This is a genomic window from Vibrio sp. F13, from assembly GCF_020806305.2.
Classification (GTDB): Bacteria; Pseudomonadota; Gammaproteobacteria; order Enterobacterales; family Vibrionaceae; genus Vibrio; species Vibrio crassostreae_C.
On record NZ_CP170175.1, the window covers coordinates 1,843,997 to 1,901,667 of the forward strand.

At 45.6% G+C, this 57,671-nt stretch carries 49 protein-coding genes, 3 tRNA genes and 5 rRNA genes (2 of these 57 running past the window's edge); 42 read left to right on the forward strand and 15 right to left on the reverse strand.

The window, feature by feature from the left end; translation table 11 throughout:
* The 9 genes from LMH68_RS08425 to LMH68_RS08465 form a co-directional block, all read left to right on the forward strand.
* Positions 1–405: ribosomal RNA gene (locus LMH68_RS08425) — 23S ribosomal RNA — on the forward strand (it extends 2,489 nt beyond the left edge of the window).
* A gap of 134 nt (positions 406–539) precedes the next feature.
* Positions 540–655, forward strand: a 5S ribosomal RNA gene (gene rrf / locus LMH68_RS08430).
* Between the two features lie 425 nt (positions 656–1,080).
* Positions 1,081–2,635, forward strand: a 16S ribosomal RNA gene (locus LMH68_RS08435).
* 67 nt (positions 2,636–2,702) lie between these two features.
* A tRNA-Ile gene (locus LMH68_RS08440) sits at positions 2,703–2,779 on the forward strand.
* 14 nt (positions 2,780–2,793) lie between these two features.
* Positions 2,794–2,869, forward strand: a tRNA-Ala gene (locus LMH68_RS08445).
* A gap of 313 nt (positions 2,870–3,182) precedes the next feature.
* Positions 3,183–6,076 (forward strand): 23S ribosomal RNA (locus LMH68_RS08450).
* A 138-nt stretch (positions 6,077–6,214) separates the two neighbouring features.
* A 5S ribosomal RNA gene (gene rrf, locus LMH68_RS08455) occupies positions 6,215–6,330 on the forward strand.
* The 16S, 23S and 5S rRNA genes sit together here with 3 tRNA genes alongside, the layout of an rRNA operon.
* A gap of 43 nt (positions 6,331–6,373) precedes the next feature.
* A tRNA-Asp gene (locus tag LMH68_RS08460) sits at positions 6,374–6,450 on the forward strand.
* A 146-nt stretch (positions 6,451–6,596) separates the two neighbouring features.
* A protein-coding gene (locus LMH68_RS08465) for an IS630 family transposase (RefSeq protein WP_413754964.1) occupies positions 6,597–7,632 on the forward strand; the annotation gives its coding sequence in 2 pieces (ribosomal slippage) (positions 6,597–7,055 and positions 7,057–7,632; 1,035 coding nt in all).
* A 716-nt stretch (positions 7,633–8,348) separates the two neighbouring features.
* On the opposite strand, the gene LMH68_RS08470 is transcribed toward LMH68_RS08465, so the two are convergent.
* From LMH68_RS08470 to hemC, 4 genes are read right to left on the reverse strand one after another with little or no spacing between them, the layout of a single operon-like run.
* On the reverse strand, positions 8,349–9,530 hold the full coding sequence (locus LMH68_RS08470; protein ID WP_017061005.1) for a heme biosynthesis protein HemY: 1,182 nt from the start codon (positions 9,528–9,530) through the stop codon (positions 8,349–8,351).
* Complete coding sequence (locus tag LMH68_RS08475; protein ID WP_017061006.1) at positions 9,530–10,756, reverse strand: uroporphyrinogen-III C-methyltransferase; 1,227 nt, start codon at positions 10,754–10,756, stop codon at positions 9,530–9,532. The genes LMH68_RS08470 and LMH68_RS08475 overlap by 1 nt, the downstream gene beginning before the upstream one ends.
* A gap of 19 nt (positions 10,757–10,775) precedes the next feature.
* On the reverse strand, positions 10,776–11,504 hold the full coding sequence (locus tag LMH68_RS08480) for a uroporphyrinogen-III synthase (protein ID WP_017061007.1): 729 nt from the start codon (positions 11,502–11,504) through the stop codon (positions 10,776–10,778).
* 2 nt (positions 11,505–11,506) lie between these two features.
* On the reverse strand, positions 11,507–12,445 hold the full coding sequence (gene hemC, locus LMH68_RS08485) for a hydroxymethylbilane synthase (RefSeq protein ID WP_017061008.1): 939 nt from the start codon (positions 12,443–12,445) through the stop codon (positions 11,507–11,509).
* Positions 12,446–12,789: 344 nt separating this feature from the next.
* On the opposite strand from hemC, the gene LMH68_RS08490 reads away from it, so the two are divergent.
* A complete protein-coding gene (locus LMH68_RS08490) occupies positions 12,790–15,318 on the forward strand; it encodes a class I adenylate cyclase (protein ID WP_017066755.1) in 2,529 nt (842 codons plus the stop codon).
* A 72-nt stretch (positions 15,319–15,390) separates the two neighbouring features.
* Here the strand turns inward: LMH68_RS08490 and cyaY are convergent, their stop codons facing one another.
* Complete coding sequence (gene cyaY, locus LMH68_RS08495) at positions 15,391–15,705, reverse strand: iron donor protein CyaY (RefSeq protein WP_017061010.1); 315 nt, start codon at positions 15,703–15,705, stop codon at positions 15,391–15,393.
* Positions 15,706–15,780: 75 nt separating this feature from the next.
* On the opposite strand from cyaY, the gene lptM reads away from it, so the two are divergent.
* The 8 genes from lptM to LMH68_RS08535 all read left to right on the forward strand — a co-directional run bounded on the left by lptM (position 15,781) and on the right by LMH68_RS08535 (position 25,751).
* A complete protein-coding gene (gene lptM / locus LMH68_RS08500; RefSeq protein ID WP_017068592.1) occupies positions 15,781–15,897 on the forward strand; it encodes an LPS translocon maturation chaperone LptM in 117 nt (38 codons plus the stop codon).
* Positions 15,898–15,939: 42 nt separating this feature from the next.
* Positions 15,940–17,193 (forward strand): diaminopimelate decarboxylase, encoded by a 1,254-nt coding sequence (gene lysA, locus LMH68_RS08505; RefSeq protein ID WP_017066756.1) that lies wholly within the window; start codon positions 15,940–15,942, stop codon positions 17,191–17,193.
* An 11-nt stretch (positions 17,194–17,204) separates the two neighbouring features.
* Positions 17,205–18,035 (forward strand): diaminopimelate epimerase, encoded by an 831-nt coding sequence (gene dapF / locus LMH68_RS08510; protein ID WP_017061013.1) that lies wholly within the window; start codon positions 17,205–17,207, stop codon positions 18,033–18,035.
* A gap of 44 nt (positions 18,036–18,079) precedes the next feature.
* Complete coding sequence (locus LMH68_RS08515; RefSeq protein WP_102321192.1) at positions 18,080–18,778, forward strand: DUF484 family protein; 699 nt, start codon at positions 18,080–18,082, stop codon at positions 18,776–18,778.
* Entirely contained in the window at positions 18,747–19,679 is a 933-nt protein-coding gene (xerC, locus tag LMH68_RS08520) for a tyrosine recombinase XerC (RefSeq protein ID WP_017061015.1), read from the forward strand. Before LMH68_RS08515 ends, xerC begins: the two co-directional genes overlap by 32 nt.
* A 15-nt stretch (positions 19,680–19,694) precedes the next feature.
* On the forward strand, positions 19,695–20,411 hold the full coding sequence (gene yigB, locus LMH68_RS08525) for a 5-amino-6-(5-phospho-D-ribitylamino)uracil phosphatase YigB (protein WP_017068593.1): 717 nt from the start codon (positions 19,695–19,697) through the stop codon (positions 20,409–20,411).
* A 168-nt stretch (positions 20,412–20,579) separates the two neighbouring features.
* On the forward strand, positions 20,580–23,078 hold the full coding sequence (locus LMH68_RS08530; protein WP_229648282.1) for an EAL domain-containing protein: 2,499 nt from the start codon (positions 20,580–20,582) through the stop codon (positions 23,076–23,078).
* A gap of 192 nt (positions 23,079–23,270) precedes the next feature.
* Positions 23,271–25,751 carry an EAL domain-containing protein gene (locus LMH68_RS08535; protein ID WP_017063759.1) on the forward strand — a complete coding sequence of 827 codons (2,481 nt, stop codon included), beginning with the start codon at positions 23,271–23,273 and terminating at the stop codon, positions 25,749–25,751.
* 145 nt (positions 25,752–25,896) lie between these two features.
* Here LMH68_RS08535 and LMH68_RS08540 read toward each other — a convergent pair whose 3' ends face one another.
* Positions 25,897–26,493, reverse strand: a complete 597-nt coding sequence (locus tag LMH68_RS08540; RefSeq protein WP_017061019.1) for a tRNA-uridine aminocarboxypropyltransferase — start codon at positions 26,491–26,493, stop codon at positions 25,897–25,899.
* Between the two features lie 2 nt (positions 26,494–26,495).
* Positions 26,496–28,040 carry a COG3650 family protein gene (locus LMH68_RS08545; protein WP_017061020.1) on the reverse strand — a complete coding sequence of 515 codons (1,545 nt, stop codon included), beginning with the start codon at positions 28,038–28,040 and terminating at the stop codon, positions 26,496–26,498.
* 39 nt (positions 28,041–28,079) lie between these two features.
* Here LMH68_RS08545 and LMH68_RS08550 point away from each other — a divergent pair, with 39 nt between their 5' ends.
* On the forward strand, positions 28,080–28,547 hold the full coding sequence (locus LMH68_RS08550; RefSeq protein WP_017061021.1) for an EVE domain-containing protein: 468 nt from the start codon (positions 28,080–28,082) through the stop codon (positions 28,545–28,547).
* An 87-nt stretch (positions 28,548–28,634) separates the two neighbouring features.
* On the opposite strand, the gene LMH68_RS08555 is transcribed toward LMH68_RS08550, so the two are convergent.
* Positions 28,635–29,462 (reverse strand): Cof-type HAD-IIB family hydrolase, encoded by an 828-nt coding sequence (locus tag LMH68_RS08555; protein ID WP_017061022.1) that lies wholly within the window; start codon positions 29,460–29,462, stop codon positions 28,635–28,637.
* 182 nt (positions 29,463–29,644) lie between these two features.
* Positions 29,645–30,625, reverse strand: a complete 981-nt coding sequence (locus LMH68_RS08560; protein WP_229648281.1) for an alpha/beta fold hydrolase — start codon at positions 30,623–30,625, stop codon at positions 29,645–29,647.
* Positions 30,626–30,706: 81 nt separating this feature from the next.
* Here LMH68_RS08560 and rhtB point away from each other — a divergent pair, with 81 nt between their 5' ends.
* The 7 genes from rhtB to LMH68_RS08595 all read left to right on the forward strand — a co-directional run bounded on the left by rhtB (position 30,707) and on the right by LMH68_RS08595 (position 37,219).
* The gene (gene rhtB, locus LMH68_RS08565; RefSeq protein ID WP_017061024.1) at positions 30,707–31,324 is read left to right on the forward strand and encodes a homoserine/homoserine lactone efflux protein; all 618 of its coding nucleotides are present in this window, start codon (positions 30,707–30,709) and stop codon (positions 31,322–31,324) included.
* A gap of 45 nt (positions 31,325–31,369) precedes the next feature.
* Positions 31,370–32,590, forward strand: a complete 1,221-nt coding sequence (locus tag LMH68_RS08570; protein ID WP_017061025.1) for an EAL and HDOD domain-containing protein — start codon at positions 31,370–31,372, stop codon at positions 32,588–32,590.
* Between the two features lie 99 nt (positions 32,591–32,689).
* A complete protein-coding gene (locus tag LMH68_RS08575) occupies positions 32,690–33,031 on the forward strand; it encodes a metalloregulator ArsR/SmtB family transcription factor (RefSeq protein WP_017063763.1) in 342 nt (113 codons plus the stop codon).
* Positions 33,032–33,204: 173 nt separating this feature from the next.
* Positions 33,205–34,206, forward strand: coding sequence for an ArsJ-associated glyceraldehyde-3-phosphate dehydrogenase (locus LMH68_RS08580; protein WP_017061027.1), 1,002 nt, complete (start codon positions 33,205–33,207; stop codon positions 34,204–34,206).
* A 21-nt stretch (positions 34,207–34,227) separates the two neighbouring features.
* Entirely contained in the window at positions 34,228–34,719 is a 492-nt protein-coding gene (locus LMH68_RS08585; protein WP_017061028.1) for a cyclin-dependent kinase inhibitor 3 family protein, read from the forward strand.
* 96 nt (positions 34,720–34,815) lie between these two features.
* A complete protein-coding gene (gene arsJ, locus LMH68_RS08590; RefSeq protein ID WP_029235159.1) occupies positions 34,816–36,036 on the forward strand; it encodes an organoarsenical effux MFS transporter ArsJ in 1,221 nt (406 codons plus the stop codon).
* Positions 36,037–36,205: 169 nt separating this feature from the next.
* Entirely contained in the window at positions 36,206–37,219 is a 1,014-nt protein-coding gene (locus LMH68_RS08595) for an acyltransferase (protein ID WP_017061031.1), read from the forward strand.
* Between the two features lie 60 nt (positions 37,220–37,279).
* Here LMH68_RS08595 and LMH68_RS08600 read toward each other — a convergent pair whose 3' ends face one another.
* Complete coding sequence (locus tag LMH68_RS08600; RefSeq protein WP_017061032.1) at positions 37,280–37,609, reverse strand: DUF2500 domain-containing protein; 330 nt, start codon at positions 37,607–37,609, stop codon at positions 37,280–37,282.
* Between the two features lie 244 nt (positions 37,610–37,853).
* Here LMH68_RS08600 and LMH68_RS08605 point away from each other — a divergent pair, with 244 nt between their 5' ends.
* From LMH68_RS08605 to LMH68_RS08620, 4 genes are all read left to right on the forward strand, one after another.
* The gene (locus LMH68_RS08605) at positions 37,854–38,228 is read left to right on the forward strand and encodes a hypothetical protein (protein WP_004736595.1); all 375 of its coding nucleotides are present in this window, start codon (positions 37,854–37,856) and stop codon (positions 38,226–38,228) included.
* Between the two features lie 927 nt (positions 38,229–39,155).
* Positions 39,156–39,776 carry a lysoplasmalogenase gene (locus LMH68_RS08610; RefSeq protein WP_017061033.1) on the forward strand — a complete coding sequence of 207 codons (621 nt, stop codon included), beginning with the start codon at positions 39,156–39,158 and terminating at the stop codon, positions 39,774–39,776.
* 90 nt (positions 39,777–39,866) lie between these two features.
* Positions 39,867–40,103 carry a YecH family metal-binding protein gene (locus tag LMH68_RS08615; RefSeq protein WP_017066763.1) on the forward strand — a complete coding sequence of 79 codons (237 nt, stop codon included), beginning with the start codon at positions 39,867–39,869 and terminating at the stop codon, positions 40,101–40,103.
* Between the two features lie 206 nt (positions 40,104–40,309).
* A complete protein-coding gene (locus tag LMH68_RS08620) occupies positions 40,310–40,894 on the forward strand; it encodes a YhgN family NAAT transporter (protein ID WP_017061035.1) in 585 nt (194 codons plus the stop codon).
* Between the two features lie 117 nt (positions 40,895–41,011).
* On the opposite strand, the gene LMH68_RS08625 is transcribed toward LMH68_RS08620, so the two are convergent.
* A complete protein-coding gene (locus LMH68_RS08625; RefSeq protein WP_016784000.1) occupies positions 41,012–41,278 on the reverse strand; it encodes a DUF1145 domain-containing protein in 267 nt (88 codons plus the stop codon).
* A 10-nt stretch (positions 41,279–41,288) separates the two neighbouring features.
* Positions 41,289–41,891: a 16S rRNA (guanine(966)-N(2))-methyltransferase RsmD gene (rsmD, locus tag LMH68_RS08630; protein WP_017061036.1), complete on the reverse strand. Its 603-nt coding sequence runs from the start codon at positions 41,889–41,891 to the stop codon at positions 41,289–41,291.
* 230 nt (positions 41,892–42,121) lie between these two features.
* On the opposite strand from rsmD, the gene ftsY reads away from it, so the two are divergent.
* From ftsY to glpG, 6 genes are all read left to right on the forward strand, one after another.
* Complete coding sequence (gene ftsY, locus LMH68_RS08635) at positions 42,122–43,354, forward strand: signal recognition particle-docking protein FtsY (protein ID WP_017068601.1); 1,233 nt, start codon at positions 42,122–42,124, stop codon at positions 43,352–43,354.
* Positions 43,355–43,432: 78 nt separating this feature from the next.
* Positions 43,433–44,110, forward strand: a complete 678-nt coding sequence (gene ftsE / locus LMH68_RS08640) for a cell division ATP-binding protein FtsE (protein ID WP_016791845.1) — start codon at positions 43,433–43,435, stop codon at positions 44,108–44,110.
* Entirely contained in the window at positions 44,097–45,065 is a 969-nt protein-coding gene (gene ftsX / locus LMH68_RS08645; protein ID WP_229648280.1) for a permease-like cell division protein FtsX, read from the forward strand. Before ftsE ends, ftsX begins: the two co-directional genes overlap by 14 nt.
* Before the next feature lie 177 nt (positions 45,066–45,242).
* Entirely contained in the window at positions 45,243–46,100 is an 858-nt protein-coding gene (gene rpoH / locus LMH68_RS08650) for an RNA polymerase sigma factor RpoH (RefSeq protein ID WP_017055518.1), read from the forward strand.
* Positions 46,101–46,540: 440 nt separating this feature from the next.
* A complete protein-coding gene (glpE, locus tag LMH68_RS08655) occupies positions 46,541–46,861 on the forward strand; it encodes a thiosulfate sulfurtransferase GlpE (RefSeq protein ID WP_017061039.1) in 321 nt (106 codons plus the stop codon).
* A gap of 58 nt (positions 46,862–46,919) precedes the next feature.
* Positions 46,920–47,762 carry a rhomboid family intramembrane serine protease GlpG gene (glpG, locus tag LMH68_RS08660; protein ID WP_102428643.1) on the forward strand — a complete coding sequence of 281 codons (843 nt, stop codon included), beginning with the start codon at positions 46,920–46,922 and terminating at the stop codon, positions 47,760–47,762.
* Positions 47,763–47,849: 87 nt separating this feature from the next.
* Here the strand turns inward: glpG and LMH68_RS08665 are convergent, their stop codons facing one another.
* Positions 47,850–48,257: a flagellar basal body-associated protein FliL gene (locus tag LMH68_RS08665; RefSeq protein ID WP_017063771.1), complete on the reverse strand. Its 408-nt coding sequence runs from the start codon at positions 48,255–48,257 to the stop codon at positions 47,850–47,852.
* 162 nt (positions 48,258–48,419) lie between these two features.
* On the opposite strand from LMH68_RS08665, the gene LMH68_RS08670 reads away from it, so the two are divergent.
* Both LMH68_RS08670 and ubiA read left to right on the forward strand, forming a co-directional pair.
* Positions 48,420–48,962, forward strand: a complete 543-nt coding sequence (locus LMH68_RS08670; RefSeq protein WP_164091128.1) for a chorismate lyase — start codon at positions 48,420–48,422, stop codon at positions 48,960–48,962.
* Positions 48,963–49,817, forward strand: a complete 855-nt coding sequence (gene ubiA, locus LMH68_RS08675) for a 4-hydroxybenzoate octaprenyltransferase (protein ID WP_017061043.1) — start codon at positions 48,963–48,965, stop codon at positions 49,815–49,817.
* 103 nt (positions 49,818–49,920) lie between these two features.
* On the opposite strand, the gene plsB is transcribed toward ubiA, so the two are convergent.
* The gene (gene plsB, locus LMH68_RS08680; RefSeq protein WP_229648279.1) at positions 49,921–52,344 is read right to left on the reverse strand and encodes a glycerol-3-phosphate 1-O-acyltransferase PlsB; all 2,424 of its coding nucleotides are present in this window, start codon (positions 52,342–52,344) and stop codon (positions 49,921–49,923) included.
* Between the two features lie 220 nt (positions 52,345–52,564).
* Between plsB and LMH68_RS08685 the strand changes: the two genes are divergently transcribed.
* The 4 genes from LMH68_RS08685 (at position 52,565) to dinF (ending at position 56,091) form a co-directional block, all read left to right on the forward strand.
* A complete protein-coding gene (locus tag LMH68_RS08685; protein WP_017061045.1) occupies positions 52,565–52,927 on the forward strand; it encodes a diacylglycerol kinase in 363 nt (120 codons plus the stop codon).
* Between the two features lie 94 nt (positions 52,928–53,021).
* Complete coding sequence (gene lexA / locus LMH68_RS08690; protein ID WP_019820514.1) at positions 53,022–53,642, forward strand: transcriptional repressor LexA; 621 nt, start codon at positions 53,022–53,024, stop codon at positions 53,640–53,642.
* Positions 53,643–53,739: 97 nt separating this feature from the next.
* Positions 53,740–54,618, forward strand: coding sequence for a class I SAM-dependent methyltransferase (locus LMH68_RS08695; protein ID WP_229648278.1), 879 nt, complete (start codon positions 53,740–53,742; stop codon positions 54,616–54,618).
* A 117-nt stretch (positions 54,619–54,735) separates the two neighbouring features.
* Complete coding sequence (gene dinF / locus LMH68_RS08700) at positions 54,736–56,091, forward strand: MATE family efflux transporter DinF (protein ID WP_017061047.1); 1,356 nt, start codon at positions 54,736–54,738, stop codon at positions 56,089–56,091.
* Positions 56,092–56,274: 183 nt separating this feature from the next.
* Here the strand turns inward: dinF and sthA are convergent, their stop codons facing one another.
* Positions 56,275–57,671, reverse strand: partial view of a Si-specific NAD(P)(+) transhydrogenase gene (sthA, locus tag LMH68_RS08705; RefSeq protein ID WP_017061048.1) — the 3' portion only. The gene runs 4 nt beyond the window's last position; only the last 1,397 of its 1,401 coding nucleotides appear in the window; its start codon lies beyond the right edge, outside the window — the gene reads right to left on this strand; the stop codon is at positions 56,275–56,277.

The window sequence follows — 57,671 nt, forward strand, 5'->3', positions numbered from 1 at the left end:
TCGATGTCGGCTCATCACATCCTGGGGCTGAAGTCGGTCCCAAGGGTATGGCTGTTCGCCATTTAAAGTGGTACGCGAGCTGGGTTTAGAACGTCGTGAGACAGTTCGGTCCCTATCTGCCGTGGGCGTTGGAAAATTGAAAGGGGCTGCTCCTAGTACGAGAGGACCGGAGTGGACGAACCTCTGGTGTTCGGGTTGTCATGCCAATGGCATTGCCCGGTAGCTAAGTTCGGAATCGATAACCGCTGAAAGCATCTAAGCGGGAAGCGAGCCTTGAGATGAGTTTTCCCTGGCACTATAAGTGTCCTAAAGGGTTGTCGTAGACTACGACGTTGATAGGCAGGGTGTGTAAGTGCTGCGAGGCATTGAGCTAACCTGTACTAATTGCCCGTGAGGCTTAACCATACAACACCCAAGGGGTTTTGTGGACTCAAAGAAATACCAAACGCTTGAATGAGTTTGAAAGAGACTTTTAAATCAGTTTTCCAGATTATTTTGCCTTCAGTTTTTAAAAAAGCTGAAAGTAAAAGCAAAATTTGCTTGGCGACCATAGCATTGTGGACCCACCTGATTCCATGCCGAACTCAGAAGTGAAACACAATAGCGCCGATGGTAGTGTGGGGCTTCCCCATGTGAGAGTAGGACATCGCCAGGCTTTAAATTCGACTTTGTCTATTAAATAGACAAGTCACCATAGAGTTCTGAGTTTTCTTAGTATTTTATGTTGACTTTCAAAGTAGAAAGCGTATTATACGCGTCCTGCTTAAGTGCTAAGGCACTGAAAGCGTTCTCTTTTTAGAGAACAAGCTCTTTAACAATTTAAACCTATCAATCTGTGTGGGCACTCGTTGATGAATATCAAAACGTTTTATCTTCCCTTTTTTAAAGAGAAGTAAAACAGATTCCTCGGAATCAAATTTGGTTTCAATGAACTGAGTGACCAATACGAATAACTACTTTCTCTTGTAGAAAGAAGGTATTTGGCACAGTCAATTCATTATCTTTCTGTTGGAAAGATAATAGCTTTAGAATTACTTTTTGTAGTTTTGAAGTCAGTATTCATTGAGCCGACAAAATCTTAAATTGAAGAGTTTGATCATGGCTCAGATTGAACGCTGGCGGCAGGCCTAACACATGCAAGTCGAGCGGAAACGACACTAACAATCCTTCGGGTGCGTTAATGGGCGTCGAGCGGCGGACGGGTGAGTAATGCCTAGGAAATTGCCTTGATGTGGGGGATAACCATTGGAAACGATGGCTAATACCGCATAATGCCTACGGGCCAAAGAGGGGGATCTTCGGACCTCTCGCGTCAAGATATGCCTAGGTGGGATTAGCTAGTTGGTGAGGTAATGGCTCACCAAGGCGACGATCCCTAGCTGGTCTGAGAGGATGATCAGCCACACTGGAACTGAGACACGGTCCAGACTCCTACGGGAGGCAGCAGTGGGGAATATTGCACAATGGGCGAAAGCCTGATGCAGCCATGCCGCGTGTATGAAGAAGGCCTTCGGGTTGTAAAGTACTTTCAGTTGTGAGGAAGGGGGTAGTGTTAATAGCGCTATCTCTTGACGTTAGCAACAGAAGAAGCACCGGCTAACTCCGTGCCAGCAGCCGCGGTAATACGGAGGGTGCGAGCGTTAATCGGAATTACTGGGCGTAAAGCGCATGCAGGTGGTTCATTAAGTCAGATGTGAAAGCCCGGGGCTCAACCTCGGAACTGCATTTGAAACTGGTGAACTAGAGTACTGTAGAGGGGGGTAGAATTTCAGGTGTAGCGGTGAAATGCGTAGAGATCTGAAGGAATACCAGTGGCGAAGGCGGCCCCCTGGACAGATACTGACACTCAGATGCGAAAGCGTGGGGAGCAAACAGGATTAGATACCCTGGTAGTCCACGCCGTAAACGATGTCTACTTGGAGGTTGTGGCCTTGAGCCGTGGCTTTCGGAGCTAACGCGTTAAGTAGACCGCCTGGGGAGTACGGTCGCAAGATTAAAACTCAAATGAATTGACGGGGGCCCGCACAAGCGGTGGAGCATGTGGTTTAATTCGATGCAACGCGAAGAACCTTACCTACTCTTGACATCCAGAGAAGCCAGCGGAGACGCAGGTGTGCCTTCGGGAGCTCTGAGACAGGTGCTGCATGGCTGTCGTCAGCTCGTGTTGTGAAATGTTGGGTTAAGTCCCGCAACGAGCGCAACCCTTATCCTTGTTTGCCAGCGAGTAATGTCGGGAACTCCAGGGAGACTGCCGGTGATAAACCGGAGGAAGGTGGGGACGACGTCAAGTCATCATGGCCCTTACGAGTAGGGCTACACACGTGCTACAATGGCGCATACAGAGGGCAGCAAGCTAGCGATAGTGAGCGAATCCCAAAAAGTGCGTCGTAGTCCGGATTGGAGTCTGCAACTCGACTCCATGAAGTCGGAATCGCTAGTAATCGTGAATCAGAATGTCACGGTGAATACGTTCCCGGGCCTTGTACACACCGCCCGTCACACCATGGGAGTGGGCTGCAAAAGAAGTGGGTAGTTTAACCTTTCGGGGAGGACGCTCACCACTTTGTGGTTCATGACTGGGGTGAAGTCGTAACAAGGTAGCCCTAGGGGAACCTGGGGCTGGATCACCTCCTTATACGAAGATATTTGCGATGAGTACCCACACAGATTGATTAGGTTTAGAAAAGTTAAGAGACGATATTGGGTCTGTAGCTCAGCTGGTTAGAGCGCTCGCCTGATAAGCGGGAGGTCGGTGGTTCAAGTCCACTCAGACCCACCAATATCGACCTAGATGGGGCTATAGCTCAGCTGGGAGAGCGCCTGCCTTGCACGCAGGAGGTCTGCGGTTCGATCCCGCATAGCTCCACCATCTTTAAGCGTTCTTGTTCGACAAAAAGTCTTACGAGAGTCTTTAAAAATGGTTCATTTTATTGAATCAAGCTCTTTAACAATTTGGAAAGCTGACTGATTGATTACTTACGAGTAATTCAATCAAATTTAAAAGTTCTCAATGTTTATCTTTATTGATAAACACAACAAACACATTCAAGTGTCTTGTATTCGATTCAAACTTGTTTGAATCACAATTGAGTCCGGCAAACAGTCATTGAGAATTAACCCTTCTTAATGACAACCAAAAACCTTGGTTAGTTGCCATACACTAAGACCCTTTCGGGTTGTATGGTTAAGTGACTAAGCGTACACGGTGGATGCCTTGGCAGTCAGAGGCGATGAAAGGCGTAATAACTTGCGATAAGCCCAGATTAGGTAGTAATAACCTTTTGAGTCTGGGATTCCTGAATGGGGAAACCCACTTACATAAGTAAGTATCCTGTTGTGAATACATAGCAACAGGAGGCAAACCGGGGGAACTGAAACATCTAAGTACCCCGAGGAAGAGAAATCAACCGAGATTCCGAAAGTAGCGGCGAGCGAAATTGGATTAGCCCTTAAGCTTTTAATGATGCAGGTGAAGAGTCTGGAAAGTCTCGCAGTAAAGGGTGATAGCCCCGTAACCGACACATCATAATCAGTGAAAACGAGTAGGGCGGGACACGTGATATCCTGTCTGAATATGGGGGGACCATCCTCCAAGGCTAAATACTACTGACTGACCGATAGTGAACCAGTACCGTGAGGGAAAGGCGAAAAGAACCCCTGTGAGGGGAGTGAAATAGAACCTGAAACCGTGTACGTACAAGCAGTAGGAGCACCTTCGTGGTGTGACTGCGTACCTTTTGTATAATGGGTCAGCGACTTAATTTTAGTAGCAAGGTTAACCGTTTAGGGGAGCCGTAGGGAAACCGAGTCTTAACTGGGCGTACAGTTGCTAGGATTAGACCCGAAACCAGGTGATCTAGCCATGGGCAGGTTGAAGGTTGAGTAACATCAACTGGAGGACCGAACCGACTAATGTTGAAAAATTAGCGGATGACTTGTGGCTAGGGGTGAAAGGCCAATCAAACCTGGAGATAGCTGGTTCTCCCCGAAAGCTATTTAGGTAGCGCCTCGGACGAATACTACTGGGGGTAGAGCACTGTTAAGGCTAGGGGGTCATCCCGACTTACCAACCCTTTGCAAACTCCGAATACCAGTAAGTACTATCCGGGAGACACACGGCGGGTGCTAACGTCCGTCGTGGAGAGGGAAACAACCCAGACCGCCAGCTAAGGTCCCAAAGTATAGCTAAGTGGGAAACGATGTGGGAAGGCTCAGACAGCCAGGATGTTGGCTTAGAAGCAGCCATCATTTAAAGAAAGCGTAATAGCTCACTGGTCGAGTCGGCCTGCGCGGAAGATGTAACGGGGCTAAGCTATACACCGAAGCTGCGGCTACGTACCTTAGGGTATGTGGGGTAGGGGAGCGTTCTGTAAGCCGTTGAAGGTGGTCTGTAAGGGCTGCTGGAGGTATCAGAAGTGCGAATGCTGACATGAGTAACGATAAAGGGAGTGAAAAACTCCCTCGCCGGAAGACCAAGGGTTCCTGTCCAACGTTAATCGGGGCAGGGTAAGTCGACTCCTAAGGCGAGGCCGAAAGGCGTAGTCGATGGGAAACGGGTTAATATTCCCGTACTTCTTACAATTGCGATGGGGGGACGGAGAAGGCTAGGTGGGCCTGGCGACGGTTGTCCAGGTTCAAGTACGTAGGCGGGTGGTTTAGGTAAATCCGGACCGCTACTAACGCTGAGATACGATGTCGAGCTACTACGGTAGTGAAGTCATTGATGCCATGCTTCCAGGAAAAGCCTCTAAGCTTCAGATTGTAAGGAATCGTACCCCAAACCGACACAGGTGGTCGGGTAGAGAATACCAAGGCGCTTGAGAGAACTCGGGTGAAGGAACTAGGCAAAATGGTACCGTAACTTCGGGAGAAGGTACGCTCTTATCAGTGAAGTCCCTTGCGGATGGAGCAGACGAGAGTCGCAGATACCAGGTGGCTGCAACTGTTTATTAAAAACACAGCACTGTGCAAAATCGTAAGATGACGTATACGGTGTGACGCCTGCCCGGTGCCGGAAGGTTAATTGATGGGGTTAGACTTCGGTCGAAGCTCTTGATCGAAGCCCCGGTAAACGGCGGCCGTAACTATAACGGTCCTAAGGTAGCGAAATTCCTTGTCGGGTAAGTTCCGACCTGCACGAATGGCGTAATGATGGCCACGCTGTCTCCACCCGAGACTCAGTGAAATTGAAATCGCTGTGAAGATGCAGTGTACCCGCGGCTAGACGGAAAGACCCCGTGAACCTTTACTACAGCTTGGCACTGAACATTGAACCTACATGTGTAGGATAGGTGGGAGACTTTGAAACCGCGTCGCTAGATGTGGTGGAGTCGTCCTTGAAATACCACCCTTGTAGTTTTGATGTTCTAACGTTGGTCCCTGAATCGGGATTACGGACAGTGCCTGGTGGGTAGTTTGACTGGGGCGGTCTCCTCCCAAAGAGTAACGGAGGAGCACGAAGGTGGGCTAAACACGGTTGGACATCGTGTGGTTAGTGCAATGGCATAAGCCCGCTTGACTGCGAGAATGACAATTCGAGCAGGTGCGAAAGCAGGTCATAGTGATCCGGTGGTTCTGAATGGAAGGGCCATCGCTCAACGGATAAAAGGTACTCCGGGGATAACAGGCTGATACCGCCCAAGAGTTCATATCGACGGCGGTGTTTGGCACCTCGATGTCGGCTCATCACATCCTGGGGCTGAAGTCGGTCCCAAGGGTATGGCTGTTCGCCATTTAAAGTGGTACGCGAGCTGGGTTTAGAACGTCGTGAGACAGTTCGGTCCCTATCTGCCGTGGGCGTTGGAAAATTGAAAGGGGCTGCTCCTAGTACGAGAGGACCGGAGTGGACGAACCTCTGGTGTTCGGGTTGTCATGCCAATGGCATTGCCCGGTAGCTAAGTTCGGAATCGATAACCGCTGAAAGCATCTAAGCGGGAAGCGAGCCTTGAGATGAGTTTTCCCTGGCACTATAAGTGTCCTAAAGGGTTGTCGTAGACTACGACGTTGATAGGCAGGGTGTGTAAGTGCTGCGAGGCATTGAGCTAACCTGTACTAATTGCCCGTGAGGCTTAACCATACAACACCCAAGGGGTTTTGTGGACTCAAAGAAATACCAAACGCTTGAATGAGTTTGAAGAGATAGACTTTTAAATACAGTTTTCCAGATTATTTTGCCTTCAGTTTTTAAAAAAGCTGAAAGTAAAAGCAAAATTTGCTTGGCGACCATAGCATTGTGGACCCACCTGATTCCATGCCGAACTCAGAAGTGAAACACAATAGCGCCGATGGTAGTGTGGGGCTTCCCCATGTGAGAGTAGGACATCGCCAGGCTTTAAATTTGAACACTTGTCAGCGACGACAAGTATTCCACTGCGGAGTGGTAGTTCAGTTGGTTAGAATACCGGCCTGTCACGCCGGGGGTCGCGGGTTCGAGTCCCGTCCACTCCGCCACTTATTAGAGAAGCCCTGCTAGCAATAGCAGGGCTTTTTTACATTTGAAGAAAAGTGTTTGTTGTTAGGTTTTATGAGTGCTGTAATACCAATTAAAGTAAAAATGTGATCTAATTAAGATTGATGAATTATTGTGAAATTTAGCCATGGATAGCCTTAATAACACTGACTTCAAAAAGCTTGCGAGCCAGCAAAAAACCATTCAGATGAAGATGCGTTTACTTGCGCTCGCACACTTTAAAGACGGCCTCTCTCGTACACAAATTGCAAAATCTCTCAAAGTCAGTCGAACCAGTGTCAATAAATGGGTTCGGATTTTTTTTGAAGAAGGCCTAGAAGGACTTCAAGAAAAACCTCGGACTGGTAGGCCTGCATACCTCACCGATGAGCAGCGGGCTCAACTCAGTGCCTTCATAAAAAAAGAAGCTGGATCACCTTCTGGTGGCCGCCTTGTTGGAAGCGATATACATGACTACATCGTTAAACACTTTGACAAGCACTACCACCCTAATTCCATCTATTATCTCCTCGACCACATGGGTTTTTCTTGGATAACTTCTCGTTCCAAACACCCTAAACAATCACAGCAAATACAAGACGATTTTAAAAAAATTCCAAATCGAAACGATCCTTAAGATCCCCGGCCATATTGGGCTAGAGAGTGTTGATGTCTGGTTTCAAGACGAAGCTAGGTTTGGTCAGCAGAATACAACAACACGTCTTTGGGCTACTCGTGGAACGAGACCTCGCGTAGTAAAACAGCAGCAATTTGAATACGCTTATTTGTTTGGCTCAGTGTGCCCATTGAGAGGGATTGGTGAGGCAATGGTCGTCCCTTGGGTTAACAAAGACATCATGATAAACCATCTAGAGCAGATATCTAAAGTCACAGAAAAAGACCGTCATTCAGTGGTAATAATGGATGGCGCAGGATGGCATACCGATGATGTTGCTAACCCATTTGATAATGTCAGTATTATCAAATTGCCGCCATACTCACCAGAGCTTAACCCTATAGAGCAAGTGTGGAGTTGGTTAAGGCAACACTATCTAGCAAACCAAAACTTCATTGATTATAACGATATTGTTTCGAAGGTCTGTAGCGCTTGGAATGGATTTCTTGAGTGCAAAGATCGCGTCACAAAAATGTGTACAAGAGATTGGATTGACCTGATCAGTTAATTTTCCGGATTGGTATGAGTCTTATTATTCGTCTCAGAGTTTGTAGAGGCGCTTTACGTTGATCACGAGCTCTGATATTCCGACACTTATTATTAAGCTCTGCTCTCTCTAGCAGCGCTTGATTACGTAAGTTTATACTTGTGGCTATTGGTTCGTTGATTAACTTTTCCTGAGCGTCTTGAGAGCTCTATCTCCTACTAATTTGAACTGGCTGATAAAGATGCCTCGTTTCTAATAACAAGGTTTTGTTGGTCGGTAACTCTTGCTATCTCCCTCTACTTAATAGATTAATCTACAGGCAGTTACGTGAACTCCCCGGTTATAACGGTTTATAGTTGGAACGTTGATGGCTATTTAATTGTTAATTCAACGTGACTTTAAGTGGGCATCTGTCTGCGGGTAAATATCTTTAAGCGCCTTCTCTCAAGCTGATCTCCATTTGTTCTTGAACTTCAAGGTATCACTTTTCTCTATGACTCCTCTCGAACCTCTTATAAGGACTTGTTTATAAGAATGGTAAAACTACGTACAGACACAACTAAAGTCGTTCTCCGTGTGTTTGAGAAGCCCAGTTGAGCAATTTCATGGTTAGTTGGTATTGGGCAGGTAAGTGTTTGATGAGCTTGGTTTATAGCTATTGTAGAAGTTATCTAGGGTTAAATAGCAGATACAAAAAAGCCGATGCTAGACATCGGCTTAGTTTGAGTCGCTTAGAGTTAAGCGGGCTGAACTAGAGCGAGCGCTTTACGAGAAACCTCGTGAGCTGCTTTCGTTAAGTTTTGCTTCTCTAGTGCGTCAGATAGGTATCCGTAATCTGAAACATTTGAGCGAAGTGCTAGGGCTTTTTCGAAGTGGCTTTGTGCTTCCGCCCACTTCTGCTCTCTTAAGTAGAACTGAGCCAGCGCGCTGTGTGCTTCGGCATTACCACTGTCTTTACTAATTGCACGTTCTAGCATGACCACTACTGGGTGGTGATCGGATAAGTTCAGCTCTGGAAGCAACATGTAGAGTTCATTTGACCCACTCTTTGCAATGTTCTCTTTGATCACAGTGAAGGCTTCTGAGTCAGCTTTGCGAGCGATAAGTTGCTTCACAAAGCAGGATACAAGGTGCGAACTTTGTTTCTGTTTTCTTGAAAGCTTGTTCCAATGGCTGATTAAACCTTCGCTACCTTGCTGTTGTGCCACATCATGAAGTAGCCCACATTGTGCTTTCTGTTCTAATTCACGTTGCTCATCAGCTGTTAGAAGTTTGTTCTTAACTAATTTAGGAGTTAACTCTAGCAATGGCTGCCATAACTTCAGTTGCAAGTAAGTGGCTTTTAACAGGCCAAGTACAGCAGTGTTATTAGGGTATGTGCCTTTTAGGGTCGAAAGTGTATCGAATGCAGCTTCGTAGTTTGACTCGCTGATTTGCTGTTTAGCTTTAGTTAGCTCAACCGCTAGTAGAGAGTCGTCCTGTTGGCTAGCAAGCTCGATGTACTTATCTCGCTCACTTGTATTACCTTGTTCGTGTGCCGCTTGAGAAGCGACTAAATAACAAAGTAGAGGCATGTCGTGATGGTTAGCCCAACGAGTTACTTTCTTCTCAGCGCCTTTCCAGTCACCTTCAAGTAGCTTGATAATGCCTTCATTGGTATAACGACGAGAACGTTTCAGCTTACGAACACTGAACCAGTTCCAAGTTGTCGAGCTTGCGTACATAAGCTTTTTAAATAGGTACTCTAAGCCGAATAGAGCCGCTAGAAGAGCAATGACAAAGATAACCAGTGTTGTCACGCTCATCTCAATAGTCTTATTCGCAATTGAGATCAGAACGTAGCCTTGTTGACCAGAGAACTGAGTACCAACAATTAACCCAGCACCTAGAACGAGAAAAAGAAAAATCCAACGAATCATTATTTTTCCTCCGTGGTCATAACGGTGACTTCACGACGTAGGCGCTCACGTATCACATCTGACAACTCATTTTGAGATTCAAGCTTTACAGGGTATTTCACAGAGATGTTCTGTTCACTTAGCTGTTTAATCGCTTTCTCAAATTCAATCACTGAGTTGTTATCTTGGTTTAGATACGCTTTCGACCACTCGCTAGCGGTATTAAGAGCTGCGCTATAGAGTTCACCTTGTTCTTTGTAGACGGCGCGAATCGCGGTTTCTAATTTACCTTTGATGTTTTCACGCAGGTAGAAGTGTTGTTCAGGAGAGAGTAGAGGGATAACTTCGCCATCACGACTACGGAAGGTAATGAAGTTTTCTGAGAAGTCTTTCATCGACGTCATCAGGTTGTTCTGCCAATCATTAATATCTTGCGATACCGCTTTTTTCTCAACAACCGCAGCTTCCGGAAGAATCGCATTGGCAAGCGGCAGTGTATCGACTTGCTGTTGCAAGCTTGTGATACGCAGAACTAAGCCGTCACGGTCGATCAGAGGAATAGTGCGAAGCTTGGTAATGTCATTGGTCATTGATTGACGCAGTGACACTAAGCTCGGGTCATTCAGTGCTGCGATACGTTGATCGGCGCTTTCCATTAACTTGGTTGCGCTAACGGCATCATGCTCGAGGAACAGTTTACGTCCTGCTAGTTTCACAAGGTAATCGGCTTCGGCAAGTAACCAGTCATTCGGGCGGCGACCTTTCACGTCAGCCACTGCTAACTGCAGGCTTTGAATGCTCTTCTGCTGTTGAGATTGCACGACCTGAGTTTTCTCCACCGCGTGTGAGGCTTCTTGGATAGTCTCTTGCTTGATGGTTTGTAGGTCTTTATTTACCGCAGATTGGGTATTTTGAAGTTGTGCTTGAAGAGCGGCTATTTGAGCCGAGTATTCAGCGCTCTTTTGCTGCATTTGAAATGCGATACCGCCACTGAAGATAATTGAAATAGCGATCGCAATAGCGCCTAGTTTGACACCGCGCTTACCTTGCTTTTCTGCTTTCTCTATTTGCTCTTTATGCTCTGCTTGAGGCTGCTCATTTTTAGCGGTATTTGAAGCAGAGGCATCAAGCTTCTGTTCAGGTTGTTTTGTCTCTGTAGAGTCAGCTTTTTCGTTTTCAACAACTACTGGCTGAGTATCTTGTTTCTTTTCAGGTTCAATATGCTCATTATTTTTTTTGCTTGTCATGCTTATTTCCTGTTTCTAGCTAGGGCCGGAGAGCAGCCAGTAATATTTGGTTCGTAGCACTGTGAGTATTGGTTACATTCGAGAAGCCGAGTTGTTGTGCTCGTTCTACAATGCGCTGGCTTGGGACAAATAGATGTCTTGTTGAAAGCCAAGCCAAATACTCATCAGGGGTAATTGAGCAGAGATACTCCAATTGTTCCTGACTAGTGATGACAACTTTGGACGTTTTTTTGTTTATCCATGTTTGATAGGTATTGTGGTCGCTAATAGGAATATATTCTCTACGGTAGGTCTCACAATAAGAGACTTGTGCACCTCGATTGAGTAGAGAATCCCTAATGAGCTCACGCCCACCATTGCCACGTAGTATCAAAATGGACTTATTTTCTACGCCATTAAGTTCAGTAAGTTTAAGAAGATGTTCACTATCACTAACTTGAGGATAGTTTACTTTTTGTTTACAGACTTTGCTTAAAACGTGCGCAGTTTTTTGACCAACGCCAAGATAAAGCGGCGAAGTAGGCCAAATGGATGAGGTTTTTGAAAGGATGCTTTGGGCAGCCGCCACGGCGTGGTGACTGACTGCAATAATGATATCGCTGTTATTAAGCTGGGTGCTTAAATCCGCAGAGTTGGGATTATCCACGATACGAATCAGCGGATGATGGATTGCTTGAACCCCTTCATCCGCTAGTTGTTGGCAAAGCGATTGTCCCTCTGAACCGGGACGAGTCACCAACACTGTCATGATTATTCTTGGTCAACGTAGAGCTTGGTTAAGATTTCTCTCGCGCCATCATCCAGCAATTGATTTGCCAGAGTCACGCCAAGTGCTTCTGCATCTTTGCGAGGGCCAGAGATCTCACCACGAACCATCTTAGAACCGTCCGGTTCACCAACTAATGCACGTAGCCAGATGTTTTCGCCATCTAATAATGAGTAGCTGCCGATAGGAACCTGACAGCCACCTTCTAGGGTAAGGTTCATTGCACGTTCGCACAGTACACGATCAGCCGTGTCTTTATGATTCAGTGGTTCAAGGAGTTTAATCAGACGCTCGTCATCAAGGCGACACTCAATACCAACAGCGCCTTGGCCAACAGCAGGGAGAGACTGCTCTGGTTCGATGAAGCTACGAATACGCTCTTCTAGCTCTAGACGTTTAAGACCTGCAGCAGCCAGTACGATCGCATCGTATTGACCATCATCGAGTTTACCTAGACGAGTACCAACGTTGCCGCGCAGCTCTTTGATGATCAGATCTGGGCGGTATTCTAACAGTTGGCATTGGCGACGCAGACTGCACGTACCCACGACAGCACCTTGTGGGAGTTCGTCGATGTTGTTGTAAGTGTTTGATACGAAAGCGTCACGCGGATCTTCGCGCTCACAAATTGTTACCAGACCTAGACCTTCAGGGAAGTCGACAGGTACATCTTTCATTGAGTGAACCGCTAGGTCAGCACGACCTTCTAGCATGGCTACTTCAAGTTCTTTAACGAACAGTCCTTTACCACCCACTTTAGCAAGCGGAGTGTCTAGGATGATGTCACCTTTGGTCACCATAGTTACCAACTCAACCTCTAAACCAGGGTGAGCAGCTTGCAGTGCATCCCTTACAAAGTATGCCTGCCAAAGGGCAAGAGGGCTTTTTCTGGTCGCGATACGGATTGGTGCTGAATTTGTCATGGTGTTTCCGATATAGGTTCTGTAATAGCCTAATCCTACCATTATGAGGCGAGAATTCTTACTGTTTGATCATTCCATACTTTGATAGCTGAGAGATTTTCATGAGTTCACCAAAATAGTGTGATTAGTATCTCATTTGAAACATGGGCTATTATTAGAAATAGTCAATAAAGAGGACACTACGGCGCCGTGAGTTTAACTTTCTGTCATCAAGGAATTGACCAGTATGACGGGTTCCTTTGCTTTACCATTAAGGGTAAAAGTGTTAAATTGATCACGTTTTGTTGCTCCTTTCGTTCAGTAACTAAACAGAACTGCACTTAACCTCAAACCAAGGACTTACCTTGCAGGCTTACACTCAAACTTTGATTCAACGATTAGACAATCTAAATCAGCAGCGCATTGATCGTGCGTTGGCGTTGATGAATGTGCAAGGCCAGCGAGTATTCAACCTTATTCCCGCACTGCTTCACTTCAATCACCCGATGATGCCTGGTTATTATGACCAACAAGTTCCTTTTGGAATTCGTAGCTTCACGCTTAATGAATTCCAAAAGCAATTTGTCTCTGATACCGAATTAACGCTGGGTGGCAAACTCACCGAGACGGATGAACCAGCAATCCTTGGCTTGTACACCATGGGTAGTACTTCTTCTATTGGTCAAAGCACTTCAAGTGATCTTGATATCTGGGTGTGTGTTTCCCCGGATATGGATGGCGCCTCTCGCGATAGCCTAACCAACAAGTGTCTCTTGATTACCGATTGGGCTGAAACCTTGGGAGTAGAAGCGAACTTCTTCTTGATGGATGAAGAGCGTTTCCGTTCGAACCATTCAGAAGAGATGACCGGCGATAACTGTGGTTCTTCACAGCACTTATTATTGCTTGATGAGTTTTATCGCTCTGCGGTTCGTTTGGCTGGTCAGCGTTTGTTGTGGCAAATCATTCCGCCAGAAATGGAAGAGTGTTACGACGAGTATGTTCAAGGTTTGTGTCAGGATGGCTATCTTGATTGCTCGCAGTGGATCGATTTCGGCAAGCTGAATCGCATTCCCGCTGAAGAGTACTTTGGTTCAAACCTGTGGCAGCTCTATAAGAGTATCGACTCACCGTATAAATCGGTTTTGAAGGCGATCCTGTTAGAAGCCTATTCATGGGAATACCCAAACACCCAACTGCTGAGTATTGATACCAAGCGTCGCTTCTTCGCGGATGAACCGGATCTGTATGGCATGGATAGTTACTATCTGATGCTTGAGAAGGTAACGCGCTACCTAGAGCGTATTAACGACCATACTCGATTGGACTTGGTGAGGCGCTGTTTTTATCTTAAGACCCACGAGAAGTTGTCACGAGATGCGGGCATTGGCTCCGTTGCGTGGCGTCGTGAAGCCTTAACCGAGATGACTAAATCTTGGAATTGGGGACATGAAACCATTGCTGAGCTCGATAACCGCCGTAACTGGAAGGTTGAGCAGGTTAAAGTGGTGCACCATGCACTGCTTGATGCCTTGATGCTGAGCTATCGTAATCTGATTCAATTTGCGCGTCGTAACGACATCACTTCGGCAATCAGTCCACAAGATATCAGCATCTTGGCACGTAAGCTTTACGCTGCGTTTGAGGTATTGCCAGGTAAAGTGACACTGCTGAACCCACAAATCTCTCCGGATCTGCATGAACCCGACTTGAGCTTCATCGAAGTTCGTCAGGGTCAGTCGAATAAAGCAGGTTGGTACTTGTATAAGCAGCCACTGGTTGCACACCGCATTCTTGGTCAGCCTTCTCTAGAGCACCATGAGTACTTGAGTAAGTTGGTAGCATGGTCGTTTTTTAATGGCTTGATTACCGAGTCGACACGTTTGCACTCTGTGGTACGTGACGCTCACATCGATATCGATAAGTTCTATCAAATGGTGAGCGACCTGCGTAATACGTTTTCTTTGCGTAAGCGTCGCCCAAGTATGCAAGCACTGGCGAGCCCGTGTGAGATAAGCCAGCTAGCGATGTTCATCAACTTTGAAAATGACCCGACGTCTGAATTAAGTGGTCGTGCATTAAAAGTGGACCTCAAGAACGCCGATATCTTCAGCTTTGGTGAGGAAGGTAAGAGCTTAGTCGGCAGTGTCGACTTAGTTTATCGTAACTCTTGGCATGAAGTACGTACGCTGCATTTCCAAGGTGATACGGCAATGCTGGATGCGCTGAAGACGGTGCTTGGCAAAATGCACCAAGATGCTTTACCGCCAGAATCGGTTGATGTGTTCTGTTACAGCAAAAACCTGCGTGGTGTGATGCGTAACATGGTGTATCAACTGCTTGCTGAGTGTATCGATTTACGATTGAAACCGATTGAACCCGAGAAGCGCCGCCGCTTTAAGGCTATTCGTTTAGCTAATAAGATGTTTGGTCTGTTCTTCGAACGTCGTGGTGTGTCGGTACAGATGTTGGAAAACTCGGTCGATTTCTACCGTAGCATCTCAACCAATAAGCTCAAAGGCTCACCTTTACTGATGCTCGATAAAGAGCAAGAGTATCAGCTACCAGAAGTGGTGGATGGTTTTGCGAGTGAGGGCTTGATTCAGTTCTTTTTCGAAGATACCGACAAAGGCTTCAATATTTATGTATTGGACGAGTCGAACCAAGTTGAGGTCTACCACCAGTACAGCGGTGAAAAAGATGAGATGATCGCGAGCGTGAATTCTTTCTACACATCGGTAAAAGATGAGTCGAAGATGTCGTCTAAGTTGATTAACTTTAACCTACCTCAGTACTACCAAATCGTTCATCCTGAAGAAGGCAATTCTTACGTTGTGCCTTATCGTAACGATGCAACTTTAGCTTCTCGGAGCTCAAAGATAGTTAACATCTAGTCTTACTAAGCCCGATTGATTTTAAAAAAAGGAGTGATTGATTCACTCCTTTTTAGTTTTGCTTACAAATGATTAGACCCAATCGATCGCTTCACCTGCGTGCTTCACGCATTCTTCTTTAACCATCTCAAACAGCTCCATGCCCGTCTTTGAACATGTCCACTTGTCGTCAACTAGCTTGAAGTGAAAGCCACCAGATTTAGACGCTAACCAGATTTCTTTCATTGGTTCTTGGCGGTTAATGATGATTTGGCTGCGGTTCTCAAACTCCAGCGTCATCACGTTACCAGTCACTTCGTAATCAATATCTGCCTCTGATTCATCGATAGCTTCTTCGATGTTTTGCATCTGTATATCGACCAGCTGATGAAATTCAGTCTCGTTCATCCTTTCTATCCTATTGCTTTTCCTGAGTGTGGTGCGATTATAGGGGGCATTGAGTTAATAATCACGATATGCAAAATGAAAAAATTAATTACTGCTCTATTTATGATGTCCGTTATTGGACTTTCTGGTTGTGGTCAAACGGGTCCTTTGTACGATCCTGATGAAGTTCAGCAAACCGAACAATCACAATAAGTGAAAACACGCAGAAATCGTTATTTATAAGGGATAAGAACTTTGGATTACTTCAACTATCAGGAAGATGGCCAGCTTTGGGCTGAGGACGTCGCACTTTCACAACTAGCAGAGCAATATGGTACACCGCTGTATGTATATTCTCGTGCAACATTAGAACGCCACTGGAATGCGTTTGATTCATCGGTTGGTGAGCATCCGCACTTGGTGTGTTATGCCGTTAAAGCTAACTCAAACCTTGGCGTGTTGAATACTTTGGCTCGTTTGGGCTCAGGTTTCGATATCGTTTCTGGCGGTGAGCTAGAGCGTGTGGTTGCTGCCGGTGGCGATCCAGCAAAAGTTGTATTCTCTGGTGTCGGTAAAACAGCCGCTGAAATGAAGCGTGCGCTTGAGTTGAACATTAAGTGTTTCAACGTAGAGTCAGAACCAGAACTAGAGCGACTGAATAAAGTGGCTGGTGAGCTTGGTGTTAAAGCGCCGATTTCACTGCGTATCAACCCAGACGTTGATGCGAACACTCACCCTTATATCTCTACAGGTCTGCGTGATAACAAGTTTGGTATCGCTTTCGACCGTGCTCCTGCTGTTTATGAGTTTGCAAAAACACTCGATAACTTGTCTATCCATGGTATTGATTGCCACATTGGTTCTCAGTTAACGGATATCGAACCTTTCATCGATGCAACCGATCGCCTACTTGCGCTGATCGACCAGCTACGTGCTAACGGTATCAACATCAAACACCTTGATGTTGGTGGCGGCTTGGGTGTGGTTTATCGTGATGAATTACCACCACAGCCTTCTGACTACGCGAAAGCTTTATTGGCTCGCTTAGACAATCATTCTGATCTAGAGCTGATTTTCGAGCCTGGAAGAGCGATTGCTGCTAACGCTGGTGTATTATTAACGAAAGTCGAGTTCCTCAAGCCAACAGAGCACAAGAACTTTGCCATCATCGATGCAGCAATGAACGATCTAATGCGCCCAGCACTTTACCAAGCTTGGCAGGATATTGTTCCTGTGAGCCCTCGTCAGGGTGAAACTGTGACTTACGATTTGGTTGGCCCAATCTGTGAGACAGGCGATTTCCTAGGTAAAGATCGTGACCTTGTTCTTGAAGAAGGTGATCTGCTAGCAGTTCGTTCAGCGGGTGCTTATGGCTTCGCGATGTCATCTAACTACAACACTCGTTCGCGTGCGGCTGAAGTGATGGTGGATGGCGATAAAACTCACTTGGTTCGTCAGCGTGAAGAGCTTACGAGTCTGTGGGAACTTGAAAACATTCTTCCGGAGTAATTTTAAGCGTTATGCACTTCCACTTTTCTAAAATGCATGGTTTGGGCAATGATTTCATGGTCGTGGACTGCATTACTCAAAATATTTTCTTTTCTCCAGATTTGATCCGTCGCTTGGCGGATCGTCACACTGGCGTGGGCTTTGATCAGCTACTTGTGGTTGAGGCTCCCTATGATCCAGAAACTGATTTCCATTACCGCATATTCAATGCGGATGGCAGTGAAGTGGAGCAGTGTGGCAATGGTGCACGTTGTTTTGCACGATTCGTTCGCATGAAAGGCTTAACGAATAAGTACAGCATCAACGTGAGTACCAAGAAAGGTAAAATGGTTCTCAAGATTGAAGAGAATGACCTGATCACGGTGAACATGGGCATTCCTGAGTTCGAACCCGGCAAGATTCCATTCAAGGCCAAGCAGCCAGAGAAGACGTATATCCTAAGAACGGATGTACACACCTTATTCTGTGGTGCGGTAAGCATGGGTAACCCACATGTGGTTACCGTGGTTGATGACGTCGACACGGCTGATGTGGACACCTTAGGCCCACTACTTGAATCACATGAACGTTTCCCTGAGCGTGTTAATGCTGGCTTTATGCAGGTCGTTAACCGTGAAGAAGTTCGTCTACGTGTTTACGAACGCGGCGCGGGTGAAACTCAGGCATGTGGCAGCGGAGCGTGTGGCGCAGTTGCAGTGGGTATCACTCAAGGCTTACTGGCTGAGAATGTGAAGGTTCGTCTACCAGGCGGTGACTTACACATTAGCTGGCAAGGCCCGGGTAAACCTCTGTTTATGACCGGCCCTGCAACGCATGTGTTTGATGGTCAACTTTCTTGCTAATAATGACCCAAAACAAATATATTCATAAAAATAAAGGATAGGTTTTGTCTTACGTTGAAGCCGACGCACTCACCGCAGAAGTGGTCGCGGAATATTTACGTGATACCCCAGATTTTTTCCAAGACCGAAAAGATTTGGTTGATCGCCTTGCTATCAATAACGTTGAGCAGGGCGCTGTTTCTCTGGTTGAGGTTCAGCTTAAACGCCAGCGTCATCGAATCGAAGAGCTTGAAGAAGAGATCACTGGCTTGATGTCGTTGGCGGCAAATAACGATAAAACCTTCTATGAGTTTATGGATCTGCAAGCGCAAGTGCTGAAATGCAGTGACTTTATGCAGGTGATAAAAGCCGTTGAACAAAAAGCGTTAGATCTTGGGCTTAAGGCTCATGTTCGAATTCTTTCGCAATCTGGCTTTTATCAGTTGAGTGCTGAGGGTTACTCTAAGTTTTCGCTTAACCATTTCAATGGCAAAGATGCTTATCTTGGACGCTTGAGAAAAGCCGACAGACACGATTTGTTTGGTGATTATCCAGTTCCAGAGCTAGGCTCTTATGTAGTACTACCGCTTGCTAAGCAGTCTCCATTGGGTTTGCTCGCCTTTTCTAGTGAAGATGGCGGACATTTCCAACCCCATATGGATACGCTCTTTTTACGCCATTTAGCACTTGTTGTCGCTCATTTGGCGGACACCTTACCTTGGCAGATAAATAATGAGCCTAGAGCCCAAAATACCTCTTCCTAACAGCCTTCAAAAGCCACTTTCTCGCTTCTATGAATATCTCCGAAGCGAGAAGGGACTCAGCCTACACACCCAACGTAATTACAAACAACAACTTGAAACCATGGCCGGTCATTTAGTCACTCTAGGGCTAAAGGATTGGGGTCAAGTCGATGCGGCGTGGGTCAGACAACTGGCCAGTAAAGGCATGCGTGAGGGAATGAAAGCGAGCAGCATTGCAACGCGCTTATCGTCACTGCGCAGCTTCTTTGATTTCCTTGTGTTGCGTGGCGAAATGACCGCCAATCCAGCCAAAGGTGTCTCTGCACCTCGCAAACAACGCCCTTTGCCTAAAAACCTCGATGTTGATGAAGTGGGTCAACTGCTTGATGTGAATGAGGACGATCCATTGTCGATTCGTGATCGAGCGATGATGGAGGTGATGTATGGTGCTGGATTACGACTGGCAGAACTGGTCGGCATCAATCTGAAAGATGTGTTGGGTCGACAAGGCGAAATCCGAGTGATTGGTAAAGGCGACAAAGAACGCAAAGCGCCTTTTTCTGGTTTAGCTAAAGAGTGGGTCGATAAATGGCTCAAAGTTCGTGGTGAATTGGCTTCACCGGGTGAAACCGCGCTGTTTGTCTCTAAGCTCGGGACTCGTATCTCTCACCGCAGCGTGCAAAAGCGCATGGAAGAGTGGGGCAAGAAGCAATCTGTCGCGAGCCACATCAGCCCGCATAAACTGCGTCACTCCTTTGCAACGCATGTGCTGGAATCGAGCCAAAATCTTCGTGCTGTGCAAGAGTTGCTTGGCCATGAAAACATCTCGACGACCCAAGTGTATACCCACTTAGATTTCCAACACTTAGCACAAGCTTATGATCAGGCTCACCCGAGAGCTCGTAAGAAGAATAAAGATTAGATTAAAGGGTTTACTATGCGAATTTATCGAGGGTTAAAGCCCATCAAAGCCATGACCTTTGACTTGGATGACACCCTGTATGACAACTGGCCTGTGATCATGAAGGTTGAGAAAGAGATGGCACAGTGGCTTTATCAAAAGCACCCAGTGTCGGCTTCTTTATCGCTTGAAGAGTGGCAGGGCATTAAGCAGCAAGTCGCATCTGAAAACCCAGCTTTGAAACATGATGTCACCGTGTGGCGTGAAACTCAGATTAAGAGTGGTTTGCTGCAATTGGGTTACTCTCTGCAGCAAGCAGAGCAAGCGGCTCGAGAGGGCATTGAGCATGCCTTGTGGTTGCGTAATCAAGTCGATGTCCCTCAAGAAACGCATCGAGTGATGACTGAACTTAGCCAACGTATTCCTCTGGTTGCGATTACCAATGGCAATGTCGATCCACACAAAATTGGCTTAGGGCTGTACTTTCAATTAATCCTTAAAGCCGGCCCTGATGGCAGAGCAAAACCCTATCCAGATATGTTTGAAAAAGCTCAGCAACACCTAGGTTGTGACGCTGAGAATATTCTTCATGTTGGCGATCACCTCAAAACGGATGTCTATGGAGCCAAGCAAAATGGCTTCCAAGCGTGCTGGTTTAATGACACTGGTTCCAATTTATACCGCTCCCCGAAGGCGAGTGTGCTCCCTGATGTTGAAATAGACCAACTTAGCGATCTTATGCGACTAATTTAATGGCTCGGTAAGCTTATTGTGTCGCATTTATGCTATTGAATTGTTACATTAGTCGCCTATAAAAGCCTGATTAGGCTAGGATAATTGGCGACTACTTTTTATCGATTCATTTCAGTCATAGCAGTGGTTGCGGGTTGTTACTTCACTCGATTTTGAACAAGGGTTGGCATGCAAACATTTACATTTCTCGCAAATACTGAGGCGTTATTTAGAGCTCAATTTGATCAGCGAGAATGGTGTGACAGCAAACAGTACCTTATTCAAATTTTCTCAGCTCAATCTTCAGATCTAGCTCGTCAAATCGCGGGTGTTGCCCTCAATCGTTTAAATAATGCGACGCTAATTGGCCAGAGTGCTCGTCATGTTATCTGTGATAATTGCCTTGAAAGTGCATGCACCTTAGTCATCATCAGTGAGTTCAACGAAACCCATCTAACCTCTGCGGTCCAGCCTTTTTCCGGCAATCCAAATCAAGACAGCCAAGACTTAGCTTTTCAGCTGCGCCTTACAGAAGAAACCAAAACGGTCATCAGCTTGTGCGATCAGGTTGAAGGGCGTGATTATCCTATTTATAGCGCTTTTGAAAATTTGCCTTACGCCTTGCCGATAGCTGGTGGACTGTGCCATGAGAATGAATTTGGCCGTTGGGTTATGTATAACGAGCAAACCTACCAGCACGCCTGTGTTGCTGTGGCTCTGACTAACCCAAGATTGAAGGTTTGGTCGGACGCGTACTCTGAGTGGAACCCGATTGGGATGAAGCTACGAGTCACACACGCAATCGGAAATCGCTTATACGCATTGAACGACAAGCCGGCTATTGAAGTATTCAAACATTACCTTGCGGATGGCAAAGACCTTCCTTTTAGTCAACTGATGAGCTTTCCACTTTATCGAGAACTTGGCAGAAAGAAGGGTATCTCGACGCCGCTACGTATTAATGATGATGGCAGTATTGAGTTTGATAGCCCTTGGCATGTCGGTGAAGAGGCGCAGTTTTGTTATAACCACCCATCGCTCACTGCAGAAAAGGTGCACCACGGTGCCGAGATGCTAGCCATGCATCAGCCTGAATCGGTGATCATTTATAACTGCGTATCTCGACTTGAATTTATCGACAGTAAACTTGAGCTCAAGCCATTTGAAGGGATAGTGAATACATGTGGTGCCTACTGCATGGGGGAGCTATACCGTAATGAAGACCGCCAAGAGATACTGCACCACAGCTTGACTTATATCGCTATGCGCGAGTCTGACGAGATTAAAGAGTTTCATTGCGAAGACTTTCAGTGTGGCTCAACCGTGTCGCCATTGCTTAACCTAGTCAGAAATGCAGTCGCTGATCTCGACAGTATGAATACTCAGATGGAAAAGAAACTCCATCAACAAGCGCGTCGCTTAACCGAAAGCTATCGCATTGACTCGCGTACTGGTTTGCCGAACCGTATCGTACTGAAAGAGCGCCTCAATACGATTCTGTTCAGTGAACATCTGCTGACCTTAAAGCTAACCAACTTCCATCAGGTTAACGAGAAGTATGGTTATCAAGTGGGGGATCAGCTGCTACTCGATCTGTCTAATCACTTTATCGAGCGATTACAGCTTCGTGTGGTTAAAGAGCCTCGCGTGAAGGTAGAGCTATTCAGTATTGGTGTTGGAGAGTGGGCGATTATCTTCAATGCTAGTGTTGGTAGTACGAAAATAAAAGAAGGTTTCGTTGAGTTCGCCGATGACATCGAACACATAAATTTTGAGCCATATGGTTTGGCTGATATTGATTACCTGTCAGTTTCTCTGTGTGGCGGCTTTGCTAGTCGTTGTGACTTCTTAACCGACAGTGGTGACCAGATCTTATTGAAAGCGATCGAAGCTCGACGCTATGGAGTACGTAACAATACCCACATCACCAATGCCAAAGATATTCAGGTGAGCGAAGAGGACCGCAAAGAGCAACTCGGTTGGTTGAGTTGTGTAAGTCGTGCGATTCTAGATCAGAACATCATCACCTATTCCCAGCCGATTGTGGAGTCGGTTACGCACGAAATGATTGGCCAAGAGTGCTTGGTCAGAATCATGGAGTCAGACGGTACCATTGTGCCACCAGGTAAGTTCTTACCTATCATTGCCGACACGCACCTTTACACTCGCCTCAGCCGACACATGATTAAGAACACCATAGGTTATATGGCGGATAAGCAAAGCCCATTTTCTATCAACCTATCCCCGCAAGATTTGTTGAGCGACAAGACGCTTGAGGTGCTCGAGACCGCCATCAGTGCTATGAACGATCCCACTCGACTTGGCCTAGAGGTTCTCGAGTCTGAGCAGATTAAAGATTATGGTCGCATGATTGAGGTGTGTGATCACTTCCGTGCGCTTGGGGCGAGAATCATTGTTGATGACTTTGGCTCTGGTTACTCCAACATCGAGGAAATCATTAAGCTTGAGCCACAGATCATTAAGCTCGACGGTAGCTTGATTCGTAATATCGACAAAGATCAAAAACAAAGAAACATAGCCTCTCAGTTGATTCGTTTGTGCCAAGTGTTCAATGCCAAAACGGTCGCTGAATTTGTCCATAACCAACAGATTTGTGAGATAGCAGAGCAAATGGGTGTCGATTATCTGCAGGGTTACTACTTCGGTGAGCCTAAGCGACTGTTTTAGCAGTTAAAGCTTCCCGCATTGTGTAACGACTGGCTATAAAAGTACTGCGCCGCCATTAATGACTGCTTTTTGGCGGAATGAATGATGTCTAACTAAGGTCACATTATTCATAACGCGATCGCAAGTATTCCGTGCAAGCCTTATCTATAATAAGCACAATAATAAATCATTAACGTAACGATTAATGTGAATATGCAGTCGACTTCTCTCCTGATACAAGACATTGAGCAAACCCAACGTGAATTGGAAAAGATAGATTTTCATCAACATGAAAGCCTACTGATTCAGGTGTTTTCGTCTTTCGAGAAAGGTTCTGTTTTGGCTGCCTGCCAAGTGATTCAATCGACTTTTCCCAATGCCAAATTGATTGGTTGCAGTGCTAACCACTACATTAGTCAAGGTGTCATCCTGCACCAAGGTCTTTATCTGATTGTTACCCGCTTTGACGCGACGTCTTACTCTTGTGGTGTTGTCGAATATAGCGAACAACCATTGCTCGATAGCCACGCTATGTGGCAACAGCTTGAGTGCAATGATAATACTCAAAGCATCATCTGTTTCGCAGACCGCTTGCAGATAAATAACCGAGATCTATTTTCAGCGTTTGAGCAGTCGATGTATTCATTACCGATCTGTGGCGGTGCATCGACCATCACAGATAATGGGCGATGGGTGATGTTAGACGGCATTTGCTATGAAAATGCCTATGTGATGTTGGCGCTGCACAGTGTTGAGCTCTCCATCGCTAAGGGTTACTACACTGAATGGAATCCGATTGGTCGAACTTTTCGAGTGACAGGTGCTCAAGAGAACCGGTTGTTGGAACTGGATGGGATGCCTGTTCGCGAACTCTACAATCGTTACCTCGCTGATGGCCTCGAAGTGCCTTTTGAGCAACTGCATAACTTTCCCTTGATGGTCGGTGACCCGAAAGAGCAAAACATTCACTTACCGCTCAAGGTAACGGAAAGTGGAGAGATAGAATTCAGCGGCCTGTTCCAAGTGGGCGATGAGGTCCGGTTTTGTTATGACCATCCATCACTGACCTTAGAGCAGATACGACTGGGCGTGCAGCAGATCGCCTCTCATAGGCCAGAACAGTTCTTCATTTATAACTGTACATCTCGTATCGACTTTATTGATGGCAACCAAGAGGTTGAGGTTTTCCAAAAATTGGCCGACAGCTATGGCGTTTACTGCATGGGAGAACTTTATCAAGAGAATGGCCAACAGCGAATCTTGCACCATAGCCTCACTTATCTTGCGCTTAGAGAAGGCGAGGGTAAGGCGGTATTGCCATTAGAGACGCAACCCGCGACCAACATATCCCCTCTGTTTTCATTGATCCGAAATGCACTGCTTGATGTCGATGACATGAACAACAGCATGGCGAGTAAGATTCAGCAGCAAGCCACTGCATTGACGGCAAGCTATCGAATTGATCACCGTACAGGTTTACCCAATCGAAGTGTGCTGCGTGAGAAACTGTCGAAGATGAGCAGTGATAGCCACTTACTAGCTTTGAAGGTCACGACCTTTGGTCAGATCAATGAGAAGTATGGTTATCGAGTAGGTGACAAGCTTCTGCATGATTTGAGTGAGTACTTTCAAAAGGCGCTGTGGCAGTTCTTTGATGAGGGCTGTCAGCTCTACAGTATCGGTATTGGTGAGTGGGCGGTGGTGTTTGATAGTTGGGCGAGCCAAGAACATATTCATCAGCGATTCTCGGAATTTGCCGATCAAACCGAGCATGTGAATTTTGAGCCTACCGGTTTACCCGATATTGATTACTTGTCGGTGTCTATCTGTGCGGGTATCGCCAGCCGTCGAGATTTCCCGACTACCTCTATTGATGACTTATTGTTGAAGGCGATTGATGCGAGGCGCAGCGCTGTCAGCCAGAACAAGCACCTAGTGAGCGCCAAGGCACTCATTCAATTGGAGAAGCATCGCCAAGAGCAACTTGGTTGGCTGTCGTGCGTGAGTCGCGCGGTGCTTAATCAGAATATTGTGGCGTGCTCTCAGCCCATAGTTTCAGCACACAGTCATCAGGTAGAGAGCTACGAGTGTTTGGTTCGAATTGAAGAGGACGGTCAGTTAATTGCACCGGGTAAGTTCTTGCCAATCATTGAAGGAACCCATCTCTATACACGCCTCAGTCGTCAGATGATAACGCGCACCTTCGATTTTATGAGTCAGCGAACCGATTCGTTCTCAATTAATTTAGCGCCACAAGATTTCAGCAATGAGAAAACCATTCTTCACCTTGAACAAGCGATCAAGAAAATCAGTCACCCACAGCGTATTGGCTTGGAGGTGTTAGAAACGGAACAAATTCAGGATTACGGTCGCTTGATTGAGGTGTGTAATCACTTCCGCGATCTTGGTGTGAATATTATTGTTGATGACTTTGGTTCGGGCTATTCGAACATTGATGAGATATTGAAGCTAGAACCACAGGTGATCAAGCTTGATGGCAGTTTGATTCGCAATATTGATAAAGATAAAAAGCAGCGCAAGATCGCTCAGCAGTTGGTGAGCTTATGCCAGATTCTGAATGCTAAGACGGTGGCGGAGTTCGTTCATAATGAGCAGGTGTGCCGTATTGCTGAAGACATGGGGGTCGATTACTTGCAAGGGTATTACTTTGGTCAACCTCAGCGTTTGTTTTGATGGAGCGAGCGTTTCACGTGAAACACTGGTTGGCTCAATAACGAAAATACGATGTAAAAAGGGTGAGCTTATGGCTCACCCTTTTTGTTTTTAGTGTCTGTCTCGTCCCGAAATGTGTTTTTACCTTCCCGCGCGCCTGCTTGGTCTATTTGAGGGCGTGGCCACACTTGTCGGCGTGGAACACTTTTAGATAATGCTGGTAGTAGTCATCAATGAGCTTGGCAGATTCACTTTCACCTAAAGATTTGAGTAACTCAATACCCACTTCACAAGTACACAAGTGGCCACTGTCTTGGTTGCGGCGCAAGGTGTATGAAGATTCGCTGGTAATATCGAGGTGAACTTGCGGAACGGCTTGTAACCACGAGCTCTTGTTAAGCATCTTCTTCGCTTCTTGCCATGTGCCATCCAAGATGATGAATAGCGGCTTACGGCTCTGGGCTTGGGTCATTACAGCTTGCTGGCACTCGACACTTTGATCACTTGGGAATAAAAGAAACGGTTGTCGTGTTTCATCGTCAAGCAGTGCGATGAGCTCCGCTGGTGGTGTTTTCCTTTGCCATACAATGGACTGACACTGATCAAGGGATTGCTGAAGCAGCTTCCCTGTATTGGTATCGCGTGACAGTTCATTCTCATGAGTGAGCAGTACAAGATCGATTTGGCTTGCGACACTAGGTATCAGGTGACAAATACATTGGTGAGTGAAGCTACAACCATGGCAAGCTTGTTGGTTACTCATGTTTACAACTTAACTCCACTTTGTGCGGGTGAGATACCATCAGCAAACAAAACCACGTCGCTGATATCAGCATCATCTGCAACTGGAGCGACACTTGGGTTTAGCGGGTAGCTGACACCAGAGTATGAAAGTGTGTGTTTCGCCGGTGTTGCACCGCCGCCACTGACATTGAAGATCAGATCCTGCCAGCCGTGGTTTTGCGATTTACCTAAGCGTATGTCGCCCTTAACCAGTGTCACTCGGCTATTGAAGCGCCAGTTATCTTGATGGTTTTCGAAAATTAGCAGTGTACAGCCACCAGAACCACACCAATCGAGTTGGGCGAACAGCTCTTCTTTACCGTCGCCGTTGAGGTCGTAGGTTAACCAGCGGTATTTAGTGTCGTCAGGTGAGCTGTTGTTGATCTTAAAGTATTCGCGGATCGCTTGGTCGACTTTTGGATCAAGTTGATCGCTGGAGTTCACCTGCTTTGCGGTTAGATCAACGTTAGTGGTGGTGTTTACTTGTGCTTGCGCACTCTTAGCTTCGAATAGCACCAGACCGCCATTGGCAATCGGATACACCACGTTGCCCACTTTCTCTTTTTCAGCGATTAGCTTGCCATTATCGAGTGTGAAGATGCGCTCGGAGATCAAATATTGTTGCTGGTGGCGAGTCATAACCACTTGTACCTGATTTTGGTTCAGTTGCTGCCAGAAGCCTTGTTCAACAATAGAAGGGTCTCCATTGCTGTATGAATAAGTCGTGATAGCACTGTGGTCATTGTTGAGTTCAAGGTTGATAGAGAACCCTGAGTTTTGCGTTGAGCTAGCGAAGTAGAGTCCGCTCCAGTCCAGCGTTGGATCTTGGTTAGAGACCGTCGCACAGCCATTGTAGTTACTGTCATTGAGGTTAAGCTTGGCATGCCATCCATAGATAGAATCGCTCATGCCGTCGCTACAGCTCTCTTTCGTAAGGTTGAGTTTGCCTTGTGCAGCTTTACCTTCTAATTGGTAGTCACGGCTGCTCGATGTGGTGCGGCTTGATTCAATATCGAGGGTCTGTGGCTGTTCGCCCATCTTGGTGTATTTCAGCTGGTCTTTATCGAAGGTTGCTGACCAGAAGGGTTCATTACCAAATACTCGTGTTGAGCGCAGCGGTTGGACGCAGCGATCTGGGTTCTCTGCGGTTAGGATGTTCACTTGGTCAACCACGAAACGCGCTGTGAAATCTGCGTTATAACCCGTTTGGCTCGGCACGGTTAGGTGACCAATCAGCTCGCCATATAAGGCTTGGTAAGGTCTCGTTGAGAGCCCTTGTGCTTCTAACGCTAACTCTGGAGATAAGTCTAACCAGTATTGTTGTTGGCTACCGCAAGGAGTGAAGGTTCGGCTTTCATGGCCAACCACCACCTGACCACGCATGATGAAGGTTTGCGGTTGAATGCTCAGTGGCTCATCCAAGTTTGCTGGGGGCTGTTCAGGTTGTTGCGGCGTATCAGGTGCCGTAACACAGCCTTGTAGAGCGAACGCGACTAGCCATGTCACTGGGTTTTTCATTACCTTCATGTTATATCTTCCTCGGAGCAACCGTTAATTGGATTTATTATGGCATATTGGTTATTTAAAACAGAACCCGACACCTTCTCTATTCAGACTCTTAGAGTACAAAAAACCTCTTGTTGGGAGGGTGTACGCAACTATCAGGCTCGAAACATGATGCGTGATGACGTCAAGCTTGGCGATCTGGTGATGATATACCACTCATCATGTAAAAAAGTTGGCGTAGCGGGGATCGCTAAAGTAACCAGAGAAGCCTACCCAGACCACTTTCAGTTCGACCCTGAGAGTGATTACTACGATCCTAAGTCTTCACCCGATAACCCACGCTGGATCATGGTGGATGTCGAGTTTGTGCGAGTGACTGAGCGCTTGATTCCTTTGGTTACGCTTAAAGCCATGCCTGAACTCTCCGAAATGCCCTTGGTGAAACGCGGTAATCGCTTATCGATCATGCCGGTTACCGAACAAGAGTGGCAGGCAATCTTAAGCAAAGAAGTGTTAGGTTCTCGATAGCGTTAGAGAGAGCTTTTTACGTAAGGTTCAAAAAAGGCAGCCAGTTGGCTGCCTTTTTATTTATTCAGATCTGTTCAACGAGCGAGATTAGAGCAGATGCTTTTCTAGGTAGTGAGCAACGGCATCGTCTGCGTTACTGCCAATCACTTCATTGTCAGGTAGTGCTTTCATCACTTTCTCATGTGATGTACCCATGATTAGACCTTTACCCGCCATAGCCAGCATTTCAGCGTCGTTCATGCCATCACCAAAGGCAACACAGTTATCCAGAGTCAGGTTTAGTGATTTTGCAACAGCGTCTAGAGCGTGGCCTTTAGAGACTTCAGCTGCCATCACTTCCAGACACCAAGGTGTAGAGAAGGCGATGTTCAGTTTGTCGCCAAAAGCATCTCTTAGCTTTTGTTCAAACGTGACGAGATATTCGTGGTCTTGTTCTGGATGTGTGAAGAAGACTTTCGCGATGCCTTCGCTTGGTGCGTTTTCAGCTTCAAAGCGCTTGTAGCTAAAGCCAGACTCACTGTGGAATTTAGCCAACATTTCATCTTCACGGTCTAGTAACCAATCTTCATTCTGGTACATGTGAATAAAGAGGTTTGGATCTTGGCGCACAATATCAATAACTGGCTGAACGAGTTCCTGAGGTACGTTCTGGCTATACATCAGTTGATCGTTTTGGTCATGCACGCGTGCACCGTTTGAAGTGATCATGTACGCCGGAATACCTGCTATCTGACGAATACCCGCCACATCGACGTGATGGCGACCCGTTGCGAAGATGAAGGTATAACCTTGGTCGTGTAATTTCTTAAGCGTTAGCTTGGTAAAGTCGCTTAGCTGATGGTTGGGAGCCAAAAGCGTACCATCTAAATCAGAAGCAACAATTTTCACGGAATCTTTTAGTGCAGGAATACTCATTTAACCCTCATTGCAAAATGCTTAACCAATATTGACGCTAGCCAGCGCTAGAATCGTTTTAACTACAATATCTCTAGGTAGAAATTGTATGCCAAATTCATGCAAGAAAAGAGGGCAAAGCTCACTTACTTCTCTTCCTCTTTAGCGCTTATTTTCTTGGTAGGTTGCTTAGCCTATTAGCTCTAGGCGAAAAACTGATTGATCGCATCCAGTGTTTGATTGCGATATTCATCCTGCTCAAACAACACCTCATGCCTAGAACCCTCAATCAACTTAAACTGACAATCAGAGTTGGTTTTCTTCAGCTTAGAAATGAACTTTACTTGAGCACTGTTACTGACAATCTTTTCATCCCCAGCTTGAATCAATAGCAGAGGGATCTTGATTTGACGAGTTTGTTGAATTGCTTGCTTGGCGGCCATTAACCCTTGCCACACCCAACGCGTGCTTGGTCCACCCACCTGCAAAGATGGAGACTCGTCATATAAGCGGCGGAACCACTGATAGCGAACCTTACTGTGGCTCAGTAAGTTGTTTTCAAAAGGCTTCGAATAATATGCTTGCTGGCCCGGCGCGTAAGTTGGCTTGGCATAAAAAGCGGTAAGCACTTGTCCAACGATCATCGCGATAGGTTTCAGGTACCACTCGGTATTGATACCAAACATCGGAGCGCACAGAGTCACCTTATCAAACGGGTGGTCTGGATGGGTTTGTAGGTAGCGAGTGGCTATGGTGCTGCCCATTGAGTGTGCGAGCAGGTAGCGATTGGAATACTTACTGAGATCAAAACTGGCAATGACGTCAGACATGTCAGATGCATAATCATCAAACTCATGAATGTGACCAATGTCAGAGTCTGTTACCATACGTTCAGACTGGCCTTGACCTCGGTGGTCAAATGAATAAACGTCATAGCCTTGTTGATAAAAATCATAAAAGATTTCTTGGTATTTTTGGCAGCATTCGATACGGCCATTTGAAATCACAATAGCTTTGCTGTGCTTTTCTGAGGTGAGGCTGCACCAGTACAGTTTCTTTTTACCAGACGATGTTAAATACCCCTCTTTTCTTTGTTGCCAAAGAGCGTTGATCGGGTGTTTAATCGCATGATCGAACTGAGGTTCTTGAGTGTAAGGGAAGGTGGCTTCGCTGTGGTTTTCCATGGGAAATTACCTGAACTGATGCGTGTGAGAGCTTTATTGCTACTAATGTTGTTAGATTAAAGAACTAGTAAGGAAATGCAAATGGATACTCATGTTTGGCTTGCTTATGTTGTCACAGCGATTTTGTTTAGCTTGGCTCCGGGCTCGGGTACCGTTAACTCAATCAGTAATGGGCTTAGCTATGGCACTAAAAAGTCACTCGCATCAATTGTTGGCTTACAGCTTGGTCTTGCGTTTCACATTATGCTGGTGGGCGCGGGTATCGGTGCACTCGTTGCTAAGTCTGCGTTGGCGTTCACCATCATTAAGTGGGTCGGCGTGGTGTACTTACTTTGGTTAGGTATTCAAAAGTGGCGTGATAGCTCGAGCCTAGTAGCATCTGAAGAAAGCTCTACTCTGTCGAGTGGCAAACTGCTGAGAAACGCTGTGCTTATCAACCTAACTAACCCGAAATCAATCGTGTTTTTGGTGGCTTTGTTTCCTCAGTTTATTGACCCTACACAACCTCAAGCACCTCAGTTATTAGTGCTAGGTGTGACGACAGTATTCATTGATAGCGTTGTTATGTTGGGTTACACCTCATTAGCGTCACAAATGGGACGTTTTATTCGCTCTGATCGCATAATGGGTAAGATAAATAAAATATTTGGTGGTATGTTCATGGGCTGCGGTGCTTTGCTAGCTGCCGCGAAAGCTTAGATTAAGCGACTGAGTTATAGTTAAACCAATCAGAGTTATCAAGAAATGACCGCTACATACGTTGCTCGACAACCTATCTTAAATCGCAAGAGGAATACACTCGGCTATGAGTTGTTATTTCGCGATGGAGAAAAGAATGCGTACCCAGCGCATATTGAGTCTAATCGAGCAACGTATCGTCTGATTGTTGAGAACTTCTTGTCTGTTGGTCTTAACCCTTCTATTCCATCTTCACGCTGCTTTATCAACTTCCCTTATCAAAGTTTGATTCGTCGACTGCCCTTAAGTTTGCCGAAAGATAAGGTGGTGGTAGAGATTCTGGAAACCTGTAAACCAACAGATGAATTGTTGGAAGCGGTTAAAGACCTTTACCAAGCGGGTTACATGATTGCCCTAGATGATTTTACTTCGACCCCAGAATGGGAACGTTTCCTTAAATACACGCATATCGTCAAGCTCGATATTATGCAGATGGGTTTGGATGAAGCGTGTGATTTGGTTAGGGCGCATCAAGGGAAAAAGTTTAGCTTTTTGGCGGAGCGCGTTGAGACCGAACAAGAATTCCAGCAAGCCAAAGAGGCTGGCTTTAAGTTTTTCCAAGGTTACTTTTTCAATAAACCGGAAATCATCAAGAGTAAATACATTAGCCCTGAGCAAGTGATTGCTATGGAGCTGTTTCAAGAAGTGTGTAAGCCCGATGTGGATTTTCAACGGGTGGAGAGCATTGTCGCGAAAGATGTGGCGCTCTCATATAAGCTGCTGCGTTTTGTGAATACTATGTCGCCGCGCCTTGAAGTTACCATCTCTTCTTTTCGTCAGGCTTTGGTATATCTAGGTCAAGAGAAACTGAAAATGTTTGTCTCGTTAGCCGTCGCCTCTTATGTGTCCGATAAAAAGCCTAAAGAGCTGTATGGATTGTCTCTACAGCGTGCTCAGTTTTGTCAGCGTATGTCTCGCTATCAGGCATTTGAAGGGTATAGAGAACAGGCCTTTATGATTGGCTTATTCTCCTTGTTGGATGCTCTGTTGGACTTGTCGTTAGATAACTTAGTCGAGCAGTTGCCGCTGTGTAAAAGTATCAAGGTTGCTCTATTACGTAGAGAAGGGCCATATGGTACCTTGCTCGCACTTGAAGAGAGCTTTGAGCATGCCGATTGGCAACAGATTGATGAGCACTGCGCCGATTTAGGATTAAGCGTGGATCAGGTTAAAACGGAGCTTACTGAAGCGCGCCGTTGGAGCCATACCGTGACCAACAAGCTCTGATATTTCTTCGTTAAACTTTTATGACAATTGAAACGCACGCCTTGACGTGCGTTTTTTTATATCTAAGATATGTGCATATCCATATATGAGTATGTTTTTATGCTTCCTCACCAATTTTTTAAATTACTGTCCGATGAAACGCGAGTGCGTTGCTTAATGTTGATAGTTCGCAATGAGTGCTTATCGGTTGGTGAGTTGACTCAGGCATTGCAAGAAAGTCAGCCAAAGGTTTCACGCCATCTTGCGCAGCTGCGTTCAAACGGTGTTTTGATTGATGTTCGCCAGGGGCAGTGGGTGTTTTACCGCCTGTCACAAGATTTACCAGGTTGGATGCTAAAGTTAATTGACGACCTTATTGCATCGAACTGTTTGAAAACTGAATACCAGCAAGATATTGAGCGCTTAGAGTCGATGAACTCACGCCCAGTATGTTGCGTTTAAATACATTAAAACTTAATGCCGAAATAGTTGTAGTTGCAGCTAGGCGACAAGTGAACTTATCCCTATGAGCATAGTGGCTCTATGTAATTAGGGCGGCCGGCGCTCCGGTAAGTGAACGTAGTCAACAACGCTGCGGCTTCAAATATGAAGGCAATTAACTGAGAGAACAGAAAATGACAGTCAAAGTAGGTATTAATGGTTTTGGTCGTATCGGCCGTCTAGCACTTCGCGCAGCATTCGATTGGGATGAGCTAGAATTTGTTCAAATTAACGATGTTGCTGGCGACACAACAACACTGGCCCACCTTCTAGAATTTGATTCAGTTCAAGGTCGCTTTCACCACGAAGTAACTGCAGAAGGCGATGAGATGATCATTAATGGCCAGCGCATCAAGACCACACAAGAGCGCGACATCGATGCGATCGACTGGTCTGGTTGTGATGTGGTTATCGAAGCGACAGGTGTTCACCGTAAGACCTCTTTCCTAAACAAATACCTAGAGCAGGGCGTGAAACGTGTTGTGGTATCGGCGCCAGTGAAAGAAGAAGGCATCGCAAACATCGTTGTTGGTGTGAATGACAATATCTTCGACCCTGCGGTACACAAAATCGTAACGGCAGCGTCTTGTACAACGAACTGTATCGCGCCAGTGGTTAAGGTGATCAACGAGAAGCTTGGTATCGAGAACGCAGCCTTCACCACTATTCACGATTTAACTAACACGCAAACTATTCTTGATGCGCCGCACAAAGACTTACGCCGCGCACGTGCATGTGGCATGAGTCTTATCCCAACAACGACGGGCAGCGCCAAAGCGATTGTTGAGATCTTCCCTGAGCTAGAAAACCGCATCAACGGCCACGCAGTTCGTGTACCGCTAGCGAACGCTTCTCTGACAGACATCATCTTCGAAGTGAAGCAAGACACCACGGCAGAAGAAGTTAACGCGATGCTGAAAGAAGCGTCTCAGAATGAACTAAAAGGTATTCTTGGCTTTGAAGAGCGTCCACTGGTTTCTATCGATTACAAAGGCGACCAACGCTCAACAATCGTGGATGCACTATCAACGATGTTGGTCGGTAAGCGCATGGTTAAGATCTACGCTTGGTACGACAATGAGATGGGTTACGCAACACGTACCGCTGAGCTTGTTCGTACCGTTGGCCTTGCTTAATAAGAATCTGGAGAAGATATAATGATACATCCAACATGGCAACTAGACCTAGAGCAAGGTGCGCTAGTGCTTACTCCGTGCCCAGGCACAAAAGAAGCAACGCTTGATGCATCACTGGCTCAGCTAAAAGAGCAAGGCGTTGAAGCTATCGTGACAGCACTTGATGACCATGAGCTTGCAAGCAAAGACGTGGCGGCACTTGGTGAAAAAACACGTGCGTTAGGTATGCAATGGTTCCAGATCGAAATTGAAGACGACTGTGCACCGGGTGCTGGTTTTGCTGCGAAGTGGCAAGCAGCTAGCCCTGAGCTACATAACATCGTCGATAACGGCGGCAAGGTTGCAATGCATTGTATGGGCGGCTCTGGTCGCACTGGTTTGTTCGCAGCTCACCTACTGTTAGAAAAAGGCTGGGATTTGAGCAAGGTAGTTCAAGAGGTGCAGGCACTGCGTCCAGGTGCCTTCACTAAACCTATCCAGGTTGAATACATTAATGGCGTAGCGAATAGCTAATAGTCATCAGTGTTAGACAGGGAGCTTTTGGTATCTGGAGTGTTGAACTTATCATGATCCAAAAGCTCTTTTTGTTTAGATTGCAGAGATAGCGTTATGTTTTCAAATCTAAGTAAGAGCGTTCGCCAATACATGTTGGTGACTTTTAACTACTGGAACTTCACCATTACTGATGGTGCACTTCGCATGTTGGTGGTTCTGTATTTTTACGACCTTGGCTACAGTTCGTTAGAAATCGCCTCACTGTTCCTTTTCTATGAATTCTTTGGTGTGGTGACTAACCTAATCGGTGGCTGGTTAGGGGCGCGTCTTGGCCTCAATAAGACCATGAACATTGGGTTAGGCATGCAAGTCGTCGCCTTGGGTATGCTCGCGGTGCCAACGGCAATGCTGACCATTCCTTGGGTCATGGCGGCGCAAGCCTTGTCTGGTATCGCTAAAGACCTCAATAAGATGAGTGCCAAGAGCTCAATTAAGACTCTGGTTCCTGATGAACAACAAGGCGCGCTTTATAAGTGGATTGCGATTCTGACCGGATCTAAGAATGCGCTTAAAGGGGCAGGCTTCTTTATTGGTGGTTTACTACTTTCAACGATTGGCTTCCAATACGCTGTGCTTGCGATGGCAGCCGTGTTGGCATTGGTCTTCGTTGGCAGTGTGTTGAGCTTAGAAGCGGACATGGGTAAAGCGAAAACTAAACCTAAGTTTAAACAGATCTTCTCTAAGTCTGAATCCATCAACATCCTATCCGCAGCACGTATGTTCCTGTTTGGCGCTCGTGATGTGTGGTTTGTGATTGCTTTGCCGATTTACCTAGGCAGCGTGTTTGGGTGGGATCACTCATGGGTGGGTGGCTTTTTAGCGGCTTGGACCATCGCATACGGCTTTGTGCAGGGCATTGCACCCAAGATTACTGGTAAAGCACAAGGCAAGGTGCCTGATGGACATGCAGCGCTATTATGGGCGGGGGCGTTGGCTATCGTGACTGCAGGTATTGCCTATGCGGTGCAAATTGGCTGGCAACCCGAGTTCGTTATTATCGGTGGCTTGATGGTGTTTGGTGCCATCTTTGCGGTGAATTCATCGCTGCACTCATACCTTATTGTGAGTTATGCGAAAGGTGATGGCGTTTCTCTTGATGTCGGTTTCTACTACATGGCAAACGCGATGGGCCGTTTGATTGGCACGATATTGTCGGGCTTGGTATTCCAAATGGCCGGTTTGTCTGCGTGTCTGTGGGTTTCCTTCGCATTCTTGGCGATAACGACGGTGATCTCTCTGCGTTTACCGAAAGTGCCGCAAATTTCAGCGGCATAAGCTTCAGCCACATGAGCCTCATTTGTGAGAGCTCAAGTCGCAGAAGCTAGAGTCGTATGAGCTAAATTCGCGATAAGTATCTCCTTTAACACTAAGCTGACTTGGTATTTATTCCGGTCAGCTTTTTTATTGCTATAGTAGAATGATTGAATATTAATCAGGCATTTACATGAAGCAGCGAATTCTCTTTTTTGATTTAGCACGATGTGTCGCGGCCGTAGCGGTTATCGCGATTCATGTTTTGGCGCCTTATCGCAATGAGTTGGGCACTATTCCTTTCGGTGAATGGCTTACTGCCATTACGGTAAACGGTTTCAGCCGCTGGGCAGTACCTGTGTTCATTTTGATTACTGGCGCACTGATGCTCAGTGATCAGCGCCCGTTTGACGCCAAATACTACCTCAAGCGTCGTTTAGGCAAGGTACTGATACCTTTCATTGTCTGGTCGCTTTTCTATACCTATCTGTCGGGCTGGTCAGCAATGGGCTTTGATGCCGACGTCAGTTGGGACGTGTTGCTTAATAGCTACCATCATTACACCTATTACCACCTTGGTTTCTTCTATTACTTCATCCCACTCTATTTTGTGATTCCGTTCTTGCAGATCATGGTTAGAAAGTACGGTGATAGATCGGTCTATGCCTTTACGGCGGTATGGTTGTTCACAACATTGCTGTTCTTACTGAAAATCGATGGCCCTTGGAGTCACGAATTGTGGTTGTACACCGGTTACTTACCATTGGGTTACTTGCTGTATAAGATTGTGCCACTTAACAAGATGACCGTTGGCGTGAGTGTGTTACTGGGTGGGCTAGCGTTACTAACCACGGTTTACATGGTGGTTGATGCAAGCTTGGTAGCAGAAGAGTACACGGTAGGGCGCTGGCTATCTTACAAAACGTTGAATACCGTATTAGCCGCGAGCATGGTGTTCATGGTATGCCGTTACTATGGTGAAGGCCTGTCTGAGAAGAGTAACCAAGTGGTTGGCTTTATCAGTAAGCACAGCTTAGGTATTTACCTGCTGCACCCGATTTTCTTGTGGCCGATGAAAGAGTTTGGTTGGTACCAAGGACATCCGGCATGGGTTATTCCATTATGGATTGTGATCAGCGGAGCTGGCGCATTATGGATGAGCTGGTTGGTGTCTAAGTCAGAGAAAACGCGTTGGTTATTGCCTTAGCGGTGATTGCTAAGGCTTTCTGATGGATTGCTTAGGGACGACAGTTGAAGCGGCTGACGTTTAGCGCTTCAACGCAAAGTGTAAGAACTTATCGCCTTGGTAGGTTAAGGTTCCTTTGTCGCCAGGGTTAAGGGCGTGGAAATAGTGGATGCCGACTTGGAATTCTCGCTTCGGACCAACCACACCACGTTGAACGTAAATCCAGTACTCTTGATCTTCTTGGCCCGGTTCTGCGTCAGGAAGGTCGATCGATTGTTTGTCTAACACCGTGACATTCACTTTCTTCTCTGGCGCATTTTCACCTTGCGAGTGTTTTCGATAGAAACCAATAAATACCCAAGCCGCTAGAGCAGCGAGAGCAAAGATGGCAAAAAAGAGTGAATTAGGCATATAACCTCCATGTAGTCGTGATGGTTATTCTAGTCTTTCAGGCAATAGGGATATGTGTTTAAAGCCGTTATTCGTGAACTGTTGTAAGCCAAGCTGATTATTTTTCGGCAGACATCACATTTAATGGTCAGTTTGGGATAAAGCATTGTTATTTATTGTCTCTTTCTCTCGTAAATAACAGTGATTTTGTATAAGAATAGGGAAATGCTCGACTAGAATTATAGTGTGGAGTGGGAGGGCTAAGATGACCGATATTGAAAAAGTGGTGACAAGAACTCGCAATATAGAGAAATTATTGAGGCTTCAATATCATGCCGAAGGCGAAGGATTGCATGAGCTTGTAACAAGCTGTGAAGAAAGGCTACCGCACGATATGGTGAGCAAGCTGCGCTATATCGCAACGTGTCGTAATAAGGTAGTCAATGAACATGAGGCTAAGTTGGAAGACCAACATAAGTTCATCATGATGTGTAACGACTGTGAGAAGGAGCTGACTCCACGTAGTGGTCGTTTTATCTGGCGAGTTGCGATCTTACTGATGATGGCAATGACTTTAGCTGCCGCAGGTTTCTATTATGCGAACTGGGATGTGCTAACACTGCATCTGTTTTCGAAGTGAAAAAATTGAACAAAAAAAGGGACGCTCATGGCGTCCCTTTTTTTATCTGTAACTTGCTTAGTACATCATCGGTAGTGTCATTAGACCTACAACTACCGCGATCATTACAAGTCCTTGTCTTTGCGAAGATGAAATCATAACACTACTCCTAAATTTGGTTGTCTCTCGCTATGTTTTAAAGAATAGCACTACTTATGGCCTTAGATCAAGAATTACTTTCGAAAGCTTTAAAAGTAGTAGAAAACTATGAGTTTTTGGCTTGTTTGGCAGTGTTTAACTGTGTTTTATGGTGTGTTCTTAATTTGTTCGTTGTGATTTATGTTTGTTCTAATTTGATTTAACTTGTTGTTTTGTAATGGTTGTTTTGTGTAATTTATATTGTTAAAGGTTGTTAAACTGTATTAATAGAGGTTGGTGGTGGCTAGGTTGGTTTTGGTTGGTTTTTTAAGTTTTCGGCTTGGTTTTTGTGGCGATTTTTACCGGAGGCTTGAAATAACCTGACAAAACTGGGCGTTAAAAAAGAAAACTGGCTACTTTACAAGTCTAGGCTTGGTTGGCGTTTTTATTTTCCTATTAATCTTGAGTTTGTTTATTTAAGTTATTGTTATTATTTACTTTAAATGTGGTTATTTTAATTTTTTAAGTGTGGTATTTTACGGAATTAGGCCGGTTTTGGTGGGGTCGATAGGTTAGAATTGGCCAAAATTCAAGTATGGCGACTCTAATGCCAGTTTGAATGGGTTTTATGATGATTCGTTCTAGTTTTAAACGAATGGCCATTGTCATGGTGGTAATTGTTACGACTTCAATCTAAAGAGACTCTTTTTAGTGGAAGCGTAATCAAGATCCAATTTTGAGGGGCTGAGGCTTTACATCAACACTCGTGTGCCTAGACTGGCGACGATTTAAAGCAATAGGGCAAGTGGTATGTGGAGTTGGTTAGCGGTTTCCTTATCTGGTATCGGAGCAATAGCAGGAACGAAACATGGACATATCGGTCAGGCCTTATCGTATAAGGTATTTACCTTTGTATTATTAGCGACAATTGCTTTAACTCAGTCGGTTGTGGCTGACTTTACCTATTGGATAGTTGCGGGGTTGGCTATCTCTGCGATCGCAGATGTGCTTCATACTCTCACTCAAAAACGCCCTCTGCATTTTGTCTGCTTCTTATTGGCTCAACTCTGTTACAGCAAAGCTTTTTGGTTACAGCTATCAGGTGAAATGGTTTGGTGGTTGTTCGCGCTGTTATTGGCAGCTTGCGTTGTTGCTTTCTTTTTACTGCTGCCACGCTTAGACAAACTCGTTTTTCCCGTGGTCATCATGGGCATTGTGCTTATTCAGTTAGCATGGGCTTCTGGTGAGGTTTGGCTGCTGGATCCTCAGTTATCACACGCGGTCGGTTTTGCTGGCTGTAGCGTGCTGCTCCTTTCGGCCTTAGCTTATGCGCTAAACAGTTACCGCAGCCCAATCAAGGGCGCTTACTTTTGGGTAACGGGCAGTTACTTTCTCGCACACGCATTCATCGTCGCATCGATTACTATTTAGGGTAGAGCTCTCTCAAGCCTGAGCTACATCAAAACGGCGTTGCTAAAACTCGGTACTCTACGTGTAATTCATTAAACATGAGATTGAGTTATGACGACTGAAATTCACGCACACAACGTTTTAAACCTGCTTAGTGAAAAGCCACTGACTCGCGAAGAGCTAACATTAGCGCTTGCTCAAACCTATGGCGAAGAAGCTCGCTTCCATACTTGTAAGCTCAATGGTCTGGATTTAGATAGCCTGTTGAAGTTTTTCTTGAAGATGGAAAAGGTTGTCGTTGTCGATGATAAGCTTTGCACTAACCGCGAACGTGTGTGTAATCACTAATTCTTAGTGGCTTGTTTTATTCGTGAATAAAGAGTGGGTGCATGTTTCGGCTCCACTCTTTTCATTACCTTTCAATCTGCTTTCGCTAATTTGCCTTCTTATAACATCCCCTTTTAAAAGCATCAGTTAACCCGCTTATCACTGCGTTCGAAAATCAATGTTGAGGCTGCTATACTCCGCGCACTTACGCTTTTCGAGACAAACTTATGGAAATCTTATCTGCAGCAACCATGCTGTTTCTTATCATGGACCCGCTTGGCAACTTGCCAATCGTGCTCTCTATCCTTAAGCATATTGACCCGAAGCGTCGCCGTATTGTTCTGATTCGTGAGCTGATGTTCGCACTGGTTATCTTGCTGCTGTTCTTATTTGCGGGTCAAAGCATCATGAACTTCCTGCACGTGCAGCCTGAAACCTTGAGTATCTCTGGCGGTATTATTCTGTTTATTATCGCGATTAAGATGATTTTCCCAAGTGCGGGTAGTATTACTGGCCTCGCGGCGGGTGAAGAACCGTTTATTGTGCCGATGGCGATCCCAATGATTGCTGGCCCTTCAGTGATTGCGGCATTGATTCTGTTGTCGACACAGCACCCTGACAATATGTTAGAGCTTTCAGCGGCTGTGATGCTGGCTTGGGGCGCTACCTTCTTCATTCTGATGTTTAATGGCTTCTTCCTGCGAGTGCTGGGAGAGAGAGGGCTTAAAGCCATCGAACGCTTGATGGGCTTGTTGTTGGTTATGCTGTCGACGCAAATGTTCCTCGATGGTGTGAAAGGCTACATGGGCTAACATCAATATCATTGCTGAATAAAAAAACGCCGCTCAAATGAGCGGCGTTTTTGTCTCTACTGTTTCTGTCATGATGTTTTCTGTAGCTAAGCGTTTTATATCTGGGCTTAAGCTCGATTACATCATGTGTTTGCGTCGGATATCGAGTAAGGCGAAGACACCGAAAATCAATATTGACCACTTCTCCCAACGTGACATCTCGATCTTGTCGCCGAAAGCACCGATGAAAATCAGCATCTGCAGGCCGTGCATGAAGAACAAGAATGCTGTCATGATATAAAGCGCAATCGCAGCATTACCCGGGAACGGGTAGAAAATATTTACGATCAAGATAAACCAAACAAAGGCGATGGCTGCTTTTGCTAGTGGAAGCAAGAACTTCATTCAATAACTCCTATTCTTCAGTAATTCGATTGAACAGTCGGTAGCTTGACTGTCCGGTGGTCTTATCGCGATGCAATTCCCAGTTCTCTGGCATAGCTTCGAGTTTCAGTTCTTTCTCTGTCTCGACGTAAATGATGGCATTGTCTGCAAGCCAACCGTTACTCTCAAGCAGTTGTACTGTTTCTGCCAGTAAGCCTTTGCGAAATGGTGGATCAAGGAAAACCATATCGTAAGGAGTGCCTGGTTTCTTAAGGAAAGAGATAGCATCAGTATTCACGACATTAATGTTGTCTGCCTTGAGCTCTTTCGCGTTATCAGAAAGCTGTTTAGCCGCCTTTTGATTCATTTCGAGCAGTGTCACCATTTTGGCTTGGCGAGAAGCTGCTTCAAAACCTAGACCGCCAGAACCGGCAAATACATCCAAGCAAGTTGAATGTGGGATATCTTGAGCCACCCAGTTAAAGAGTGTTTCTTTTACTCGGTCAATGGTTGGGCGTAATCCTTCTAAATCATGAACAGGCAGCTTTCTACCTCTCCATGAGCCACTAATAATTCGAACAAAGCCTCCGGATGGCTTTTTTTGTGATGTGTTTTGCTGGCGACGTCTTACCATAGATTTTTTGACCGCTAATAAAGTGATACTATACCGAGCCCAATTTAAGTGGGTTCGTGTATTAAATAAATTTGCAATGACAAAGTGTATCAAGCTAAAAGCAAACTTATCACTGCTTTGTCATTTTTCTTTACTATTCGTTTGTACAAGCTTGTATTGTATAACAATAGCAAAGAGTCGACGTGTATTAAGTCAATACAGCTAATTAGTAGATCTAGGAAACTCCTCTGATGACGGAAAAAAAGAAGCGCGGATTATTATCGTGGCTTGGTTTTGGTGAAGAAGAACAAAGCCCAAAAACTCAGAATGAAGCGAACGTAGAAAGCGTTGAAGATCAAACTGAAGTTGAATCACAAGTTGAGGCTGAACAGGTCGCGCCTGAAGCTGAACAAGTTAAGCCAACTGAATCTGAGCAAGCGCTTGAAGAAGCTCAACAAGAGCAGCAACCTGTCGCAGCAGAAGCAGAAGCAGAAGCAGAAGCAGAACAGGAAGAAGTGGCAGTTCCTCAAGCTAAGGTTGAAGAAGTACAAGAGAAGCCGACAGAAAGCTTCTTTGCTCGTCTTAAGCGCAGCCTAAGCCGCACTAAAGCAAACATCGGTGCTGGTTTCTTTGGTCTGTTCAAAGGCAAGCAAATCGATGAAGACCTGTTTGAAGAGCTAGAAGAGCAACTTCTGATTGCTGACGTGGGTATGAATACCACGGTTAAGATCATTGAAAACCTGACAGAAAAAGCATCTCGCAATGACCTAAAAGACGGTGAAGCGCTTTATGGTCTGCTCAAAGAAGAGATGGCAGACATCTTAAGCCAAGTGGAACAGCCACTGGTTGTTGATACCACTAAAACACCTTACGTTATCTTAATGGTGGGTGTGAACGGTGTAGGTAAGACAACTACGATCGGTAAGCTGGCGAAACAATTCCAAAATGAAGGCAAGAAAGTGATGCTAGCAGCGGGTGATACCTTCCGTGCTGCAGCCGTTGAACAGCTTCAGGTTTGGGGTCAGCGTAACGATGTGCCAGTTATCGCTCAACACACTGGTGCGGACAGTGCGTCTGTTATCTACGATGCGATTGAAGCAGCGAAGGCTCGTGGTGTTGATGTTGTGATTGCTGATACAGCCGGTCGTTTGCAGAACAAGAGCAACCTGATGGAAGAGCTACGCAAGATCGTTCGTGTAATGAAGAAGATTGATGACTCTGCGCCACACGAAATCATGCTAACGCTCGATGCAGGTACAGGTCAGAACGCTATCAGCCAAGCGAAGTTGTTCAGTGAAGTGGCTCCAGTTACGGGTATTACACTGACTAAGCTAGATGGTACGGCGAAAGGTGGTGTAATTTTCTCAATTGCTGACCAGTTCCAGATTCCAATCCGCTACATTGGTGTGGGTGAAGGTATTGATGACCTGCGTCCATTTGAATCTAAAGACTTCATTGAAGCACTATTTAGCCGCGAAGAGTAACGCGAGTAGCAAAGTGGTTTATCCTTAATCTGCTACCGTTTTTAAATTTGATATTAGTGATCGTAAGAGGAATTTTCGGTGATCAAATTTCAGCAAGTGAGTAAAGCCTACCGAGGTGGAAGACAAGCGCTCCAAAAAGTGGACTTTCACCTGAAACGTGGAGAGATGGCTTTTTTGGGTGGGCACTCTGGGGCTGGTAAAAGTACCTTGCTGAAGTTGATCTGTGCTATTGAGCGTCCGACTGATGGCCGTGTTTGGTTCAATGATCACGATATCACTCGGATTCCAGTCAAAGACATTCCTTTTTTACGACGTAATATTGGGATTGTTTTTCAAGATCACCGCCTGCTGATGGATCGCTCGATTTTCGATAACGTCGCTCTGCCTATGCGTATTGAATCTATTTCTGAAAACGAAATAAAACGTCGAGTTAGTGCTGCGTTGGATAAAACCGGATTACTTGATAAGGCGCGTTGCCTACCAAGTCAGTTATCTGGTGGTGAACAGCAACGAGTAGGTATTGCTCGCGCCGTGGTTAACCGTCCAACTCTGCTTTTAGCCGATGAGCCTACCGGTAATCTAGACCCTGAATTATCTAACCGTGTGTTGCGATTATTTGAAGAATTCAACCGCGCAGGTGTGACGATCATCCTAGCGACGCATGATATCGGGTTAGTGAACACTCGCCCTCAGTACCGCCATCTTGAATTAAACCAAGGATTTTTGAGTGAGGTTGAAGACTATGGCCGCGAATAAGCGCATCAAAAAACCTCAATCTAATCGAGCAGCAAACCGCGCTTCAAGCGACGGCTTCTTTGTTGTTCACTGGAAACAAGCCAAGTCATCGTTCTCGCAAATGTGGCAGCGCCCGGTAGGCAACTTACTGACCCTTGCGGTGATCTCTATGGCGTTGGCGATGCCAGCTTGTTTGTACCTATTAGGTAAAAATGTAGGGGAAGTGGCGCAAGATGTCACTAGCCCGTCACAAATAAGTGCTTATGTAGAGGATGGTATTCCTGAGCCACGAGTAATGGTGCTTAAGGATGAAATCGAAAGTTGGGATCAAGTTGAGCTCGTGGAGTACATTTCTCCGCAGCAAGGGCTTGCAGACCTCAGCCAGTATTCTGGTTTTGAAGACGCCCTAACCATTCTCGACGATTATTCACTGCCAGGTGTGCTGGTGATTACGCCAAGCGTGCACAGCGATACCTTAATTAAAGAGCTGGCAGGCACAGTTAAACAACAAGAATTAGTGACCGATGTTCGCCTAGACGAAGATTGGTTAGCGCGATTAGATGCGATCAAAGCATTAGCGGCTGTCATCGTGATTACCTTAACGGTATTGATGCTGGGCGCGGTATTTCTGATTATCGGCAATACACTACGATTTAATGTGTTGGCGCATAAAGAAGAGATTCAAACCATGAAGCTGATTGGTGCGACCGACAGCTACATTCTTCGACCATACCTTTATGCTGGGATGTGGTTTGGCGTTTTAGGTTCGATTAGCGCTTGGGTAATGACGGCATTGATTACCGTATTGCTGAACAGCGCGGTGGATGACTTGGCTCAGCTATACGACAGCCACTTCCGTTTAATTGGCCTGAGTTGGGATGAATCTTTACTGCTTTTGATCGTCGGAACTCTGCTTGGTAGTGTGGCTGCAAAGCTTTCTGCACAGCGTCACCTAAAAGAAATTGAACCAGTTTAGGTGAATAGAGTCATATTTAGACGAAAAATAGGCACTTCTTAACCAGTTTTTGCCTTGTATAGACGAATTGATTATGCATAATTACTTCCCCCTCCTTGAAACCTGTTCATTTTAGGTTCAAGATTGTAGGGTTTTAATAGATGTATTACTCCAGATCAGAGATTGATGAGGAACCGAATGGCAAACCAAGCGTATCAAATGGCTTTAGTCACACAAGATAGTTTAGATAGCTATATCCGCTCAGCGAACAGCTACCCTATGCTGACTCCTGAAGAGGAACGTGGACTTGCAGAGCGATTACATTACAAAGGTGAGATCGACGCTGCGAAAGGCTTGATCCTTTCCCACCTAAGATTCGTGGTGCACGTTGCAAGAGGCTACTCTGGCTACGGGCTACCAATGGCTGATCTCGTCCAAGAAGGTAACATCGGCTTGATGAAGGCTGTTAAGCGCTTCAATCCAGAAGTTGGTGTTCGTCTCGTCTCGTTTGCTGTTCACTGGATCAAAGCTGAAATCCATGAATACGTTCTACGTAACTGGCGTATCGTTAAAATTGCGACCACTAAGGCACAGCGTAAACTGTTCTTTAACCTTCGTAAGTCTAAAAAGCGTTTGGGTTGGTTCAATAACGGTGAAGTTGAGACGGTTGCTCGTGAACTGGGTGTTGAGCCTTCAGAAGTTCGTGAGATGGAATCTCGCTTAGCAGCACAAGATGCGACGTTTGAAGCGCCTATGGACGATGACGATGGCGGTTCTGCTTACACTGCTCCAGTTTACTACCTAGAAGACAAGGCGTCAGACGTTGCTGAGACGGTTGAAGCGGCTAACTGGGAGTCACACACCAATAATCGCCTAGGGCTAGCACTAGCAAGCTTAGACGAGCGTAGCCAACACATTGTTCGCTCACGTTGGTTAGACGACAACAAGGCAACCCTGCAAGACTTAGCGGATACCTACAGTATATCAGCTGAGCGTGTTCGCCAGTTAGAAAAGAATGCGATGAAGAAATTGAAACAAGCCGTTGGTGATTTCTAATAGCATCTAGTTTCTATTAGCTTCTACTTTCTAGTAGAGCTAACAAATAGCTGAATTTTGAAAAGGCCGAGATCGAGAGATCTCGGCCTTTTTGTTTTGGATCGATTTCTCAACTTTTGCGATCGAAATTTGCAAAATGATTTTGTGGATAACTCTGTGAGAAGTTTATTCGTCAGCTATCTAAAAGCAGTGTGTAGTAAGGCTTTGACGGGGTTTTTCGAGTGGGGATATGTTTCAGTTAACCCACAGTTAGATCAGGATCATTACTACATGTTGTGGATCTATTTTTGAAAAGACACTTTATTCACGCAATTCACAGATTTATCCACAAATGGTGTAAAAGTGATCGCTGGTGGATAACCTTATTAAGTGGATGTGAATGTTAGCCTTGGGATAGGTTACAATGGCAGCAAAGTAAATCAGTATAAAAAGAGAAAGTCATGGACCAGTTTAAACATATCGATGTTAAAGGCGCTCAAGCCCTCATCGAACAAGGCGAAGCTCGACTTGTCGATATACGTGACCCGCAGTCTTTTGCGGTTGCCCACCCAAAAACAGCCTACCACCTGACTAACGATACGATGGTGTCATTCATGGATGAGGTTGAGTTCGAACAACCTATCTTAGTGATGTGCTACCACGGCATCAGTAGCCAAGGTGCGGCACAATATTTAGTGAACCAAGGCTTTGAAGAGGTATATAGTGTTGATGGTGGTTTCGAAGCTTGGCATCGTGCTGAACTTCCAGTGATCGCAGGTTAATGACTTTCATCACCTGAACCGCCTCAAGCATCCCTCATAGAATGAATAGGAAGTAACAATGATTAGATTGATGGTGTTAGACAATCCACGTCTTGCTCAAGCATTTATTGATTATATGGCCTCTCGTCAGATCCCTATTCAGATGTCTCCAGAGGGAGAAGGGCGTTTTGCTCTTTGGCTTCTTGATGGCCAATTTCAGGTTGAAACCGAAGCTGAGCTGAATCGTTTTCTGGCTGAGCCCAATCATAAGCGCTATCAAGCTGCATCTTGGGACATGGCAGAGACCAGAAAGAGCAACTTCCATTACCACACGCCAAGCTTCATGGGCATGATCAAAGCCAAAGCAGGCCCAGTGACACTAAGCCTGATGTTGGTGTGTGTGGTGATTTTTGCGCTGCAACAGATCGGTTTTGGCCAAGCTATTTTCAATGCCCTACATTTCCCAGCGGTGGATGGACAGCAATGGCAGCTGTGGCGTTGGTTGAGTCATGCCGTTCTACATTTCTCTGTTATGCACATCGCATTTAATATTTTGTGGTGGTGGCAGCTAGGTGGAGACATTGAGAAGAAACTTGGCAGCCTCAAGCTACTTCAGATCTTTGCTGTCTCTTCTGCGCTTTCAGGTGCTGGGCAGTATTGGGTTGAAGGGGCGAACTTCGGTGGTTTGTCTGGTGTTGTGTATGCCTTGGTTGGTTACTTATGGGTGGTTGGTGCGAAGGCGCCACAACTTGGTTTAGGTATCCCAAGACAGATTGTCGGCTTTATGTTGGTGTGGTTGGTGCTTGGGTACATGCAGCCATTTATGGCTATCGCCAATACGGCGCATTTAGCTGGTCTAGCCGCTGGTGTGATTATTGGCTTTATCGATGCGATGAAAGCACCAAGCTCGACAAGAAGCTAATTCATATCTTCTAATGAGTAGCCAAACGATAGAGACAAAAAAAGCGGCCAGATGAGCCGCTTTTTTATTGGGATTCGTTTTACATCATTACTGATAAAGGTATTTGGTAAACAGTAAGTCAGCAATCAGGGTTTTACCTGTCTCTGGAAGCAAAATCTTGTTGAGGTGTTCAACTAAGGATTTTCTTAAGTCTTCACGGCCAGATAGAGATTTAATGGTTTCTTCGTTTTGTTTGCCAAGCAATTCAATCACCGCATCGCGAATCAGTGGTTGGTGATGCTCAATAGCGGCCAAGTCGCTACTATTTGCCACCATGATGTCGAGGCGAACCTGAATGTAGCCCAGTTTTTTACCTTTAGTGTAAAAATTGGTGGTCAGGTCTGGCTCTAGCGTGAAGTAGGCGAGTTTAGCTGCCGACTCCTCTTCCGCGAAACTTGATGCTGAAAAGAGTAGGGTAATCGCAAGAAATATTTGGGCTACATAACGTTTGTGCATATTTGTGACTTTTCTTTAGTTTATTCGCGATATTCGAAACGCATTAGTCTTGTTACAATGAGCGGTCTAAATCTAAATACGTTTACAATTCGAAGAACGCTTTAATTTTGTTCGAAAGTTGAAGCTTTATTGTACGTGTAAAGTCACCTATTGAATACTAGTATGAATCAGCCAATATCGCTGTATCTTAATTCGTTAATGAATGTAGATTGGCAAAGTACAGAAACATTTGATTTTCCTAATGAAACCACCAAAGAGTGGCTGATGGAGCAAGGTTCTCTTTCCCGCAAGTTGGGGAAGTGCTGTCAGCACCTGTCTGTTGAGTTGCTTCATAATCAAGTTGTAGAACGCTCAATGTTGCAACAAGACGAGGAACATCTTTTATCATCGTTTGATTGCTTACTGCGTAAAGTGATTTTAAAGGGTGATGACGAACCGTGGGTGTTAGGTCGAACCTTGATTCCCCGAGTCACATTAGAAGATCATCAGCACTCAGACCTTTCTCAACAAGGTAATGTTCCGCTTGGATTGACCGTTTTTAGTGCTGAGAACGTGGAGCGAGATGCGCTGCAAGTTGGTTGGGTTATCGCAGGCGATGAGCGATTACTCGCGCGTCGTTCTCGATTATGGATGAACCATAAACCGATGCTTGTGGCAGAACTGTTTTTACCAACATCACCCATTTACTCTAAGGAGAGTGTGTAAATGCTTGCCACCAAAGCGAAGGCGTATTGGCAATTAACGCGAATGAATCGCCCGATTGGTACCCTATTACTCCTTTGGCCGACCTTGTGGTCACTGATTATCGCCGCACAAGGTATGCCTGATTTTGATGTCTTGGTTGTTTTTGTACTCGGCGTGGTGTTGATGCGTTCAGCTGGCTGTGTGATCAATGACTTTGCGGACCGTAAAGTAGATGGTCATGTTAAACGTACCAAGCAGCGTCCACTGCCGTCTGGTTTGGTTTCCAGTAAGGAAGCGATTCTGCTCTTTTTAGTGCTAGCCGTAGTTTCATTCTTGCTGGTACTCACCATGAATCCACTGACCATTAAGCTCTCATTTATTGGTGTGGGTCTGGCGTTCATTTACCCTTTCATGAAGCGTTTTACGCATCTTCCACAGTTGTTTCTTGGCTTAGCGTTTAGTTGGGCGATACCAATGGCTTGGGCGGCACAAACCAATGAACTGCCAAGCATTGTGTGGTTTGTCTTCGTGATTAACGCGTTGTGGACGATTGCTTACGACACGCAATATGCGATGGTTGACCGAGATGATGACTTGAAGATTGGTATTAAATCGACGGCTATTTTATTTGGTCGCTTCGATAAACTGATTGTTGGCTCTTTGCAACTCGTCACCCTAGCGATGCTGATTGCGTTAGGCATGCATTACCAACTAGGAGATACCTTCTATTGGGCACTGTTGGTAGCGGGAAGCTTATTTGTGTATCAACAACACCTGATGCGCCACCGTGATCGAGACCTTTGTTTCCAAGCCTTTCTAAACAACAACTATGTTGGAATGGCAGTGACAGCGGGCTTGTTCATTACCTTCTGGTAAGCATCCGCTTTTCGAGTTAACGAACGCTAAAGAAAAAGGCACCCATTGGGTGCCTTTTTTGATCGTGTTCGGTCTCGCTATTCAAGAGATTCTAAGCTGATGATTACTCCGCTTGGTGGATACTCTCTTGAATCGTCAAACGTACTTCAGGGTAAAGCATTGAGTAGAGAAGCTTAGCGAATTGCTGAGTCTTTTCTAAATCGCAGTTACCATCGTTATCCAGATATTGCTGCTGTTTCAAAGTGGCGAACATCGACGCAAACACGCCTTTATCGAAGAACTCTGGTGCATTAATGCCTTGTAGACGTCCCAGTCGTTGTGCGATGTCTTGGCTCTTCTGCTCAAGATCAGATTTATCCAGATCAGGGTTTTCTGCCAATAGGTTCAAAGCAATAGAGTAGCGCTGTAGCGTTTCTGAAATCGTACGGCCTAACAGCATCAGTGCTTGGCTGTTTGACTGGTTGATGGTGACTTGGTTGTCCGACACCACAAGCATACCTTGGCCAACAAGCTCTTCAATGATGTTCGCTACCACGCTTTCAAGCTGATCTTCGTCATAGCTTAAGAACAACTCTTTCTTCAAGAACGGGTAGATAGCAGCAACGTTCTCTTGAATCGTGTCAATGGTTAGGCCGTGCTGACGAATGGTCATCTGAGCAATTAATGATGGTAGAGCAAACAAATGAATGATGTTATTACGGTAGTAGGTCATCAGAATTGACTGGTGACGGTCTAGCGAAATGATGTCGCCCATTGAGTCTGATTCAATTAGGAACTTGTTCAGCGATTCAGCGTGTTTTACCAGATCTTCAGCACTGTCTTTTGGTACCGTAAATGTATCAGAGTAAGGCACGTTCTTAAGCAGAGACAGGTAACAGTTGATCTGAGAAACCAAAGAGTCACGAGACAATGCACGCTGTCTTGAAGCCAGTAACGCCGTTGCACAAAGTGTTAGTGCGTTGGTCGCTGCCGCATCGTTAATGTGTGTCATCATTTTGGTTGCCAGGTCATTGACCACTGGATTCATCCATTGTGGCTTGCTGGTTCCCATTGGATCGATATCTTTAGTCCACTCTGGAGCGTGCTCGTTCAGATATTGGTTAAGCTGAATCGGCTCACCAAAGTTGACGTAGCCTTTACCAAAATTGCGCAGTTTACGGAGTGTACGAATCACTAGGCTCGCATTTTCTTTTTCTTTGCGCTTACCACGAAGTTCTTTTGCGTAGGTCGCCACTTCCATTACGTGCTCATAGCCGATGTACACAGGTACTAACGTTACTGGACGGTTCATGCCGCGCAGCATAGCCTGAATAGTCATCGCCAACATGCCGGTTTTAGCTTGCAGTAGACGACCCGTACGAGAGCGACCACCTTCACTGAAGTACTCAACTGAGTAACCTTTAGCGAACAATTCTGCCAGATATTCACGGAAAATAGTCGAGTACAGCTTGTTGCCTTTGAAGCTCCGACGAATAAAGAACGCACCACCATGACGAAAAATAGGACCGGCAGGGAAGAAGTTCAGATTGATACCCGCAGCGATATGCGGCGGCACCATGCCTTCGTGGTAAAGCACGTAAGAAAGCAGTAAGTAATCCATGTGACTACGATGACAAGGCACATAAACAATCTCGTGACCATCTTGAGCCAGCTTACGAACTGTTGAAGCGTTGCTGATATGCAGGCCTTGATACAACTTATTCCACAACCAACCAAGAATCTTCTCACCGCGTTTGATTAGCGAGTAAGAGAAGTTCGCAGCAATCTCGTCCATGATGTCTTGAGCTTCTTTGCTCGCTTTCTCGATCGAGATGTTTTTTGCTTGTGCTTCATCTTCAATCGCTTTCTTGATCGCTTCAGATTTTAGTAGGCGGTCAAACAGAGCTTGGCGACTGGGCAGGTTAGGACCTGATGCTGCAAGTTTTTGGCGAGAAAAGTGAATACGTGCCACGCGCGCCAGTTTGTGTGCGATGGTGTTGTCGGTGCCGTGTGAGTTAGCCATGTAACGTAGAGAAACCACAGGACTAAAGCGAACCAAGCAGTCACGACCTGCCAGTAATACCGCTTTTGATTTCTCTAAGCCGTTCATTGCTTGTAGGTAAGGTTTCTGGTTATTCTCTTTACCAGGCTTACGACCCCACAATACAGTGGCAGGGATAACTTGAACGTCGAGATCAGAGTCTTCAGCATGCAGTGAAAGCAGCTCAGAGAAGACTTCAATTGATGAGCTTGGTACATAATCATCGTCTTGCAGCAGAGTTTTGCGAGAAGAGATGAAAACGTAGCGTTGCAGTGATTTGCCGTTGATTTCAAGCTTGCTCAACGGATCAGGTAGGCCTAATTCAAGTGCATGTTTTTGCAATGTAAGAATGTCGACACTTGAGCGAAACGGTAAGGCGTATACAATCGGTTTGCTCAAATCAACGTTCAAATCCTCAACAGGGTTTGAAGGAATTGATGTGCCCTTTACCAATACGGATAAAGGTAGCTTCATTAATGAACGTGAAAAAGATTGTCCAGAAGACATATAGGTTCACTGCCTCAATAGTTATTTCAATGTGCTGAAGCGTATCTCTATTTCTCTGATAAAAAGGATAAATCCTATGAGTGAAATAGGGATAAGCCTAGGCGTAAATTTAATCGATGCAAGAATACCAGAAACTGGTCTAACCTTTTAATGGAAATAGTCATATTGCCGTTAAGTTTGTGGAAAATCATTCATCGACTGATTGAGTATAGGGTTAAAAATGACCAAAAAATCAAACACCGGATTCAAACGCATCATCAAAGCAGCAGGCTTTTCATGGCAAGGCATTACGAGTTCGTTTAAAAATGAGGCTGCATTTCGACAGGAAGTGTTCATGGCGGTCGTGCTTATTCCGTTGGCATTTTACCTAGATGTAAGCCAAGTTGAACGAATCTTAATGATCTCATCGGTGGTATTGGTGATGGTTGTCGAGCTAATCAATACCGCGATTGAAGCGGTTGTCGACCGAATCGGCAGTGAACATCATGAGCTTTCTGGGATGGCTAAAGATGTCGGTTCGGCAGCAGTTTTCATCTGTTTGGCACTCGCAGGTTATGTGTGGCTAGAGATCCTGTTTTTGTAATTTGCTAAAAATGAACTAAAAACAAGCAATTGCTTTGCTTTTGTTCAGTTACTGGATATACTCACAGTCAACTGTATAAAAAGACAGGTGAATCATGAAGCCGTTAACGCCCCGCCAGCAACAAGTCTTTGACCTTATCAAAGGTAAGATCGAAGATTCCGGTATGCCACCGACACGTGCAGAAATCGCGCGTGAACTAGGCTTCCGTTCTGCTAATGCTGCAGAAGAACATTTGAAAGCTCTTGCTCGTAAAGAAGCGATTGAGATTATCCCGGGTGCGTCTCGCGGTATTCGTATTTTGCTTGAAGATGCAGCAAACGAAGAGCAAGGTTTACCATTAATCGGTCAGGTTGCCGCTGGTGAGCCTATCTTGGCTCAAGAGCATGTAGAAATGCATTACCAAGTTGATCCAGGCATGTTTAAACCACAAGCTGACTTCTTACTTCGTGTAAATGGCGAAAGTATGAAAGACATCGGTATTATGGATGGTGATTTATTAGCTGTTCATAAAACACAAGATGTACGCGATGGTCAGGTTGTAGTGGCTCGTGTCGATGATGATGTAACGGTAAAACGCCTAGAACGTAAAGGTTCAACGGTTCTGTTACATGCTGAAAATGAAGAGTTTTCTCCAATCCATGTCGATCTAGAATCTCAACACTTGTCTATTGAAGGGCTTGCGGTTGGTATTATTCGCAACACCGACTGGATGTAGTCAGTACAAACAGCTTATTGATATTTATTCTCAATAACTTGTCATTGTAATTGATATTCATTATCATCTTCTTTGTCGAGATACAAGGAAGATGATGATGACAAACCCAACCAAACCTCAAATGAAGCCGCTTACTCGTAAGCCGCGCTCCTCTGTTCAAAAGGCTTCTTCTGAACAAGGGTCTGCACATCAAGAATTCCAAGTTCCGACGAACCTCGTTCAGCATCTTTGGTTTCGTAGCCGTGAAAGCCTAGCTGATGATGGTCTCGTTTATGATCCTATCGCAGCTCAAGCCTGCAAGCGTTGCCAGCTCGCACCAGAATGTCTTACCGGTGAACTCGACCAACAGCAACTCCTTTACGCGACACTGACTCAACTTTGTGATTCTCAAGTTCAACAGTTTTTATCTCATAACCCAGATGCTTGGATTATTAACGTGGGAGCAGGGCTCGATACCCGTTTCTACCGTTTAGATAATGGCCGCTGTCATTGGGTTGAGTTAGATGTAACCGAGAATCTGCTTTGGCGACAACGCTTGTTCCACAAAAATGAACGCTATCGCTTAGAGTGTGGCTCTGTCGATGACCTAACTTGGTTGGATGAACTTAATATTCCAGAACAAGCCTCGGTGATGGTGGTGTGTGAACATGCTTTGCTGGATTGTAATGAACAACAGACCGCGAACTTCATTCAGTCTTTGAGCCGCTACTTTACTCATGCACATGCGTGTTTAGTCTTAGCTGGAGATAAAAGCTCAAGTACGTTGGGACAAAAGCTTGGTTCAGGAAAGTATGCTCATGGGTTGTCTTCACCAATAGACAGCGTTCTTAATTGGCTGCCATGGGCACAATGGGTAAAAGCGTTTTCTCCCCTAGACCAACAATGCAATCGTTGGAAATTGTGGCAGCGGCTTCTTTGTAAGATCTCTCAGGTCAAAAAGCGTTTAACGCCGCAGTTAGTGCTCGTTAAGTGGTAACCCTAGTGGTTCTGTATTTCGAGTAACTGAGTACATAGCCGGTATAAGTAAAATTCCACAACATAGTGAAAGCCCACCCACTAGGTTAAACTATCGCCTCTAATCTAAGAGGTGATCGTGAAGCTATTTAATCCCCAAACTATTTTTCAAACGCTATCCAATCAGGCGATGCACAAAAAAGTGCTGCTGCTCGCGATCCCGATGGTTCTCTCTAATATTACTGTTCCACTGCTGGGCTTAGTCGATGCGGCGGTTATCGGTCACCTCGAGCACTCTTGGTATTTAGGTGGTGTGGCGCTGGGCGGCACAATGATCAGCGTGACCTTTTGGTTGCTTGGTTTCCTGCGCATGTCGACAACAGGGCTAGCCGCACAATCTTATGGTGCGAATGATGGCAAGCAACTTGGTTTAGTCTTTGTGCAAGGCGTGACCATGGCCTTAGGGTTTGCTGGTGTCTTTTTGCTTTTACACAGTCTAGTCGCCGATTTAGTTTTCTCATTGAGTAGCGCCAGTGATCAAGTTAAGCACTATGGTCAGCAATATTTCTCAATCCGCGCTTGGAGTGCGCCTGCTGCGCTAACTAACTTTGTGATTCTAGGTTGGTTACTCGGGACTCAAAATGCCAAAGCGCCCATGTGGATGGTGATCATCACCAATATCACCAATATCGTTTTGGATATTGTTTTTGTTATCGGCTTAGGATGGCAAGTGGAAGGTGCAGCATTGGCATCTGTAATGGCTGATTATGCCGGTCTAACATTTGGCTTGATTTGTGTTTACCGAATCTGGGCGAAGAAGCAGTTACCATCGCCATGGGATCTGCTTAAGAAAACCAGCCAAGGTTTGAGTCGTTTCGTGAAATTGAATCGCGATATCTTTCTTCGTTCATTATGCCTACAAGCGACTTTCACTTTCATGACCTTCCAAGGTGCAAGCTTTGGCGATGATGTTGTTGCGGCCAATGCCGTGTTGATGAGTTTCTTGATGATCATCTCTTATGGGATGGATGGCTTTGCCTACGCAATGGAAGCGATGGTCGGTAAGGCGATAGGCGCGAAAGACAAAGATGAGCTGAACCAGTCATTGATTGGAACTTTCTTCTGGAGCTTCAATATTTGTTTGGTACTGACCATAGTGTTCGCACTCGTTGGCTCGAGCTTAATCAATATGATCACCACAATCCCAGACGTGAAGAGTCAAGCCGAGGTGTATTTACCGTGGTTAATCGCAATGCCATTGGTGTCTATGTGGTGCTTCTTGTTGGATGGTATTTTTGTTGGAGCAACTAAGGGCAAGGATATGCGCAATAGTATGTTTGTTGCGACCTGTAGTTTCTTCGCGATTTTCTATTTAGCATCAGGTTTAGAGAACCATGCACTGTGGTTAGCGATGCTGAGCTTTATGGCAATGCGCGGAATTGGTCTTGGTGTGTTGTTTGTTTCTCAGTGGAAGAAAGGGGAGTTTCTCGCTTAGCTCTGAGGGCTCTGTTTGTGGAGAGTAAATGAGGCTGTACAGGTAAAGGGGTATTTAGAACATCATGATCTAATTACTATCAATGCCTTAATATTCAGTGTTTTAAATAAAAACAGCAAGCGCGTGGCTTGCTGTTTATGTATTTGGCCTATGGGTGGTCAAATACTCCTATTGGTTCTTTATCTAGAATAAACGGTTAAGCCCGTTGAGTGCTGCAACACGATAAGCTTCCGCCATCGTTGGATAGTTAAAGGTTGTATTCACAAAGTACTCGATGGTATTTGCTTCACCTTTCTGTTCCATGATCGCTTGTCCGATATGGATGATTTCAGCGGCACGCTCACCAAACACGTGGATACCTAAAATCTCTTTGGTTTCGCGATGGAACAGAATCTTCAAGCTACCAATGTCTTTACCCGCAATTTGAGCACGAGCTAGGTGTTTGAATGAAGAACGTCCTACTTCATACGGTACTTTAGCTGCGGTAAGTTCTTGCTCGGTTTTACCAACAGAACTGATCTCCGGGATGGTGTAGATGCCGGTTGGAATGTCTTCGATAAGGTGGCGTTCAGCTTCACCTTTCACAATTGCTTGAGCCACAAATCGACCTTGGTCATAAGCCGCGCTTGCTAGGCTAGGGTAGCCAATCACATCACCGACAGCGTAAACATGGTCAACATTGGTTTGGTAATTGGTATTTACTGAGACTTGCCCACGCGAGTCCGCTTCTAAGCCAACAGCACCAAGGTTCAGTTTATCGGTATTACCCGTTCGGCCATTGGCATACAGTAGGCAATCAGCGCGCATCTTTTTACCTGACTCTAGGTGAATGATCACGCCATCATCAGTGCCTTCAATTTTCTCAAAGGTTTCATCGTTGCGAATCACGACACCGCTGTTCCAGAAGTGATAAGAAAGTGCATCTGAGGTTTCATTGTCTAGGAATGACAACAGACGGTCACGAGTATTGATAAGATCGGTTTTTACACCCAAACCGCGGAAAATCGACGCGTATTCACAACCAATAACGCCAGCACCATAGATGATGATGTGTTGCGGGTCGTGTTTAAGAGAAAGAATCGAGTCACTGTCGTAGATACGTTCATGCAGGAAGTCGACGTTATCTGGTTGGTAAGGGCGAGAGCCTGTCGCGATAACAAATTTGTCTGCACTGTAATGTTCTTCAGTGCCATCGCTTTGCATTACCGAGACAGTGTTGGTATCGATAAAACGTGCAGTACCAAAGACCAACGTGCACTGGTTGCGGTCGTAGAAGCCTTGGCGTAATCGAGTCTGCTTGTCGATAACCGATTTGGCATGCCCCAAAATGTTAGAAAACGTTGAGTGTATGCTTTTGTTGTTCTGACAAAACAGCGGATTACTGTTGAATTCGATAATACGACTTACGGCATGACGCAGTGCCTTTGAAGGAATGGTTCCCCAGTGAGTACAACCACCACCAACGCTGCTCTCTTTCTCAATGATTGCAACGTTCAACCCGGCTTTGGTTAATCCCATCGCTGCCCCTTCTCCTCCGGGGCCACTACCAATTACGATTACATCAAAGTGGTTGGAGTGCG

What these genes read in the sequence shown, in the direction of transcription:
- ftsY (WP_017068601.1), top strand. Translation starts at nt 42,122, where the DNA reads ATGACGGAAAAAAAGAAGCGCGGATTATTATCGTGGCTTGGTTTTGGT.
- LMH68_RS08470 (WP_017061005.1), bottom strand. Translation starts at nt 9,530, where the DNA reads ATGATTCGTTGGATTTTTCTTTTTCTCGTTCTAGGTGCTGGGTTAATT.
- arsJ (WP_029235159.1), top strand. Translation starts at nt 34,816, where the DNA reads ATGTTTTCAAATCTAAGTAAGAGCGTTCGCCAATACATGTTGGTGACT.
- LMH68_RS08550 (WP_017061021.1), top strand. Translation starts at nt 28,080, where the DNA reads ATGGCATATTGGTTATTTAAAACAGAACCCGACACCTTCTCTATTCAG.
- LMH68_RS08615 (WP_017066763.1), top strand. Translation starts at nt 39,867, where the DNA reads ATGACGACTGAAATTCACGCACACAACGTTTTAAACCTGCTTAGTGAA.
- LMH68_RS08475 (WP_017061006.1), bottom strand. Translation starts at nt 10,756, where the DNA reads ATGACAAGCAAAAAAAATAATGAGCATATTGAACCTGAAAAGAAACAA.
- ubiA (WP_017061043.1), top strand. Translation starts at nt 48,963, where the DNA reads ATGCTTGCCACCAAAGCGAAGGCGTATTGGCAATTAACGCGAATGAAT.
- rhtB (WP_017061024.1), top strand. Translation starts at nt 30,707, where the DNA reads ATGGATACTCATGTTTGGCTTGCTTATGTTGTCACAGCGATTTTGTTT.
- LMH68_RS08685 (WP_017061045.1), top strand. Translation starts at nt 52,565, where the DNA reads ATGACCAAAAAATCAAACACCGGATTCAAACGCATCATCAAAGCAGCA.
- LMH68_RS08605 (WP_004736595.1), top strand. Translation starts at nt 37,854, where the DNA reads ATGACCGATATTGAAAAAGTGGTGACAAGAACTCGCAATATAGAGAAA.
- LMH68_RS08670 (WP_164091128.1), top strand. Translation starts at nt 48,420, where the DNA reads ATGAATCAGCCAATATCGCTGTATCTTAATTCGTTAATGAATGTAGAT.
- LMH68_RS08480 (WP_017061007.1), bottom strand. Translation starts at nt 11,504, where the DNA reads ATGACAGTGTTGGTGACTCGTCCCGGTTCAGAGGGACAATCGCTTTGC.
- LMH68_RS08545 (WP_017061020.1), bottom strand. Translation starts at nt 28,040, where the DNA reads ATGAAGGTAATGAAAAACCCAGTGACATGGCTAGTCGCGTTCGCTCTA.
- LMH68_RS08535 (WP_017063759.1), top strand. Translation starts at nt 23,271, where the DNA reads ATGCAGTCGACTTCTCTCCTGATACAAGACATTGAGCAAACCCAACGT.
- plsB (WP_229648279.1), bottom strand. Translation starts at nt 52,344, where the DNA reads ATGTCTTCTGGACAATCTTTTTCACGTTCATTAATGAAGCTACCTTTA.
- LMH68_RS08580 (WP_017061027.1), top strand. Translation starts at nt 33,205, where the DNA reads ATGACAGTCAAAGTAGGTATTAATGGTTTTGGTCGTATCGGCCGTCTA.
- dapF (WP_017061013.1), top strand. Translation starts at nt 17,205, where the DNA reads ATGCACTTCCACTTTTCTAAAATGCATGGTTTGGGCAATGATTTCATG.
- glpE (WP_017061039.1), top strand. Translation starts at nt 46,541, where the DNA reads ATGGACCAGTTTAAACATATCGATGTTAAAGGCGCTCAAGCCCTCATC.
- LMH68_RS08555 (WP_017061022.1), bottom strand. Translation starts at nt 29,462, where the DNA reads ATGAGTATTCCTGCACTAAAAGATTCCGTGAAAATTGTTGCTTCTGAT.
- lexA (WP_019820514.1), top strand. Translation starts at nt 53,022, where the DNA reads ATGAAGCCGTTAACGCCCCGCCAGCAACAAGTCTTTGACCTTATCAAA.
- rpoH (WP_017055518.1), top strand. Translation starts at nt 45,243, where the DNA reads ATGGCAAACCAAGCGTATCAAATGGCTTTAGTCACACAAGATAGTTTA.
- LMH68_RS08585 (WP_017061028.1), top strand. Translation starts at nt 34,228, where the DNA reads ATGATACATCCAACATGGCAACTAGACCTAGAGCAAGGTGCGCTAGTG.
- hemC (WP_017061008.1), bottom strand. Translation starts at nt 12,445, where the DNA reads ATGACAAATTCAGCACCAATCCGTATCGCGACCAGAAAAAGCCCTCTT.
- LMH68_RS08530 (WP_229648282.1), top strand. Translation starts at nt 20,580, where the DNA reads ATGCAAACATTTACATTTCTCGCAAATACTGAGGCGTTATTTAGAGCT.
- LMH68_RS08575 (WP_017063763.1), top strand. Translation starts at nt 32,690, where the DNA reads ATGCTTCCTCACCAATTTTTTAAATTACTGTCCGATGAAACGCGAGTG.
- yigB (WP_017068593.1), top strand. Translation starts at nt 19,695, where the DNA reads ATGCGAATTTATCGAGGGTTAAAGCCCATCAAAGCCATGACCTTTGAC.
- xerC (WP_017061015.1), top strand. Translation starts at nt 18,747, where the DNA reads ATGAGCCTAGAGCCCAAAATACCTCTTCCTAACAGCCTTCAAAAGCCA.
- rsmD (WP_017061036.1), bottom strand. Translation starts at nt 41,891, where the DNA reads ATGGTAAGACGTCGCCAGCAAAACACATCACAAAAAAAGCCATCCGGA.
- LMH68_RS08610 (WP_017061033.1), top strand. Translation starts at nt 39,156, where the DNA reads ATGTGGAGTTGGTTAGCGGTTTCCTTATCTGGTATCGGAGCAATAGCA.
- LMH68_RS08570 (WP_017061025.1), top strand. Translation starts at nt 31,370, where the DNA reads ATGACCGCTACATACGTTGCTCGACAACCTATCTTAAATCGCAAGAGG.
- LMH68_RS08600 (WP_017061032.1), bottom strand. Translation starts at nt 37,609, where the DNA reads ATGCCTAATTCACTCTTTTTTGCCATCTTTGCTCTCGCTGCTCTAGCG.
- LMH68_RS08625 (WP_016784000.1), bottom strand. Translation starts at nt 41,278, where the DNA reads ATGAAGTTCTTGCTTCCACTAGCAAAAGCAGCCATCGCCTTTGTTTGG.
- LMH68_RS08540 (WP_017061019.1), bottom strand. Translation starts at nt 26,493, where the DNA reads ATGAGTAACCAACAAGCTTGCCATGGTTGTAGCTTCACTCACCAATGT.
- LMH68_RS08595 (WP_017061031.1), top strand. Translation starts at nt 36,206, where the DNA reads ATGAAGCAGCGAATTCTCTTTTTTGATTTAGCACGATGTGTCGCGGCC.
- lptM (WP_017068592.1), top strand. Translation starts at nt 15,781, where the DNA reads ATGAAAAAATTAATTACTGCTCTATTTATGATGTCCGTTATTGGACTT.
- LMH68_RS08620 (WP_017061035.1), top strand. Translation starts at nt 40,310, where the DNA reads ATGGAAATCTTATCTGCAGCAACCATGCTGTTTCTTATCATGGACCCG.
- glpG (WP_102428643.1), top strand. Translation starts at nt 46,920, where the DNA reads ATGATTAGATTGATGGTGTTAGACAATCCACGTCTTGCTCAAGCATTT.
- LMH68_RS08665 (WP_017063771.1), bottom strand. Translation starts at nt 48,257, where the DNA reads ATGCACAAACGTTATGTAGCCCAAATATTTCTTGCGATTACCCTACTC.
- ftsX (WP_229648280.1), top strand. Translation starts at nt 44,097, where the DNA reads ATGGCCGCGAATAAGCGCATCAAAAAACCTCAATCTAATCGAGCAGCA.
- cyaY (WP_017061010.1), bottom strand. Translation starts at nt 15,705, where the DNA reads ATGAACGAGACTGAATTTCATCAGCTGGTCGATATACAGATGCAAAAC.
- LMH68_RS08560 (WP_229648281.1), bottom strand. Translation starts at nt 30,625, where the DNA reads ATGGAAAACCACAGCGAAGCCACCTTCCCTTACACTCAAGAACCTCAG.
- LMH68_RS08695 (WP_229648278.1), top strand. Translation starts at nt 53,740, where the DNA reads ATGACAAACCCAACCAAACCTCAAATGAAGCCGCTTACTCGTAAGCCG.